General features: G+C 58.0%; 50 protein-coding genes, 3 tRNA genes and 2 pseudogenes. 47 read left to right on the top strand and 8 right to left on the bottom strand.

Annotation, left to right across the window (positions count from 1 at the left end):
- The first annotated feature begins 17 nt into the window (after positions 1–17).
- The 5 genes from RCJ92_RS02685 (at position 18) to gltX (ending at position 5,907) form a co-directional block, all read left to right on the top strand.
- Positions 18–1,076 (top strand): 3-isopropylmalate dehydrogenase, encoded by a 1,059-nt coding sequence (locus RCJ92_RS02685; RefSeq protein WP_446753709.1) that lies wholly within the window; start codon positions 18–20, stop codon positions 1,074–1,076.
- A gap of 124 nt (positions 1,077–1,200) precedes the next feature.
- Complete coding sequence (locus RCJ92_RS02680; RefSeq protein WP_446753708.1) at positions 1,201–2,295, top strand: branched-chain amino acid aminotransferase; 1,095 nt, start codon at positions 1,201–1,203, stop codon at positions 2,293–2,295.
- Positions 2,296–2,374: 79 nt separating this feature from the next.
- Positions 2,375–3,481, top strand: a complete 1,107-nt coding sequence (galE, locus tag RCJ92_RS02675) for a UDP-glucose 4-epimerase GalE (protein ID WP_446753707.1) — start codon at positions 2,375–2,377, stop codon at positions 3,479–3,481.
- A gap of 8 nt (positions 3,482–3,489) precedes the next feature.
- Positions 3,490–4,254: a fumarylacetoacetate hydrolase family protein gene (locus tag RCJ92_RS02670; RefSeq protein ID WP_446753706.1), complete on the top strand. Its 765-nt coding sequence runs from the start codon at positions 3,490–3,492 to the stop codon at positions 4,252–4,254.
- 147 nt (positions 4,255–4,401) lie between these two features.
- Complete coding sequence (gene gltX, locus RCJ92_RS02665; protein WP_446753705.1) at positions 4,402–5,907, top strand: glutamate--tRNA ligase; 1,506 nt, start codon at positions 4,402–4,404, stop codon at positions 5,905–5,907.
- Here the strand turns inward: gltX and RCJ92_RS02660 are convergent.
- Positions 5,904–6,056, bottom strand: a complete 153-nt coding sequence (locus tag RCJ92_RS02660) for a hypothetical protein (RefSeq protein WP_446753704.1) — start codon at positions 6,054–6,056, stop codon at positions 5,904–5,906. The genes gltX and RCJ92_RS02660 overlap by 4 nt on opposite strands.
- Before the next feature lie 211 nt (positions 6,057–6,267).
- Here RCJ92_RS02660 and RCJ92_RS02655 point away from each other — a divergent pair.
- The 7 genes and pseudogenes from RCJ92_RS02655 to thiL form a co-directional block, all read left to right on the top strand.
- Positions 6,268–6,735 (top strand): annotated as a pseudogene (locus RCJ92_RS02655) (HAD family hydrolase); the annotation flags it as partial.
- Positions 6,736–6,804: 69 nt separating this feature from the next.
- Positions 6,805–6,876, top strand: a tRNA-Gln gene (locus RCJ92_RS02650).
- Positions 6,877–6,924: 48 nt separating this feature from the next.
- Positions 6,925–6,997 (top strand) — tRNA-Glu (locus tag RCJ92_RS02645).
- Between the two features lie 45 nt (positions 6,998–7,042).
- A tRNA-Glu gene (locus RCJ92_RS02640) sits at positions 7,043–7,115 on the top strand.
- Between the two features lie 93 nt (positions 7,116–7,208).
- On the top strand, positions 7,209–8,978 hold the full coding sequence (locus RCJ92_RS02635) for a dynamin family protein (protein WP_446753703.1): 1,770 nt from the start codon (positions 7,209–7,211) through the stop codon (positions 8,976–8,978).
- Positions 8,975–10,618, top strand: a complete 1,644-nt coding sequence (locus RCJ92_RS02630) for a GTPase (RefSeq protein ID WP_446753702.1) — start codon at positions 8,975–8,977, stop codon at positions 10,616–10,618. The genes RCJ92_RS02635 and RCJ92_RS02630 overlap by 4 nt, the downstream gene beginning before the upstream one ends.
- A 7-nt stretch (positions 10,619–10,625) precedes the next feature.
- Positions 10,626–11,642, top strand: coding sequence for a thiamine-phosphate kinase (gene thiL / locus RCJ92_RS02625; protein WP_446753701.1), 1,017 nt, complete (start codon positions 10,626–10,628; stop codon positions 11,640–11,642).
- 58 nt (positions 11,643–11,700) lie between these two features.
- Here the strand turns inward: thiL and RCJ92_RS02620 are convergent, their stop codons facing one another.
- Positions 11,701–12,432, bottom strand: coding sequence for an IclR family transcriptional regulator (locus RCJ92_RS02620; protein ID WP_138178322.1), 732 nt, complete (start codon positions 12,430–12,432; stop codon positions 11,701–11,703).
- A gap of 114 nt (positions 12,433–12,546) precedes the next feature.
- Between RCJ92_RS02620 and leuC the strand changes: the two genes are divergently transcribed.
- The 6 genes from leuC (at position 12,547) to RCJ92_RS02590 (ending at position 19,171) form a co-directional block, all read left to right on the top strand.
- Positions 12,547–13,995: a 3-isopropylmalate dehydratase large subunit gene (gene leuC, locus RCJ92_RS02615; protein ID WP_446753700.1), complete on the top strand. Its 1,449-nt coding sequence runs from the start codon at positions 12,547–12,549 to the stop codon at positions 13,993–13,995.
- A gap of 14 nt (positions 13,996–14,009) precedes the next feature.
- Positions 14,010–14,615, top strand: coding sequence for a 3-isopropylmalate dehydratase small subunit (gene leuD, locus RCJ92_RS02610; protein WP_446753699.1), 606 nt, complete (start codon positions 14,010–14,012; stop codon positions 14,613–14,615).
- A 266-nt stretch (positions 14,616–14,881) separates the two neighbouring features.
- Positions 14,882–16,222 carry a UDP-N-acetylglucosamine 1-carboxyvinyltransferase gene (gene murA, locus RCJ92_RS02605; protein WP_138178327.1) on the top strand — a complete coding sequence of 447 codons (1,341 nt, stop codon included), beginning with the start codon at positions 14,882–14,884 and terminating at the stop codon, positions 16,220–16,222.
- Positions 16,223–16,226: 4 nt separating this feature from the next.
- Positions 16,227–17,012, top strand: coding sequence for a lysophospholipid acyltransferase family protein (locus RCJ92_RS02600; protein WP_446753698.1), 786 nt, complete (start codon positions 16,227–16,229; stop codon positions 17,010–17,012).
- Between the two features lie 3 nt (positions 17,013–17,015).
- Complete coding sequence (locus RCJ92_RS02595) at positions 17,016–18,053, top strand: NAD(P)H-dependent glycerol-3-phosphate dehydrogenase (protein WP_446753697.1); 1,038 nt, start codon at positions 17,016–17,018, stop codon at positions 18,051–18,053.
- Positions 18,050–19,171: a D-alanine--D-alanine ligase family protein gene (locus RCJ92_RS02590; protein WP_446753696.1), complete on the top strand. Its 1,122-nt coding sequence runs from the start codon at positions 18,050–18,052 to the stop codon at positions 19,169–19,171. Before RCJ92_RS02595 ends, RCJ92_RS02590 begins: the two co-directional genes overlap by 4 nt.
- A 63-nt stretch (positions 19,172–19,234) precedes the next feature.
- Here RCJ92_RS02590 and RCJ92_RS02585 read toward each other — a convergent pair whose 3' ends face one another.
- Positions 19,235–19,675 (bottom strand): DUF3515 domain-containing protein, encoded by a 441-nt coding sequence (locus tag RCJ92_RS02585; protein ID WP_446753716.1) that lies wholly within the window; start codon positions 19,673–19,675, stop codon positions 19,235–19,237.
- 150 nt (positions 19,676–19,825) lie between these two features.
- Here RCJ92_RS02585 and RCJ92_RS02580 point away from each other — a divergent pair, with 150 nt between their 5' ends.
- Genes RCJ92_RS02580 through rsmD form a run of 4 tightly spaced genes read left to right on the top strand, consistent with a single transcriptional unit; the run spans position 19,826 to position 24,667 of the window.
- A complete protein-coding gene (locus RCJ92_RS02580) occupies positions 19,826–20,884 on the top strand; it encodes an LCP family protein (RefSeq protein ID WP_446753695.1) in 1,059 nt (352 codons plus the stop codon).
- Positions 20,885–20,904: 20 nt separating this feature from the next.
- Positions 20,905–21,867, top strand: a complete 963-nt coding sequence (locus RCJ92_RS02575) for a DAK2 domain-containing protein (RefSeq protein ID WP_446753694.1) — start codon at positions 20,905–20,907, stop codon at positions 21,865–21,867.
- Positions 21,860–24,046, top strand: a complete 2,187-nt coding sequence (locus RCJ92_RS02570; RefSeq protein WP_446753693.1) for an ATP-dependent DNA helicase RecG — start codon at positions 21,860–21,862, stop codon at positions 24,044–24,046. Before RCJ92_RS02575 ends, RCJ92_RS02570 begins: the two co-directional genes overlap by 8 nt.
- Positions 24,047–24,082: 36 nt before the next feature.
- Positions 24,083–24,667, top strand: coding sequence for a 16S rRNA (guanine(966)-N(2))-methyltransferase RsmD (gene rsmD / locus RCJ92_RS02565; protein WP_446753692.1), 585 nt, complete (start codon positions 24,083–24,085; stop codon positions 24,665–24,667).
- On the opposite strand, the gene RCJ92_RS02560 is transcribed toward rsmD, so the two are convergent.
- Both RCJ92_RS02560 and RCJ92_RS02555 read right to left on the bottom strand, forming a co-directional pair.
- Positions 24,644–25,426, bottom strand: a complete 783-nt coding sequence (locus RCJ92_RS02560) for a spermidine synthase (RefSeq protein ID WP_446753691.1) — start codon at positions 25,424–25,426, stop codon at positions 24,644–24,646. The genes rsmD and RCJ92_RS02560 overlap by 24 nt on opposite strands.
- A 3-nt stretch (positions 25,427–25,429) precedes the next feature.
- Entirely contained in the window at positions 25,430–26,635 is a 1,206-nt protein-coding gene (locus tag RCJ92_RS02555; RefSeq protein ID WP_446753690.1) for an aminotransferase class I/II-fold pyridoxal phosphate-dependent enzyme, read from the bottom strand.
- A 115-nt stretch (positions 26,636–26,750) separates the two neighbouring features.
- On the opposite strand from RCJ92_RS02555, the gene coaD reads away from it, so the two are divergent.
- The 18 genes and pseudogenes from coaD (at position 26,751) to mutM (ending at position 45,724) form a co-directional block, all read left to right on the top strand.
- Positions 26,751–27,221, top strand: coding sequence for a pantetheine-phosphate adenylyltransferase (coaD, locus tag RCJ92_RS02550; protein ID WP_446753689.1), 471 nt, complete (start codon positions 26,751–26,753; stop codon positions 27,219–27,221).
- Positions 27,222–27,305: 84 nt separating this feature from the next.
- A complete protein-coding gene (galU, locus tag RCJ92_RS02545) occupies positions 27,306–28,208 on the top strand; it encodes a UTP--glucose-1-phosphate uridylyltransferase GalU (RefSeq protein WP_446753688.1) in 903 nt (300 codons plus the stop codon).
- A gap of 233 nt (positions 28,209–28,441) precedes the next feature.
- Positions 28,442–29,404: an LCP family protein gene (locus RCJ92_RS02540; protein ID WP_446753687.1), complete on the top strand. Its 963-nt coding sequence runs from the start codon at positions 28,442–28,444 to the stop codon at positions 29,402–29,404.
- Positions 29,405–29,546: 142 nt separating this feature from the next.
- Positions 29,547–30,395, top strand: coding sequence for an ABC transporter permease (locus RCJ92_RS02535; RefSeq protein ID WP_054820473.1), 849 nt, complete (start codon positions 29,547–29,549; stop codon positions 30,393–30,395).
- The gene (locus RCJ92_RS02530; protein ID WP_246049812.1) at positions 30,385–31,263 is read left to right on the top strand and encodes an ABC transporter ATP-binding protein; all 879 of its coding nucleotides are present in this window, start codon (positions 30,385–30,387) and stop codon (positions 31,261–31,263) included. Before RCJ92_RS02535 ends, RCJ92_RS02530 begins: the two co-directional genes overlap by 11 nt.
- Before the next feature lie 3 nt (positions 31,264–31,266).
- Positions 31,267–32,313 carry a glycosyltransferase family 2 protein gene (locus RCJ92_RS02525; RefSeq protein ID WP_446753686.1) on the top strand — a complete coding sequence of 349 codons (1,047 nt, stop codon included), beginning with the start codon at positions 31,267–31,269 and terminating at the stop codon, positions 32,311–32,313.
- Positions 32,303–33,121: a CDP-alcohol phosphatidyltransferase family protein gene (locus RCJ92_RS02520; RefSeq protein ID WP_446753685.1), complete on the top strand. Its 819-nt coding sequence runs from the start codon at positions 32,303–32,305 to the stop codon at positions 33,119–33,121. Before RCJ92_RS02525 ends, RCJ92_RS02520 begins: the two co-directional genes overlap by 11 nt.
- A 38-nt stretch (positions 33,122–33,159) precedes the next feature.
- Complete coding sequence (locus RCJ92_RS02515; protein WP_446753715.1) at positions 33,160–34,044, top strand: glycosyltransferase family 2 protein; 885 nt, start codon at positions 33,160–33,162, stop codon at positions 34,042–34,044.
- Between the two features lie 68 nt (positions 34,045–34,112).
- Entirely contained in the window at positions 34,113–34,571 is a 459-nt protein-coding gene (locus RCJ92_RS02510; protein WP_446753684.1) for an adenylyltransferase/cytidyltransferase family protein, read from the top strand.
- Positions 34,572–34,765: 194 nt separating this feature from the next.
- Positions 34,766–36,010: a stealth conserved region 3 domain-containing protein gene (locus RCJ92_RS02505; RefSeq protein ID WP_446753683.1), complete on the top strand. Its 1,245-nt coding sequence runs from the start codon at positions 34,766–34,768 to the stop codon at positions 36,008–36,010.
- A 506-nt stretch (positions 36,011–36,516) separates the two neighbouring features.
- A pseudogene (locus tag RCJ92_RS02500) lies at positions 36,517–37,653 on the top strand (IS3 family transposase); the annotation flags it as partial.
- Between the two features lie 481 nt (positions 37,654–38,134).
- Entirely contained in the window at positions 38,135–38,785 is a 651-nt protein-coding gene (locus RCJ92_RS02495) for a hypothetical protein (protein ID WP_446753682.1), read from the top strand.
- A complete protein-coding gene (locus tag RCJ92_RS02490; protein WP_446753681.1) occupies positions 38,782–41,520 on the top strand; it encodes a stealth conserved region 3 domain-containing protein in 2,739 nt (912 codons plus the stop codon). The genes RCJ92_RS02495 and RCJ92_RS02490 overlap by 4 nt, the downstream gene beginning before the upstream one ends.
- The gene (locus RCJ92_RS02485; RefSeq protein WP_446753680.1) at positions 41,517–43,160 is read left to right on the top strand and encodes a stealth conserved region 3 domain-containing protein; all 1,644 of its coding nucleotides are present in this window, start codon (positions 41,517–41,519) and stop codon (positions 43,158–43,160) included. Before RCJ92_RS02490 ends, RCJ92_RS02485 begins: the two co-directional genes overlap by 4 nt.
- Before the next feature lie 195 nt (positions 43,161–43,355).
- Entirely contained in the window at positions 43,356–43,877 is a 522-nt protein-coding gene (locus RCJ92_RS02480; protein WP_446753679.1) for a YceD family protein, read from the top strand.
- A 2-nt stretch (positions 43,878–43,879) separates the two neighbouring features.
- Complete coding sequence (gene rpmF, locus RCJ92_RS02475) at positions 43,880–44,083, top strand: 50S ribosomal protein L32 (protein WP_013348816.1); 204 nt, start codon at positions 43,880–43,882, stop codon at positions 44,081–44,083.
- A 2-nt stretch (positions 44,084–44,085) separates the two neighbouring features.
- Positions 44,086–44,784 carry a ribonuclease III gene (gene rnc / locus RCJ92_RS02470; protein WP_446753678.1) on the top strand — a complete coding sequence of 233 codons (699 nt, stop codon included), beginning with the start codon at positions 44,086–44,088 and terminating at the stop codon, positions 44,782–44,784.
- 16 nt (positions 44,785–44,800) lie between these two features.
- The gene (gene mutM, locus RCJ92_RS02465; protein ID WP_446753677.1) at positions 44,801–45,724 is read left to right on the top strand and encodes a bifunctional DNA-formamidopyrimidine glycosylase/DNA-(apurinic or apyrimidinic site) lyase; all 924 of its coding nucleotides are present in this window, start codon (positions 44,801–44,803) and stop codon (positions 45,722–45,724) included.
- Positions 45,725–45,737: 13 nt separating this feature from the next.
- Here the strand turns inward: mutM and RCJ92_RS02460 are convergent, their stop codons facing one another.
- Positions 45,738–46,583, bottom strand: a complete 846-nt coding sequence (locus tag RCJ92_RS02460; RefSeq protein ID WP_446753676.1) for a serine hydrolase domain-containing protein — start codon at positions 46,581–46,583, stop codon at positions 45,738–45,740.
- A gap of 130 nt (positions 46,584–46,713) precedes the next feature.
- Here RCJ92_RS02460 and smc point away from each other — a divergent pair, with 130 nt between their 5' ends.
- A complete protein-coding gene (gene smc / locus RCJ92_RS02455) occupies positions 46,714–50,280 on the top strand; it encodes a chromosome segregation protein SMC (protein WP_446753675.1) in 3,567 nt (1,188 codons plus the stop codon).
- On the opposite strand, the gene RCJ92_RS02450 is transcribed toward smc, so the two are convergent.
- Positions 50,277–51,536 carry an MFS transporter gene (locus RCJ92_RS02450; RefSeq protein WP_446753674.1) on the bottom strand — a complete coding sequence of 420 codons (1,260 nt, stop codon included), beginning with the start codon at positions 51,534–51,536 and terminating at the stop codon, positions 50,277–50,279. The genes smc and RCJ92_RS02450 overlap by 4 nt on opposite strands.
- A 118-nt stretch (positions 51,537–51,654) precedes the next feature.
- Here RCJ92_RS02450 and ftsY point away from each other — a divergent pair, with 118 nt between their 5' ends.
- The 5 genes from ftsY (at position 51,655) to RCJ92_RS02425 (ending at position 56,425) form a co-directional block, all read left to right on the top strand.
- A complete protein-coding gene (ftsY, locus tag RCJ92_RS02445; RefSeq protein ID WP_446753673.1) occupies positions 51,655–52,842 on the top strand; it encodes a signal recognition particle-docking protein FtsY in 1,188 nt (395 codons plus the stop codon).
- 503 nt (positions 52,843–53,345) lie between these two features.
- Positions 53,346–53,822 (top strand): acyltransferase family protein, encoded by a 477-nt coding sequence (locus RCJ92_RS02440; protein ID WP_446753672.1) that lies wholly within the window; start codon positions 53,346–53,348, stop codon positions 53,820–53,822.
- A gap of 10 nt (positions 53,823–53,832) precedes the next feature.
- The gene (locus RCJ92_RS02435; RefSeq protein ID WP_360027604.1) at positions 53,833–54,306 is read left to right on the top strand and encodes a helix-hairpin-helix domain-containing protein; all 474 of its coding nucleotides are present in this window, start codon (positions 53,833–53,835) and stop codon (positions 54,304–54,306) included.
- Entirely contained in the window at positions 54,306–54,917 is a 612-nt protein-coding gene (locus RCJ92_RS02430; RefSeq protein WP_446753671.1) for a 4Fe-4S single cluster domain-containing protein, read from the top strand. Before RCJ92_RS02435 ends, RCJ92_RS02430 begins: the two co-directional genes overlap by 1 nt.
- 290 nt (positions 54,918–55,207) lie before the next feature.
- A complete protein-coding gene (locus RCJ92_RS02425; protein ID WP_446753670.1) occupies positions 55,208–56,425 on the top strand; it encodes an ammonium transporter in 1,218 nt (405 codons plus the stop codon).
- Positions 56,426–56,503: 78 nt separating this feature from the next.
- Here RCJ92_RS02425 and RCJ92_RS02420 read toward each other — a convergent pair whose 3' ends face one another.
- The gene (locus tag RCJ92_RS02420; protein WP_446753669.1) at positions 56,504–57,208 is read right to left on the bottom strand and encodes a DNA-3-methyladenine glycosylase; all 705 of its coding nucleotides are present in this window, start codon (positions 57,206–57,208) and stop codon (positions 56,504–56,506) included.
- A 178-nt stretch (positions 57,209–57,386) separates the two neighbouring features.
- Here RCJ92_RS02420 and RCJ92_RS02415 point away from each other — a divergent pair.
- On the top strand, positions 57,387–57,671 hold a 285-nt coding region (locus RCJ92_RS02415), incomplete at its 3' end, for a signal recognition particle receptor subunit alpha (protein WP_446753668.1).

Here is a 57,671-nt window from a genome sequence, read left to right as displayed (position 1 = left end):
CCGGTTAGGATCTAAACATGGGAAACGTATTGAATATTGCAGTCATACCCGGGGACGGCATCGGGCCCGAGGTTGTGGCCGAAGCCGTTAAGGTTCTGAAGGTTGCCACCAACGCCAGCGCCACACAGGTTGAACTCACGGACTACGCCCTAGGAGCCGAGCACTGGCTGGCCACGGGGGAGAGCCTGAGCTCGGAAACCCTGGAGTCAATCAAGAAGCACGACGCCATCCTCTTCGGAGCCGTTGGTGCCGCGCCGGGGGATACCCGCATCCCTTCCGGGCTTATTGAACGTGAACTGCTGCTCAAGCTGCGCTTTTCCCTCGATCACTTTGTGAACTTGCGACCAGCCAGGCTGTACCCGGGGATTGAGAGCCCTCTGGCCAATCCTGGCGACATTGACTTCATCGTGGTGCGGGAAGGCACCGAGGGGCCGTATGTCGGCAACGGGGGATCGGTACGAACGAATACGGCCCACGAAATCGCCACCGAAGTCTCGGTCAACACCGCCTATGGTGTGGAGCGCGTGGTGCGTGATGCCTTCACCCGAGCTGCGGCACGCCCCCGCAGGCACGTAACGCTGGTGCATAAGCACAATGTCCTCGTACATGCTGGACACTTGTGGCGTCGCACGGTCGAGGCCGTGTCGGCGGACTTCCCGGAGGTGACCCACGATTATCTGCACGTGGATGCCGCCACCATCTTCCTGACCACCGACCCTTCCCGGTTCGATGTCATTGTCACCGACAATCTTTTCGGCGACATTCTTACCGATCAGGCCGGCGCCATCACCGGGGGCATCGGCTTGGCCGCCAGCGGCAACATCAACATGGACCGGACCTATCCCTCGATGTTCGAGCCGGTGCATGGCTCTGCGCCGGATATCGCCGGGCAGCAGAAGGCCGATCCCACGGCAGCGATCCTGTCCGTGTCATTGATGCTTGACCACCTGGGATTATCCAAGGAAGCCGCCGCGGTTGAGCAGGCTGTCGAAAAAGAGATCACCTCACGGCAGGAATTGACCGATCAGCGCACCACGGCCGAAATCGGCGATGCAATTGTGTCACTGCTGGCATAAGCTACACATAGAAGCCCAGCTGGCGAAGTGAATCTTCCCTGATGGGCGCAACCACGAACGGGTGTTCCGCTTTAGGCGTGGGCACCCGTTTTTCGTCACCGAAGTAAGGAAGTCCTAGGTCGATATGGAATTCACCGAACATCTCTCAACGAATCGCGCCACCGACGAAGAGCGCGCCCGCATCTTGGCGAACCCGGGTTTCGGTGACTTCTTTACGGATCACACCGCCGTGATTGACTGGACCGCCAACGAAAATAGCGAGGGCGGCAACTGGCATGATGCACGGATTGAACCTTACGGGCCCATTGCCCTGGATCCGGCTGCCTCGGTACTGCACTATGGTCAGGAAATCTTCGAAGGCCTGAAGGCCTACCGCCACGCAGATGGCACCGTCTGGACCTTCCGGCCCGACAAGAACGCCGCGCGTCTCAACCGCTCCGCAGCCCGTCTGGCCCTTCCGCAGCTCGACGAGGAGCTGTTTGTGGAGTCCCTGCGTAGGCTCGTGAAGGCAGATGTTCAGTGGGTTCCTTCCGAAGAAGGCGAGTCGCTGTACATTCGCCCGTTCATGATCGCCACCGAGGCCTTCCTTGGGGTGCGGGCAGCACGCGAAGTGTCCTACCGCGTAATCTGCTCGCCGGCCGGAAACTACTTCGGCGGCGAGCTGAAGCCGGTGTCCATCTGGGTCTCCACCAAGTACGCGCGCGCCGGTCGCGGCGGCACCGGCAATGCCAAGTGCGGCGGCAACTACGCTGCCTCCCTGGTCGCCCAGATGGAAGCCGAGGCCAACGGATGCAAGCAGGTACTCTTCCTGGACCCGTTCAACAACAATGCCGTCGAAGAGCTTGGCGGAATGAACGTGTTCTTTGTCATGAAGGATGGAACACTGGTCACCCCGGCGCTCACTGGAACCATCTTGGAGGGCGTAACCCGTGAATCGGTGCTGCAGCTCGCCGAGGACCGCGGGATGAAGGTCGAGGAACGGACCATCACCCTGGATGAATGGCGTGAAGGAGTTAACAGCGGTGACATCAGCGAAGTCTTCGCCTGCGGAACCGCGGCCGTGATCACCCCGATCGGTGTTCTGAAGAATGGGGATGAGGTTATTGGGGACCCTCAGGCCGCTGCCGGGGAAGTCACCATGGCCATTCGTGAAGAACTGCTGGGCATCCAGCTGGGAACCGTGGAAGACCGTCACGGCTGGCTGGAGCAGCTGGCGTAACGAGCAGGCAGTATCGATAGAATGGCTCGGGCTTTTCCTTGAAGTCCGAGCCGTTCGTCCGCGAAGCTAAAGGAATACGATGCGCGTACTTGTCACCGGTGGAGCTGGGTACATCGGCTCCCACACCGTTCTGTTGTTGCTCGAAGAAGGGCACGAGGTGGTCGTTGTCGACAACTTCAGCAACTCCTCGCCTGAATCACTGCGTCGTGTCTCTGCCCTCACCGGTCGGGCTCCTCGCTTCTTCAACGTTGATTTGCTGGACGCTGATCGCCTAAACGAGGTTGTCGTTGAAACAGCTCCCGATGCAGTAATACATTTTGCCGGATTGAAGGCCGTCGGTGAGTCGGTCTCAAAGCCACTGATGTACTATCGTAACAACGTCACCGGCACCTTGAATCTGTTGGACGCCATGGAACTTTCCGGATGCCGTCAGCTGGTCTTCAGTTCGTCGGCCACGGTGTACGGCGAGTCGACCGAGCTTCCCCTGGTGGAGTCCACCCCGCGCAGCGCGACCAACCCGTATGGGCGCACCAAGCTTCACATCGAGGAGATGCTTGAAGAGCTTGCGGCGGCAGATGAGCGTTGGTCCATTGCCGCCCTGCGCTACTTCAACCCGGTAGGCGCCCACGAGTCGGGTCGTATCGGGGAAGATCCTCAGGGAATCCCGAACAACCTCATGCCCTATGTGGCACAGGTAGCGATCGGACGCCGTGAGCAGGTCAACGTCTTCGGCGGAGACTATCCAACTGTGGACGGCACCGGCGTGCGCGACTACATCCACGTCGTCGACCTGGCGTCCGGACACCTGGCTGCCCTGGACTATCTTTCAGACCGCACCGGATCTTTTGTCTGGAACTTGGGGACGGGTGAAGGTTCCAGTGTGCTGGAGGTGATCGAGGCCTTTGGGCGGGCAGCGGAGAAAGACATTCCCTATCAAATCGTTGAGCGTCGGCCCGGGGATGTCGCTGAAAACTATGCTGATCCAGTTAAGGCGCGGCTCGAGCTGGGCTGGAAATCCGAGCGTGGATTGGAGCAGATGGTCCGCGACATGTGGCGCTGGCAGGAGAACAATCCCACCGGTTTCCCGGACGAGGACTCTTCACCTTCGGATGAGCAGCTAAATAACGAGATGCTTCTGGCGGCGCAACGCGTCTCAGATCCCAAGAACGCCAAAGAAAGTAACTAGGTAAAGCAATGCGCATTGCACGATTCGTAGTAGACGCTGACCCTCTGTACGGCGTTATTGAAGAGCAAAAAGTCCACACCCTGGCGGGCGACCCCTTCTTCCAAGGGATCAAACTCACCGGACAAAGCCACGAGCTCGACGATATCCGCCTGGTGGCCCCCATCATTCCTCGCTCAAAGGTGGTGGCCTTCGGACGCACTTATCGCAAACACGCTGAAGAGCTGGGCAATGAGGTACCGCCGGAGCCGATCATGTTCCTCAAGCCCAACACCTCCGTGGTGGGACACAATGAACCGGTCACGCTTCCTTCGTTTTCCGACGAAGTCTCCTTTGAGGGGGAGCTGGCCGTGGTGATCGGACGCATTTGCAAAGACGTTCCCGTGGAAAAAGTGCCCGAAGTTATTTTCGGCTACACGGCGGCCAACGATCTGACCGCCCGGGATGCCCAGCGCAGCGACCTGCAGTGGGCTCGCGCCAAGGGCTTTGACGGTTCATGCCCCCTGGGCCCATGGATCGAGACCGAGCTGGATAATCCCGACGACATCGGGATTGTCACCAGGGTTAACGGTGAGGTGAAGCAGGACGGGTCCACGAACGAACTGATCTGGTCAGTTCACGAACTTGTTGCCCGAGCTTCTGAAGCCTTCACGTTGTTGCCGGGCGATGTGATATTGACCGGCACCCCTGCAGGTGTGGGCGAGGTGCGTGAAGGGGACCGAGTCGAGGTCGAGGTCGAAGAGATCGGTAGTCTTGGCAACATTTTCCGACGCTGAGAATTGAAGCTTTCAGCGCTTTACCGCGGTTAGTAAAGAGTTTGAGCAGGACCTCTAGGTTGGATAACTAGAGGTCCTGCTTCTCTTTGCGGTCTTTCTAGCGCAGAATGGAGCGGCCGCCAGAAGTGGGCATAGAATGAAGTCATCATGATTGATCTATCGCTGATTCCCGCAGTAACCGATGACACTCCCGTCCGGGTCCGCTTTTGCCCCTCGCCAACCGGCACTCCGCACGTAGGCTTGATCCGCACCGCGCTGTTCAACTGGGCCTACGCTCGGCACACCGGTGGCAAGATGATCTTCCGTGTCGAAGACACCGACGCCAACCGCGACTCCGAAGAAAGCTATAACCAGCTGCTGGACGCGCTGGACTGGATGGGCATCGACTGGGATGAAGGGGTGAACGTCGGTGGCCCGCACGAGCCGTACCGCCAGTCCCAGCGCAACGACATTTACCAGGACGTCATTGCCAAGCTGCGTGCTGCCGGTCATCTGTACGAGTCCTACTCCACCCCGGAGGAGATTGAGGCCCGCCACCGAGCCGCCGGCCGTGACCCCAAGCTCGGCTACGACAACTTTGACCGCGAGCTGACCGATGAGCAGGTTGCCGCGTTCAAGGCAGAGGGCCGCGAGCCGGTGTTGCGTGTTCGCATGCCCGACACCGACCTGAGCTTCACTGACCTGGTCCGCGGGGAAATCACCTTCAAGGCGGGCTCGGTCCCGGACTTCGTGGTGGTGCGCGCCAATGGGAAACCGCTCTACACCCTGGTGAACCCGGTGGACGACGCGCTGATGGGGATCACCCACGTCTTGCGTGGCGAGGATATCCTTTCATCCACCCCGCGCCAGATCGCCCTCTACGCGTTGCTGCATGACATTGGCGTAGCCAAGTACATGCCGCGCTTCGGTCACCTGCCCTACGTCATGGGCCAGGGCAACAAGAAGCTGTCCAAGCGTGATCCGGAATCCAGCCTCTTCCTGCACCGGGAACGCGGCTTTATCCCCGAGGGGCTGCTGAACTACCTGGCACTGCTGGGCTGGTCACTGAGCGCGGATGAAGACATTTTCACCCGGGAGCAGCTGATCGAGGCCTTTGACGTGAAGGACGTGCTCTCCAACCCGGCACGCTTCGACCAGAAGAAGGCCGAAGCCATCAATGGCACCCATGTGCGCATGCTGGAGCCGCAGGACTTCAGGGACCGGCTTGTTCCCTACCTGCAGGCCGCAGGCCTGATCGGTGAGGAACTGAACGAGCGGGAGGCGCAGATCCTGGATGCTGCAGCACCGCTGGTCCAGGAGCGTGTGGGCCTGCTGGGAGAAGCGGCCGACATGATGGCCTTCCTCTTCCTGGCCGACGAGCAGATCACCGTGGATGAGAAGGCATTGAAGGGCATGCCGGCCAATCTTGGCGAGGTTGTCCAGGCCTCCATCCAGGCACTGGAGCCGCTCACCGAGTGGAGTGCAGCGGCAATCCAGGAAGCCCTGCGGGCAAAGCTCGTCGAGGAGATGGAGCTGAAGCCGCGTCACGCCTTCGGTCCGGCTCGCGTGGCGGTCTCCGGCAAGAAGGTCTCACCGCCGCTGTTTGAATCCATGGAGATCCTGGGCAGGGAATCAAGCCTCAATCGGCTTCGGGCCTTTGGTGAAGGCCGCTAGAAACGGTTATCGCCGCTGCGGCTGAAACAGCTGACGCCCTCGACACTCTCGTTCTTTCGGGAGTCGTCGAGGGCGTTCCTTTTGATGTTGACGATACGCTCGTTGATGTGCGTAGTGATGCGGTCGACGGGTTCCTGGCCATGGTTCACGACAATTTCTCCGTCGTGGACCACGCGCTGCGGTTACAGATTGCTGGCGACTTTGCCGATGGCGGGGCCCACGCCTATGAACGTTGCATGGCTGGCGAACTGACGTTTACTGAACAACGTATTCTGCGTGTTCAGCGGGCGTATGGCCTCGCTTCAGTTCCGGCGCCAGATGCCTTGGCGCTGACAGGCTGGGGGGCAAAGGTACGAATCCCGGGTTCGAAGCGCCTGGAAGCCCTTTTCAGACGTTCTCGAGCACCTTGGGGCGCTGTCGGCCCAAGGTATCCCGTTCGGTGCCGTGAGTAACAATGTTGCGGCATATCAGCGTGAGAAGCTGAGGCTTGCTGGACTCGACATGTTCGAAGTGGTTATTGGTTCGGGTACCGCCGGTGCCCCGAAGCCTGATGCAGCTCCCTTCCTGGCCGGCTGTGAGCAATTGGGAACCGATCCGGGCAGGACACTTTACGTGGGCGACAACCCCATAAACAATGTGGTGGGGGCAAGGAATGCCGGACTGCCGGCAGTCTTGCTGGATCGTGGGGCACGTCACAAGAATTCCGAATCGGCGCGAGTGGAAAATCTGACCGAGCTAACCCGTGAAATCCGCGAGAATTCAAGGGATTTGGCGGCTCGGACAGCGGGAGCACTCTCGATTTGTTTCTTTCCGAAAACGCCGGTATAGTTATATCTCGTGCTGAGGCGAACAGGAAAGTTCGAAAAGCTGAGCTTTCCGAAAAGCCGCAGGTCACAATGGGATATGGTGTAATTGGCAACACAACGGTTTCTGGTTCCGTCATTCTAGGTTCGAGTCCTGGTATCCCAGCGCTTCACCAAATTTATTTGGTGAGCTAAGAAGAAGTTCTTAGCGTGCGGCCCCATCGTATAGCGGCCTAGTACGCCGCCCTCTCACGGCGGTAACGCGGGTTCGAATCCCGCTGGGGTCACAAGTTTTTCTTCATCTTAGGTTCCCCGAGTCATCGGGGTTTTGCGGCCCCATCGTATAGCGGCCTAGTACGCCGCCCTCTCACGGCGGTAACGCGGGTTCGAATCCCGCTGGGGTCACGCAGGAACAAAAGCCACGGGAAACCGTGGCTTTTGTTGTACCCGCTGCGTGTGCCCTCTTGCCCTGACCTCACTTTCGGGCAAGATGGGCATATGGATCCGATATCTTCCACTGGCCAGAGTCCAGCGCAGCAGCCGAACAGCACTGAAGGACAAGCCAGTGCGCTGGAGCGGACTTTGGTGGGGCTGGAGGACATCCTGGCTCGGCTGCTGTTCGTGCACGGCTATCGGTGGGAAACCGGGGATCCCGGGGAACTGAAAGCCACGATCAGGAACCAGATCAGTGATTATCTCCTACCTCGGACTCGCAATGCCCACGCGCCACTGCTGGGCGTGGTCGGTGGTTCCACTGGGGCTGGCAAGTCGACTCTGGTCAATTCACTGCTTCAGCATGTCGTTACCCGTACCGGGGCCGTGCGTCCCACGACCCGCACGCCGGTGCTGGTGCATCACCCAGATGACCACCAGTGGTTCACTAGTTCAAGAATCCTGCCTTCCCTGACCCGGCTGACCGGCAGCGGGTACCAGAACGCCTCAAGTCTGCAGCGTTCAGATGCACTGCTCCTATTGGCCGACCAACAAATTCCATCGGGGCTGGCGCTATTGGATGCTCCCGACATTGATTCCGTTGCAGATGAGAATCGTGAATTGGCCGGACAGCTGTTGAACGCGGCGGACCTCTGGATCTTTGTCACCACCGCGAACCGCTACGCGGATGCCGTCCCCTGGCAGCTGCTGCAATCCGCCGGGCGCCGTTCGGTGACGGTTTCGGTGATCCTAAACCGGGTGCCGCATGGAGCGGAGTCTCAAATTGTGCCCGAGCTGGCAGCCCTGCTGGAGGCCCACGGGATTGACCCGGAGCTGTTGCAGGTGATCCATGAAGCGGAGCTAACCGAAGAAGGACTGATCCCCTATGAAGAAGTCCAGCAGCTTGGGGCTTGGCTGCAGTCCTTGGCCGCCGACGCGGCCGAACGCCGGAGGGTAGCGGCCCAAACCCTACGCGGTGCCTTGGAGCAGTTGGCGGAGGATCTCGACACCCTGGTGGCCGCAGCCAATGAGCAGGATAGGGAAGTAGGCGCGCTTCAGGAGTATGTCCGGGAACGCTTTGACTTGGCCCTGGAGCGAACCCAGGGCTCGGTGCACGATGGTTCCCTGCTACGTGGCGAAATCCTGGCCAGATGGCAGGACTTTGTCGGTGCGGGGGAGCTGATGCGCGGTCTTGAGGGAACCGTAGGCCGGGTTCGAGACCGTGTTGCCGGTTTCTTTACGGGAAGACCACCGACCCCCAAGAAGGTCGAGAGCGCCATTGAGACCGGACTCCACCTGGTGCTGGTCAATGAAATCACCAAGGCATGCCAGGACGTGGATCGGCGGTGGGTTGCCTCCGCACCGGGCACCGAACTGCTGCTGGGTATTGCTTCTCCCCGTCCGTCGGCGGATCTTCCCGAGGATGCTGCGCAAACGATCCGGGACTGGCAACGTGATGTGCTGGATATGATCCGCAAGGAAGGCGCCGGCAAGCGCAAGACCGCGCGTATCGCCGCCTTCGGGGTCAACGGGCTGGCGGTAGCGCTCATGGTGGTGGTCTTCGCCTCCACCGCCGGCCTGACCGGGTTGGAAGTGGGAATCGCCGGAGGTTCGGCAGTCGTTGGGCAAAAGCTGCTGGAGGCGATCTTCGGCGAAGACGCTGTGCGCCGCATGTCGCAGCGGGCGAGCGTCCTGCTCCAGGAACATTGCCGCGCCTTGATAGAACGTTACGAGGGGAACTACACGCGCGCCACGGAGCATGTCCTAGAGCAAAGTGTTGCCAGTGAGCTGGCCGAACAAATCGGCGTGCTGGGGCGGGACGGAGGAAATTCTTGAGCGAGCGCAAACGGCAGCGTGCCGCATCAAATCTGACCGAACAGATCAATGCTTTGAACCAGGCGCTGGAACTCGGTGGCGACTTTATGGATCCAGTCCACTACCAGGAGAGCCAGGCTGTGCTGGACAAGGCAGCGGCACGGCGGGAACTGTCGGCTGAGCACACGGTCATCGGGCTCTTCGGGGCCACCGGCAGCGGCAAGTCCAGCTTGTTCAATGCCCTGGTAGGGAAGGACATCGCGTTGACCGGCGTGGTGCGTCCCACCACCCGCGCTGCGGTGGCCGCCGTATGGAAGCCGGAGAACGCGGCGGAACTGCTCGATTGGCTGCAAGTTCCAGAACGCCACAGTATGAGTGAACCGTTGCAGGGAGCGGCCTCCAGCCGCAAGGCGGCGCACACCAGCGGATTACTGCTGTTGGATTTGCCGGACATGGATTCCACTTCCGTTGAACATCACCAGATCGCCGCACGACTTGCCGGGCAGGTGGACTTTCTCATTTGGGTGCTGGATCCGCAAAAGTACGCTGATGCCAGCATCCACCACGGCTATTTGTCCAGCCTGGGTGCCCAAGCGGGCAATCTGATGGTGGTGCTGAACCAAATCGACACCCTCTCACCATCCGACCGGGAGGACGTTCTTGTCTCACTGAAGAGCCTGCTGAGGGACCAGGGGCTGAAGGACGTATCAGTCGTGGTGGCTTCAACATTGACCGGGGAAGGCGTAGAGGAAGTGCGAAGCCAGATTGTCACCGTCATGCGACGGCATGAACTGGCAACGCAGCGGATTCGCAACGATGTTGACGCCATTGCCCGGCAGTTGGAGGAGGAGCTTCCCGCCTCCCGGGTTTCCCTACCGGGAAAATCATCTCAACAACAGCTGGAGCGAAGCGTGGCTGCGGCCCACGGAACCGAGCGAATCGCTGACGCGGTGGGCACGTCCTACCGGTTGCGGGCCGCCAAGAGCACTGGCTGGCCGTTGACGTCCTGGCTCACTCGTTTGCGAAACGACCCGTTGCAGCGAATGAATCTGGGCCGAAACGAGAAACCCAGCGACCTGTCCCTGACCTCGCGGCCAGAACTCTCCGCGGGGGAAGTAGCCGCGGTTGACCGGGCAGTGGATGGCTATGTTCACCAGGCCACCGAACCGATGCCGCCAAGCTGGCGGCAACCGTTGCTGGATGACATGGCGGAGGCCGGAGAGCGGATGGAAGGGCCAATCGACCTGGCGATTGCCTCGACGCCGCTGGGAGTGGAAAAGGGTTCCTGGTGGTGGCCGCTGATCAAAATCCTGCAATGGGTAAGCGTGGTGCTCGCCGCCGCAGGTGCCCTGTGGCTCGGCGCGCTGGCTGCCGCCCAGTTCATGCAGTTCTCCTTGCCCGAACCACCACGAATTGAGGGAATTGCGATTCCCACCCTGCTGCTGCTCGGCGGTATCCTAGTAGGTATTGTGCTTGGCCTTGGCGGCTCGATTTTCAATCGGCTACTCGCTAGGATCAAGCGCAAGAAAGCCTTGGGGAACTTGAACAAGTCAGTAGCGCAGGTCGTGCGGCAGGAAGTCGTGGATCCAACAGGGGAACACGTGGATCGATACAACAGCTTCGCCGGAATGATTCGCCAAGCAGCAAAGAGAGTGCAATAGGTTTAGAGTGACTGATCACGTACAGACTTCCGAACGCACCGTGGCAAACATCGGCGAAAGCGGAATTCTTCAAGTCATCCTCCCCATCTTCAAATCTCAGGGTGTCGTGCTCGGCCCCGGGGATGACGCCGGCGTCTTGCAGATCGGCACCGGTGAAGTCCTGGTGACCGTGGACACCATCGTCGAGGACCAGGATTTCCGGCTGAAATGGCCCAGCGGCGCGGTGCATGAGGCCTTTGACATTGGATGGAAGTCTGCCGCCCAGAACCTCTCAGACATCAATGCCATGGGTGGCCAGCCCACTGGCGTGGTCATTTCCCTATCGCTGCCCGGCAAGACGAGCATCGGTTGGGTTGAGGATTTCGCCCGCGGGTTCGCACAGGCGCTGCGGCAGCTGAGCGAACACCCGATCGCCGTTCTCGGTGGAGACCTGGGGCTGTCCAAGGAAATCTCCGTCACCACCACCGCGCTCGGAGAGACCAGCAAGGGACGGGTGCTGCGCAGCGGCGCGAAGCCGGGGGATGTCGTGGCGGTGGCTGGCCGGGTTGGTATGGCCTCGGCGGGCTTGGCGCTGCTCGACAAACCCGATTCCGAGCACTCGTGGAGCCGTGCTCTGCGCCGCGTGGTGCAGGGCCAATGCCGCCCGGTGCCACCGTTGGAATCCGGTCCGCGGGCTGCCGAAGCCGGCGCCACCGCGATGCTTGACCTTTCCGACGGCCTGATGATTGATGCCCAGCGTCTGGCAACCGCCAGCGAGGTGACACTGGCATTGGATTCCCAGCCACTGGGCGACTTTGCCCGCCGGCTGCAGCCGGCGGCTGACTTCCTGGGTGAGGAAGCCATGCAGTGGGTTTTGTATGGGGGAGAGGACTTCGGATTGCTGGCGACCTTCCCCAAGGATGCCACCATTCCAGAGGAATTCAGCATCATCGGAAAGGTCGCAACGGCGGGCAGCAAGGGGACCGCCATCACCATTGATGGTGAGCAAATGTCGACCAGCGAAGGGTTTGACCACTTTTCCTGACCGGTCACAGCGCCAGGTATAACCGCTGGCTTGCCCCGAATGCTGCTGCCGGGTGCTGCTAGTAGGCAGGTGCGTCCTCTTGGACGCGCAACAGCTCCGAGAGTTCGTCGGCCGTCTGCACGACCGCCTCGTGGTGGATCTTGCCTGGCTGACGGGTCAGACGCTCAATGGGGCCGGACATGGACAGGGCGGCGATCACCCTTCCGGACTGTCCGCGAACCGGCGCCGAAACCGAGGCGACACCCGGTTCGCGTTCGCCCAGCGACTGCGCCCAACCGCGGCGGCGCACCCCGGCAAGAATGGTGGGAGTGAAACGGGCGCTGCGCAACCCGTCGACCAGACGCTCGTTGTCTTCCCAGGCCAACAACACCTGGGCCGCTGAACCTGCCTTCATGGACAATTGCGTACCGACGGGGATGGTGTCCCGAAGTCCCACCGGACGCTCCGCACTGGCAATGCATACGCGGTATTCCCCCTGCCTGCGGAAGACCTGGGTGCTTTCGCCGGTCTGGTCACGTAACCGAACCAACAGCGGGCCGGCGGCCGTGACCAATCGATCTTCACCCGCTGCCCCAGCCAATTCAACCAGTCGGTTACCGAGTTCAAAACGACCGTGCATGTCCCGCCCAACCAAGCCATGATGAGCCAGCGACTGGGCGATTCGGTGAACCGTGGGACGGGAGATGCCGGTAGCGTCCACGAGTTGGGCCAGGGAGAATGGGCCCTGTTCCAGGGCGTTGAGTATCGCGACGGCTTTGTCCAGCACGCCGACACCGCTGCTAGTTGTCATGAAAGACATCCTTCCATCTCAGTATTTGAGATTCAAGTCCGCATATTGGAAAACTCTGCCCAAGCGCTGGCACACTGGAAACTGTAGGAAGAACAAGTTGAAGGAGTGTGTCGTATGTCTGCGCAGCAGTCACCCATGACACTGGCCGAGAAGGTCTGGAACGCCCACGTCGTGCGTCGCGGAGAGGGCGAAGGAGCCGCGCGTCAGCCCGATCTGATCTTCATTGACCTTCATCTACTGCATGAGGTCACCAGCCCGCAGGCCTTTGAGGGGCTGCGCCTGGCTGGTCGGAAGCTGCGTCGCCCGGATCTGACCATCGCGACCGAAGACCACAACACTCCCACGCTTGACATTGACAAGCCGATTGCGGACCTGACCAGCCGTACCCAGATCCACACCCTGCGGGATAACTGCAAGGAATTCGGGGTGCGCCTGCACTCGCTGGGCGACAAGGAACAGGGAATCGTGCACGTGGTCGGGCCCCAGCTGGGTCTGACCCAGCCGGGCATGACCGTGGTGTGCGGTGACTCCCATACCTCCACCCACGGAGCCTTCGGTGCTTTGGCATTCGGCATTGGCACCTCCGAGGTGGAACATGTCATGGCCACCCAGTCCCTGAGCCTGAAGCCGTTCAAGACCATGGCCATCAACGTGGAGGGAACACTTAAGCCCGGTGTCACATCCAAGGACATCATCCTGGCTGTGATTGCCAAGATTGGCACCGGCGGGGGACAGGGCTACGTCCTGGAATACCGGGGCTCGGCCATCCGCTCCCTGTCCATGGATGCACGCATGACCATCTGCAACATGTCCATCGAGGCCGGAGCCCGTGCCGGCATGATCGCACCGGATGAGACTACCTTCGAGTACGTCAAGGGACGCCCACACGCACCGGAGGGCGAAGACTGGGATGCCGCAGTCGAGTACTGGAAGACCCTGCATACGGACGAAGGCGCCGAATTCGACGCCGAAGTCTTCCTGAACGCGGACGAACTCGAGCCCTTCGTTACCTGGGGAACGAACCCGGGCCAGGGTGTGTCGCTGTCGGACTCGGTGCCAAGTCCCGAGGACTTCGAAGATGAAAATGACCGTCAGGCCTGCGAACGTGCCCTGAAGTATATGGGTTTGGAAGCTGGAACCCCCATGAAGGACATCCGGGTGGACACCGTCTTCCTGGGCTCCTGCACGAACTCGCGCATGGAGGATCTGCGCGCCGCCGCAGAGATCATTAAGGGGCGGGAAAAGGATCCGGACGTGCGCATGATCGTGGTCCCCGGCTCGGCTCGTGTTCGCCTGGAGGCAGAGGCCGAGGGCCTGGACAAGATCTTCAAGGACTTTGGGGCCGAGTGGCGTTTCGCAGGGTGCTCCATGTGCCTGGGCATGAACCCGGACCAGCTCTCGGAAGGGGAGCGCTGCGCCTCAACCTCGAACCGCAACTTTGAGGGACGCCAGGGCAAGGGTGGGCGAACCCACCTGGTGTCACCACTGGTCGCCGCGTCCACGGCCATTCGTGGAACCCTGTCCTCACCCTCGGATGTCGCCCAGACTCCGGTTGCCGTCTAGAAAGGAACACTTCCATGGAAAAGTTCACCTCCCATACCGGAATCGGTGTTCCCCTGCGCTCGAGCAACGTGGACACCGACCAGATCATCCCGGCCGTCTACCTCAAGCGCATTACTCGTACCGGTTTCGAGGACGCGCTGTTCGCCGGCTGGCGCAAGGATGAGAACTTCATCCTGAACCAGGAGCCCTACTCCTCAGGCAGCGTGTTGGTGGCGGGTCCCGACTTCGGCACCGGCTCTTCTCGTGAACACGCCGTGTGGGCCTTGAAGGACTACGGGTTCAAGGCAGTGCTCTCATCAAGGTTTGCCGATATCTTCCGGGGCAACTCCGGAAAACAGGGCTTGGTGGCGGCCCAGCTGGCTCAGGATGACATTGAGTTGATCTGGAAGGAACTGGACAACAATCCAGGTACGCAGATCACCGTGGACCTGGACTCCCGGACTGTCACCTGTGGTTCCCTGGTTGCCCCGTTCGATATTGACGACTACACCCGCTGGCGCCTGATGGAGGGGCTGGATGACATTGGTCTGACGCTGCAGCACGAGGACGCCATCACTGAATACGAGCAGTCACGACCTTCCTTCAAACCGAAGACCCTGCCAGCACGCACCGTCAGCTGACTCCTGCTATTCGGTCACATCATGCTGTGGGCGGCACCACCCGCATCCTCTTCGGAAAGGCGGCGGTGCCGCCCTCATTACCCTTCAGCGCAGTGCTTTCCCAAGATGTGGTGTGAATTGCCTGATAAGACGGAAATAATGTGGACGGCTCGCAACGTTGGAACCAAGAGGACACAGGACCAGGCGGTATGCTGGCTTAGTCCTATCCACTTTCGGAATCCGAAGGCAGTGGACAGTTTCAACTACGTGATGAGGGTAATTCATTCATGGGCAAGATCCTGACAATCCATGGTGGTGTGCCACTGAAAGGCACCGTAAGAGTTGGCGGAGCCAAGAACTTGGTTCCTAAGGCCATGGTTGCCTCTTTGCTCGGCAATACGCCCTCGGTCCTGCGCAACGTCCCGGAAATCAAGGACGTTTCAGTGGTGCGCAGCTTGCTGGAACTACATGGGGTCAATGTCACGCAGGACCCGCAGACCGGGGACCTGACGATGGATCCCACCGACGCGAAGTCCGCCTCCAACCGCGCGATTGACGCCCATGCTGGTGACTCGCGCATCCCGATTCTTTTCTGTGGCCCGCTGATTCATTCGCTCGGCCAGGCCTTCATCCCCGACCTGGGCGGCTGCCGGATTGGTGACCGACCCATCGATTTCCACCTGGATGTTCTGCGCGAATTCGGCGCCGTAGTTCACAAGGGTGAAGACGGCATCCGGATCTCCGCGCCCCAGGGCCTGTCTGGCGCCAAACTCGATCTGCCCTACCCGTCGGTGGGCACCACCGAACAGGTACTGCTCTCGGCTGTTCGCGCCCGCGGCGTGACCGAGGTGCGCAACGCCGCTATTGAACCGGAAATCCTGGACCTGATCGCGCTGCTGCAGAAGATGGGTGCCATCATCTCCGTGCACCGCGACCGGATCATCCGGATCCAGGGTGTGGATGAGCTCCAGGGCTATGACCACACCGCCCTTCCGGACCGCAATGAGGCTGCCTCATGGGCTTCGGCCGCACTGGTAACCAAGGGGGATATCTTCGTCGAGGATGCCCAGCAGCGGGACCTGACCGCCTTCCTGCACGTATACCGCCAGATCGGCGGCGAGTTCGAGGTCAAGCACAATGGCATCCGCTTCTACCACCCCGGTGGCGAGCTGAACCCGCTGATCCTGGAAACCGACGTCCACCCAGGGTTTATGACCGACTGGCAGCAGCCGTTGGTGGTGGCCTTGACCCAGGCCAGCGGGGTATCGGTGATCCATGAAACCGTGTACGAAAACCGTTTCGGCTTCACCGAGGCGCTGCAGCGAATGGGCGCAACCGTACAGGTTCACGTGGACTGCCTTGGCTCCACCCCCTGCCGCTTCGGCCACCGCAACTTCAAGCACTCTGCGGTTGTCATGGGCCCAGTCGACCTTCGCGGTACCGACGTGGATATCCCGGACCTGCGTGGCGGGTTCTCCCACCTGATCGCGGCCCTGGCCGCCGAAGGCACCAGCACCGTAACTGGAATTGAAATCATCAACCGCGGTTATGAGCACTTCACTGAAAAGCTCATCTCCCTGGGCGCCAACGTAGAGCTCCACGAAGCGGGAGTGAAGGTTGGCAGCTGACAGCATGGTGAGCAAGGAACCACTGAAGTCCAGGCTGATCTTTGCAGGCCTGGCCGGCGCCGTTCGGCCGGTCATGAATGCCTTGATCGGCAAGACCTGGAAGGGCTTTGACTCCCTTCCGCAGGGCGGCTTCATCCTCTGCGTCAATCACGTCACCAAGATCGACCCGCTCGTGATTGGCCACGTCATGTACAGCAATGGCCGATTGCCGCGTTGGCTTGCCAAGGAATCATTGTTCACAGCCCCCGTGCTGGGTTGGATCATGAAAGCCTCCGGGCAGGTGCCCGTGGCGCGCAAGAGCAGCGCAGCCGGTGACTCACTGGTGGTGGCCAAGCAGGTGCTGGACGCGGGTGGGGTAATCATCATTTACCCAGAGGGAACGCTGACCCGCGACCCGAACCTGTGGCCCATGCGGGGACACACGGGCGCGGCGCGGCTGGCCCTGCAGACCGGTGCCCCGGTTGTGCCCATGGCGCACTGGGGCGACCAGGAACTGCTGCCACGCTACAGCAAGAAACTGAACCTGTTTCCGCGCAAGCACGTGGTGGTCTCAGCCGGACCCGCGGTGGACCTGGATGATTTGCGCAATGGTCCGAGGACCCGCAGCGTCCTGCAGGAGGCCACGGACCGCATTATGCGTGAGGTGACCCGTTTGCAGGCCGAGCTGCGCGGTGAAGAGCCGCCAGCCAAGCTATGGGATCCCAGCGAGCACGGCCAGGCGGCCACCGGTTCCAGCTATGAAGCATCAACTTCTGTCACCGAAAAGAACAAGCCAGCCGTAGAGGACTGAAAAGTGCCGAAAACCTTGCCACGTAAGATCGCCGTCATGGGAGCCGGAAGCTGGGGGACCACCTTCGCCAAGGTGCTGGCAGACACGGTGGAGCATCATGACATTCCCGTGATGATCTGGGCGCGGCGTAGCGAAGCAGCGGCTGAGATCAACGAGCGGCACACGAACTCGCGGTACCTGCGCGAAACCAAACTGCCAGCGAATATCAGCGCCTCAAGTGACAAGGCCGAAGTACTTGCCCAAGCCGATCTGGTGGTTCTGGCCATTCCTTCGCAGTCCTTGCGCAGCGAGCTCGCTGAGTTCAAACAGTACCTGGAGACCGGGGCGGTGCTACTGTCCTTGATGAAGGGCCTGGAGCGCGGTACCGATCTTCGCATGAGTGAAGTGATCGCCGAAGTAACTGCTCTGCCACAGGACAAGGTCGCGGTGCTGTCCGGCCCGAACCTCGCCATGGAAATCGCCCGGGAGCAGCCAACGGCATCCGTCGTGGCGTGCACCGACCCGGAAGTCGCCAGCTGGATTGCCGAACTCTGCTCGGCTCCATACTTCCGTCCCTACACAAATGATGACGTGCTGGGTGTTGAGCTCGGCGGAATTGTCAAGAACATAATCGCGCTGGCCGTGGGAATGTGCGATGGCATGGGCTACGGAGACAACACTAAGTCCAGCGTCATTACCCGAGGTCTTGCCGAAACCACCCGCCTAGTTCTCTCCCTGGGCGGACGCATGGACACCCTGTCCGGACTTTCCGGGCTAGGGGACCTGGTGGCCACCTGCTCCTCGGCGTTATCACGCAACAATACAGCCGGTCGCCTGTTGGGCCAGGGCCTGTTCCTGGAAGAAGTCAACGACCGCATGTCGCAGACGGCTGAAGGCATCAAATCAGCACGGGCCGTTTTTGACCTTGCCACGGCACATGGAGTGGATATGCCCATCACCGAGGCCGTCACCATGGTTTTGGAGGGGAACTTGAGCGTGGAAAACATGGCCCAGCGCTTGCTGGCACGTGACCTTAAATCCGAAGGAGAGCCGCAGTCATGAGTGAGGCCAAGGAAACCAAACCGCGAGTCCTGCTTCTGATGGGCGGCCAGTCCTCCGAACACCCGGTCTCCTGTGTCACGGCTGCCGGCGTCATGCATGCCATTGATGCGGAACAGTTCGAGGTCATTCCGGTGGGAATCACCCGCAAGGGTGCCTGGACACTCGTCGAAGAGGATCCGCGCGACTGGTCGCTGACCGGCAGCGACCTGCCCGAGATCACCAGTGTGAGCACCGCCGTGGCGCTTTCGAGCAACGGCGTGGAAACCAGGCTGATCGCCCGGAACGGGGACACGGTCGAGGATCTGGGCAAGGTCGACGTGGTCTTCCCACTCCTGCATGGACCTTTTGGCGAGGACGGCTCCATTCAGGGCCTGCTGGAAATCAGCGGAGTGTCCTATGTCGGTTCCGGCATCGCAGCCAGCGCTGTCGGCATGGATAAGCACTTCATGAAGGTCATTTTCGAGGCAGCAGGGTTTAACGTGGGGCCCTACGTTGTCATCGGCAACAAGGAATGGCAGCGCGAGCCACAGGCTTGCCTCGATAAGTGTGATGTCCTGGACTACCCGTTATTCGTCAAACCCGCTCGTGCTGGTTCCTCTGTTGGCATCACGAAGGTTGATTCCAAGGATGGACTGGCGGCCGCGATTGACTTTGCTCGCGCCGAGGACCCCAAGGTCATCGTTGAGCAGGGCATTGAAGGTCGTGAAATCGAGTGTGGCGTGCTGGAGGGCAACGGCGCTAACGTTGCACGTGCTTCACTGCCCGGCGAGATTGCGGTGGAAAGCCCGGATAACGCCTTCTATGATTTCCAAGCCAAATACGTCAACGGCGCTGCGGCAAAACTGACCTGCCCGGCGGTGCTCAGCGATGAAGCCACTGCCGCCATTCGTGACCTGGCGGTCAAGGCATTCGACGCCGTCAACGCGGAAGGACTCTCTCGGGTTGACTTCTTCTACACCCCGGAAGGTGAGTGGATCATCAATGAAATCAACACCATGCCCGGATTTACTCCGTCGAGTATGTACCCACACATGTGGCAAAAGACCGGCATTGAGTACCCGGAGTTGATTCATCGACTGATTGATCTGGCGTTGGAACGTACGACTGGACTGCGCTAAGGCGTGATTTACTGCCAATAGGCAGCACCCGGTATGCCGGGTGCTGCCTATTGGTTCGTGTTCCTACATGTTGTCTAGGGCCTTGTCGTACGAGACGCATTTACGCTCGGCAGGGATCTTGCTTGCAGCATCAGCCAGAGAAGCCGTGACAGTGCTCGAGGGAATTTCTTGAGGATCTAAGAGAATCTCCGTGGCCGGGCTCCGTCCATAGGTGGTCAGTGTCCACACCCCGTCGTCTCCCTCCCGAGCAATCCAGTCAACCCCGTTGACCGAGACGCAGGGGTCCGGAGTGGGGCCGGGCACCTGGACGCCGCACCGTAGCACCACTTGAGCAGGATCTCCCCACGCCGCAGTAGCCTGAGAACTGGTCGGGCGCTTTTCAACGTCACCCATGACTTCTGGGAGGACTACCATCATGTCGGCGCAGCGAGGATTCGCGGCATCTGGTGCGGCTTCAACGTTCAGCACAGCTTGGCACCCCGTCAAAAGTGTGACGGCGGCCATGGAGCCAGCAACCAAGCCTGCGCGTTTACTGAATCTTGAGACTCGACTTGATAACGGTTTGCGAAGAAAACTCATTTTGGCCACCTTATTAGCGTACCTGTCATTTCTGATAGCTAAGATGTAGTGAGTTAAAAGTGTGAAAGGTTGCATATGTCTGAACGAACTACCGTGCTGGATGAGCGACGTCCTCGCAAGAAGAAGCGGCGCGGTCTGGCCGTCCTCATAACAGTCGTTTCTCTAGTTGTCGTCGCCGCGCTCGTTGCGGGTCTTTACATCTGGAATCTTGGGCGCACGTTCGATGAGAAGTCGCAGCGCCTCCCGGATGCCTTCCCAGCTGAGGAAACACGTCCGGAAGTTAAGGACGAGTCAAAGGACGCAGTCAATATCCTGCTTTTGGGAAGCGATACGCGCGAACAGCGTTCAGAGGGCGAGGATGAAGGTTTTGCAACACTTCCCAACGGTGGCCGCTCAGATACGATGATGCTGGTTCATATTCCTGCTGACCGAGACGACATTTTCGTGACGTCGATCATGCGGGACACTTGGCTGGACATCCCGGGTGTCGGTACGGCCAAAATTAACCGTGCCTTCGCCAGCGGTGGAGTTCCCAAGGCCGTCGAGACCTTGGAGAATCTTTTTGGTGTCCGAATCAATCACGTTGCTTCCATCGACTTCGAGGGTTTTAAGGGCATGACCGATGCAGTCGGCGGAGTAACCATCGATAACCCCATTGCCTTCCGTCCCGTGCACAACAAGAACTACTACTTTCCAGCGGGCGTCCAAACACTTAATGGTGAAGAAGCCCTGGTTTTCGTTCGCGAGCGTAAGACCTTCACCGGACCAGGCGGTAGCGACTACCAGCGCGTGAAGAATCAACAGCTATTTGTCAAAGCACTGCTAAGTCAAATCATTTCTAAGGACACGCTAACGAGCCCGTCGAAGGTCTCTAGTGTAGTCAATGAAATGGCTCCATTCATTGCAGTCGATGATTCCCTGGACGCCGGTACCATTGCGAAACTTGCCAGTGGGATGCTGGACATCCGTTCCTCGGATATGACGTTCTTTACACTCCCAAACAAGGGACCAGGAAGGTCCGCTGACGGACAATCGATTGTGATCCCCGACATGGAGGTCATTAATGATTTTGGTCAGGCCCTCCAAGACGATAAGGTCGACGAATTCGTGGCGTCCACAGACTTGTCACGATGATGCAGAAAGATTGATTCCCCATGAGCCAAAAACTCGATACCTCCGGACGAGCCATCACCCAATGGCTGGAACGGAGTGTCAAGAGTCTAGGCAATCACTCGGATCGGCTCAACGCGATTAACGTCTTTCCGGTCGCGGACGGTGATACAGGCAGCAACCTGTATCTCACCGCCCGCGCCGGACATGACGCCGTGAGTGAGTTGGACAGCCCGGACGTGGGTGGATATCTGGAAATAGCCGCCCGCGCCGCCATGGAGTCCGCGCGTGGCAACTCCGGAACATTGCTTGCCGTCTTCCTCAGCGGTTTGGCTGAACCGCTGATCGGCGCTGACCGTCTCACCGCGCCCGGGTTAGCGGCAGGCCTGGAACGAGCAAAGGTGCGGGCATGGTCCGCTCTCAGCGACCCAGTAGACGGAACCATGCTTTCGGTAATCAACGCTGCCGCCTTGGCGGCGAGCAGCACCGTAATACATCTGAAGCATGACCCGGAAAGCCGAGCAGCGCTGGACGAACTGCTGACACAAGTCGCCCAGGCCTCCCGGCTGGCTGTCCAGGGAACAGAAAATGAACTGCCGAGCCTGGCGGAAGCCGGCGTAGTGGATGCCGGCGCTGTCGGCATGTTGATCATCATTGATGAATTGTGCGCCGCAGTGCGCGGCACGGACGCGCAGTTTGAATTCTATGAAACCTTCCACGGATACAACATCCAAGACCCGCACGTCCACCTTTCGGTGGACAACGCCGAAGGGGTAGAGGTGATGTGCACCGTCACCTTGGATGCACTCGGTGCCGCTACTTTGCGCGGGCAATTGGATTCCATTGGTGATTCGGTGATCATGTCACCGGTGAACCAGCGGGGCGAGGCGTTCCGCTGGCGCGTACACGTGCACGTCCCCGAACCCGAAGAGGCATTGGCCCTGATTCGCCAGCATGCCGAGCCGGTCAACCTTAGTATCACCGACCTATGCCACCACGATGCCTGAAATGACGCGCAGCTCCCTGCTTGAAGCTCCTTTGGCTACGGTTGTTGGGGGCAACAATGCCAAACAGCTGCAGAAGGCCTTCGGCTATGAAACAGTCGGTGAGTTTTTAGCACACTTTCCGCGACGCTATGTCGAAGTAGGGGAACTGACCCCGATTTCGGAGCTTCCCTACGACGAACACGTCACCATTGTTGCCCGCGTGGTAAACACCAGCCAGCGCAAAATGCACTCCCGACGGGGATTCATCTTTGAGGTAACCGTCAGCGATGAGCTCGACGCCAACGGTCAGCAACTGCGGATGACATTCTTCAACGGATATCAGGCCCGCAACGAACTCCAGCACGACACCGTGGCAATGTTCTCCGGCAAGGTCAGCTGGTATCAGGACCACCTGCAGCTCAGCCAGCCGGAGTACGCGATCCTAGATGAGGCGGCCGAAGCCGACCCACGACCCATCCCGATCTACCCGGCATCAGCCAAAATGCCGAATAAGAAGATCCGCGATCTGATGCAGCTCGTACTTGACCGTCTATCGCCCGCCGATGTCCCGGAATTCATCCCACAGAACCTATTGGAGTCCCGCGGCTACGTCAACCGCTTCCAAGCCCTGCTGGAACGACATCAGCCCCAGGAGATCCGTGACGGGTACCGGGCACGCGACCGCTTCGCTTATGAGGAAGCGCTGCTCTTGCTGTTGTCCTTAGCCGAGCGCAGCAGCGAGGTCAGCCAGCAGCGGGCCACACCCCGTCCACCCAAAGCCGCAGGAATCGCGGCCCGCTTTGATTCGAACCTGCCCTTCCAACTGACCGACGAGCAGATCACCGTGGGGAGGGAAATCAGCGACGACCTGCAAAAAGCGCACCCCATGCATCGACTGCTGCAGGGCGAAGTTGGCTCCGGAAAGACCTTGGTGGCCCTGCGAGCCATCCTTCAGGTCATTGACGCCGGGGGACAGGCAGCGCTGCTGGCCCCGACCGAAGTCTTGGCGACTCAGCATTACGAATCTATCCGGAGCATGCTCGGACCCCTGGCTGATCCTGGCCTCTTTGGTCAGGGTGAAGGCACCGGTGTTGCCCTATTGACCGGCTCGGCTAAAACTGCGCAACGCCGACAGGCTCTGCTGGGGATTGCCAGTGGCGAAACCGGGCTCATCATCGGGACCCACGCCTTGCTGGGAGAGCAGGTTCAGTTCGCTGACCTCGGGCTGGTCGTAGTTGATGAGCAACACCGCTTCGGGGTTGAGCAGCGGGACACGCTGCGTGCCAAGGGCAACGACTCGGTCCCGCATACGCTGGTAATGACCGCGACCCCGATACCCCGAACTGTCGCTATGACCGTGTTCGGTGATTTGGAAATCTCCACCATCCGGCGAATGCCCTTTGGCCGGGCTCCCATCACCACGCACCTGGTACCGCTGCAGCTGCCCGGGTATCAGCAGCGCATGTTTCACCGGATCGCCGAGGAAGTGTCCAAGGGGCACCAGGTGTATGTAGTATGCCCTCGTATTTCCGACACTCGCGGTGAGAGCGGCGTGCCCGCTGTATCTGCGACTGCGGGCGGCAGGGAACCAATGAGCGTCGAGGCCATGCATGAGCTGATGCACTTCATCCCGCTCTTCAACCAGGTGCGCGTGGAGTCGCTCCATTCCCAATTGCACGCCGAGGACAAGCACGCAATCATGGAAGAATTTGCTGCCGGGGAGATTGATGTGCTGATTTCCACGACGGTCATTGAAGTTGGTGTTGACGTTCATAACGCGACGTTGATGGTCATCGTTGATGCAGAAAATTTTGGTATTTCCCAGCTCCACCAGCTGCGCGGTCGAGTAGGCCGCGGTGGCTTGCCCGGCACCTGTTTGCTCACCACCTGGTTGGATGCGGATCACCCCTCGGTGAACCGGCTGCGCACCGTGGTGGGAAGCATTGACGGGTTCGAACTTGCCGAAGCGGATCTGGCCGAACGCAAGGAAGGCAACATCCTCGGAGTCCAGCAGTCGGGCAGCCGTTCATCGCTAAAGGTGCTCAGTGTGATGAAGGACCGGAACATCATCGAGAGGGCACGCGATGACGTGGCGCTATTGACGAGATCAGGGACATGGAAGACTGATTTTCCACGTCTTGCCACGACCCTTGCTTCCTGGGTGGATGACTCCACCCGCGAATTCCTAGAGAAGAACTAAAGTGACGTTTTTGAGCGATTCAGGGAAGGGCACATCATGAGCCGCATCATTGCAGGGGCCGCCGGTGGAATCAGTCTCAAGTCTGTTCCCGGGAACGCCACCCGGCCCACAACCGACCGGGTTAAGGAGGCCTTGTTCTCTCGGCTGGAAAGCTGGGGTGTCTTGCAGTCCGCGCGCGTATTGGATCTGTTTGCCGGCTCCGGGGCACTGGGCTGCGAGGCCGCCAGCCGCGGGGCTCGCAACGTCCTCCTGGTTGAAAAAGCGCTCAAGGCAGCGGCGGTGTGTCAGCAAAACGCCGGAGCCATTAACCGCGTCCTAAAAGCCGAAACCATCCACGTGCGCCGAGGCAGTGTCGATACGGTGCTGGAAGGTTTCTTTGATAACCAAACCGGGAATCCTAGCCGCACCTTTGACCTCGTGTTCTTGGACCCGCCGTATCCCTTGACGGATGACGAACTGGCGAAGACCTTGCAGAAAATCACCCGAGTTTTGGCTGATGATGCAACCGTGGTGGTAGAGCGTTCGAGCCGTTCTTCTGCGCCTCGGTGGCCCGAGGCGCTAGCGCCCTTGGCCGATAAAAAATACGGGGAAACCCATCTATGGTTTGCCGAACCGATCTAGGTCGGTTCCACTGAGCACTTCCGAAGGATGAGGCCCCGCAGTCTTCCATTCCTCGACGGTGGAGGAATTCACCGATCGATTGGTGGCGCTAAGTACGAGGTTTCCTGGATATCTCCGGCTGAACATTTCGGTCGGGGCGCTGACGGCAACGAAGTGGAAATTGGCCCGCGCGGCTGCAACCTGACTGTCCGTGAAGCGCAGCGGTGGGTCATCTCCGATGTTGACGAACAGTACGCCCTCGGGGGAGAGCCGGGAAGCCAACAGTCCATAGTAGTCCGGGGTGGTGAGATGTTCGGGGGCGTCCGGTCCGCTGAAGATGTCCAGGACGATGACATCGTAGATCTCGTTAGCCAACTCTGAAGTCAACACGCTGCGCGCATCTGCAGTGATCGTGTTTAGATGTGTTCCTGCCGGCAGGGGCAATTCTCGAAGGACGAAGTCGACAAGTTCTCGTTCGAGGTCCACGGCGACTTGTGTGCTGCCCGGGTATTGTTGCCCCGCCCACCGTGCCAGAGTCAGGGCGCCCGCTCCCAAATGCAACAAACGGAGAGGCTCGGCTGTTGGATAGAGGACTTTCATGTGGTTGGCAATACGAGCCAGGTACTCGTAGGCGATCTCGCTCGGGTGATCCATATTGACATGAGACTGCGGGGCATCGCCGATGGAGAGCACCTTGGCGCCGGCAATCAATGGATCCGTCTCGATAACGGCATGGGCTTGACGGATGCTCAGCCATTGGGAGGGATGATGTTCTGCCACAGCTCAACCCAGTTTCGTTTGCAGCGAATTCAAGCGCTCAATAGCCAACTGAAGCACTTCAGGACGTTTGCAGAACGCGAAGCGCAACAACGTCGAGCTACGTTTATCTTGCGTGTCCTTGCAGAACACCGAGAGTGGAATGGCAGCCACGCCCGCTCTCTCCGGCAGGAGACGGGCGGTATTTACCGCGTCCGTTAGCCCAAGCGGTGCAATGTCCGCTACGAGGAAGTAGGTGCCGCGAGGACGCAGGACCGTCATACCCGCTGCTTCCAGACCAACTGCCAGCTGCTCCATCCGAGCAGCTAGACCTAAAGCGAAATCAGCGAAGTAGCTGGCGGGCAGTTGCAGGGCTTGGGCAACTGCGTGCTGAAATGCTGGCCCTGAAGAGTAAGTCAAGAATTGTTTAACTGTCCTTACAGCATCGATGAGGTGCTCAGGGCCGGTGGCCCAGCCCACCTTCCACCCCGTGAAGGAGAAGGTCTTGCCTGCCGAGGAAATGGTGATGCTTCGTTCAAATCCTCCGGGCAGGGAAGCAATGGGGGTATGGGTGACCCCAAAGGTCAAGTGTTCATAGACTTCATCCGAAATGATCAGACAGTCATGCCGGTGGGCCAACTCGATAATGCGTTGTAGAACGTTGGGACTGAAGACGGCGCCGGTTGGATTGTGGGGGTTATTTAGGATGATCAATCGTGTGCGGTCGTTGATCACTGAAGCTAGCTCATCCAGATCGGGTTGGAAATCAGGTTGGCGCAGCGGCACGACCCGGTGAACCCCATTAGCCAACCCAATCGTCGCGCCGTACGAGTCATAGAAGGGCTCAAAAGTGACAACTTCGTCGCCGGGTTCCGTAAAGGCAAGGACGGAAGCCGCGATGGCTTCCGTCGCACCAGTAGTTATTACCACCTGGCTTCCGGGATCCACCGTGAGACCGTAGAACCGGTGCTGGTGCTCGGCAACTGCTTCACGCAATGCTGGAATCCCACCGCCCGGAGCGTACTGATTCGCACCGTCCGCGATTGCTTGGATGGCGATGTCGCGGATTTCTTGCGGGCCCTCGGTATCGGGGAAACCCTGACCGAGGTTAACCGCCCCATGTCTGGATGCAAGCGCGGTGATCTCTTCAAAAATGGTGCGGCCCATCTGGCCACGGGCATCAACCAGATTCGCGCCAAGTGCGGTTCGCAACCATGGGCTAGGTGTCGTCATGGGAACCATTATGCGCGGCTCTGGAACGGAATTCACACTTGCCGCGTCTTGTCTTGTTACACGCCACTAACTGAGGCTTCGGCGTTGCCTGCCGGATTCTTGATAGATTCAGACTATGCGTCGAGCCGTCTGCCCCGGATCTTTTGATCCCATCCATAATGGTCATGTAGAGATCATCGCGCGCGCCGCGAGTCTTTTTGACGAGGTAATCGTTGCCGTCTCGACGAATTATTCTAAGAAATACCTGTTCAGTGAGGAAGAACGCGTGGTCATGGTCGACGAGACTCTCGGTGGCCTGAGAGGGGTATCTGCGATGCCTATGGGCAATGGCTTGCTTGCCGATTTCTGTAAAGAACAGGGAGCGGAGGCCATTGTCAAAGGGCTGCGCAGCACTGTTGACTACGCGTACGAAATCCCGATGGCAACGATGAACCGGCACCTGACCGGAGTTGAAACGGTCTTCCTGCAGGCGGACACCCGGTATACCCATTTATCTTCCTCATTGCTCAAGGAAGTCTCGGCGTTGGGTGGAAACGTTTCAGAGTATTTTCCCCGAGCAGTTATGAAGCGGATTGCAAAGCTCTGAGTCTCCCGCAGCGTCTGGGAGGGGCAAACGCACAGGCTGCTATATTGCAGTTTCATCAACTAACAGATTGGTAGGTCTCACAGTATGAATTCTCAGCGCCGGATAACTAAAGCGGTAATACCAGCGGCCGGATTAGGAACGCGTTTCCTGCCGGCAACTAAGGCCATGCCAAAGGAAATGCTCCCTGTGGTAGATCGCCCTGCTATCCAATATGTGGTGGCTGAAGCAGTGAACGCTGGATTGAATGATGTCTTGATGATTACCGGACGTAGCAAACGTGCTCTCGAGGATCACTTTGACCGTGTTCCGGCTCTGGAGCAGACGCTGGAAGACAAGGGAGACATAGCTAAGCTTCGCAGCGTTCAAGAAGCTACGGCACTGGGAGACATCCACTACGTGCGCCAAACCGATCCGAAGGGTCTTGGGCACGCAGTGCTATGCGCGAAGAAGCATGTTGGCAACGAACCATTCGCCGTTCTTCTGGGCGACGATCTCATCGATGAGCGCGATGAGGTTCTTAACACGATGATCGAGGTTCAAGAGCGTACTGGTGGCTCGGTTATCGCACTAATGGAAGTCGATCCAAAAAACATCAGCGCATACGGGTGCGCAGATGTCACCGAGATTGACGGGGAGAGCTACGTTAAGGTCAACGGACTGGTTGAAAAACCAGCAGTGGAGGAAGCGCCTAGCAATCTGGCTGTCATCGGGCGTTACCTCCTCCACCCGCGCGTTTTCGAGGTTCTGGAGCACACGCAACCAGGGCGTGGCAACGAGATTCAGCTGACTGATGCGCTTCAGGAACTTGCCGCCGCCGATGGTGATGGTGCAGGCGTGTACGCGGTGGTGTTCCGCGGTCGCCGTTACGACACGGGTGATAAGTTGAGCTACCTGCAGGCGATCATCTCTTTGGCTGTAGAGCACGACGAACTGGGCGACGGACTGAAGCCGTGGCTTCGGGAGTTCGCTGCGAGTATGGAGAACTAGGATCTTGGAGGGGCTACTCAGCATAATCACATTTATGTTGAGTAGCCTTTTCATTTGCGGCAACGAGAGTGAAAAGTATAGTAGCTTCGCTGTGAGCAAGAAACAGCCGACAAGCGGAGTATTGGATGTCCCATAAGAGCAAGGGTGGATCTACGGAAGTCGCTTCACGTAGCGTCCGATTCGGCACCGCACGTCGTCGTCGGCGTAGAGTGCGGGCGATTGTTCTTTCTGTTGTGAGCCTGGTGCTGGTGGCGGCGCTCGGTGCAGGCTACTATCTGTTCAACCTCAGCCATAAGTTCAATTCGCAGAAAAGCACAGTTTCGATTGATTTCACGCCTGAGGAGGAAGAAGCTCGTCCAGTTAAGGATCCTGAGGACGGCTCAATGAATATTTTGCTGCTGGGCGTGGATCACAGTGACGAAGCCGACGCTGGCGCGAATTCTCTTACCGAAGCGGCCGGTCAACGCAGCGATTCAATGATGCTGGTGCATATCCCGGAAACCCGGGATGAAGTCTTCGTCATGTCGTTGGTCCGCGATACTTGGATTGAGATTCCGGGCCACGGAATGAATAAGCTCAACTCTGCGATATCCCTGGGCGGTGTCCCACTACTCATGCAGACGCTGGAAGGAACTTTTGATACGAAGATCGATCACGTTGCGATGATCGATTTTGAGGGATTCCGGGAGCTGAGCACTGCGCTAGGCGGAGTCACCGTTGATAACGACATCGCATTTACCGCTAACGATACTGATTACTACTACCCTGAAGGTTCAATTACCCTAGAAGGGGATCGGGCTCTTAGGTTTGTGCGCGAACGCAAATCCTTCACCGATGGCGATTACCAACGTGTACGGAACCAAAGGAAGTTTATTTCGGCAGCGGTCGATCAGATGTTGGCACCCGGAGTATTGACCAATCCGGCCAAGGTGTATGACCTGGTGGACAAGGTTTCTCCGTATTTGACCTTTGATGAATCTTTTGACGCTGCGACAATGGTCGGCCTAGGCATGCAACTTAAGAATGTGGGTGCAGAAGAACTTAAAATGTTCACAGTGCCCACCGCTGGAAGCTCAATCAGCCCTGATGGACAGTCAATAGAGTTAGCGAACGAGAAAGCAATCTTTCGGATCCGCGAGGCGCTACGCACCGATAAAATGAGCGAGTACCTGGCTGAGAACCCGCCCCCCGATTAATATCGAACTTTAGTGCGAGATGAGTCACTAACGCAACTCAGAGGTGATTGCGCGTCTAGATGGCGCTATCAACTAGACTTTGAGCTGTCCTAATTGACTTTACGATTAGATCTTTACGCGTTGCAAGAGGAATCGAACGAACATGACAGTTGCCGAGGTTGCCGAACAACATGGTTTGCACCGGGTAGGCGCTCGCCCATCGCTGGGCAACTATCTCAAGCAGACTTGGGAGCGGCGTACCTTTATTTATGAACTTGCGAAGGCACGCGTCCAATCCCAAAATGAGCGCAATCGTTTGGGTATGGTATGGGTTGTCCTCAAGCCAACCTTGAACGCTCTCATGTATGGATTCATTTTCGGAGTTCTGCAGGGAGGTAGTCGCCCTGCTGATTTCCCCATTTACGTAGTAATTGGCGTCTTCCTTTTCGAGTTCTTCAGCTCGTCTATGACCGGAGGAGCAAAGTCAATCACCGGCAACACTGCGCTCGTGCAGTCGCTTTCATTTCCTCGAATGTCGTTGCCCGTCGCGCAGGTTACTCAGAACTTCCTAACTCTGATGCCGATGCTCGTAGTAATGTTCCTGTATGCGGTGATTTTGGGATCGATGCCTAAGTGGAGCTGGTTTGCAATCGTCCCGATAGTTCTGCTCTTTACTGTCTTTAACATGGGTATTGCTTTCATCTGCGCGCGAATCACTGTTCACATTAGGGACTTCACCAATATCCTTCCACTGATCGGTCGCGTTCTCTTCTACACTTCTGGCGTTCTCTTCAGTGTTGATCGACTCCTGGGATCGTGGCCGTGGATGATCTCTGTCTTTGAGTATCACCCGATCTATCAGACGCTAACACTCGCCCGCTCGCTAATCATGGACAGCGTTCCGTATGAGCCCCGAGCATGGTTTGTTATCGCAGCGTGGGCGATCGGAACTCTAATATTTGGTCTCATCTTCTTCTGGAAAGCCGAGGAGCGTTACGGCCGTGTCAATTAGTTTCGATGACCTAATCAATCCGCAACTGCACCCCGAATATCAACCCGAACCTGTTTTCTCAGATGCCACGACGTTTGAGGCCAGTGAAGGGCAAGAAAAGGAGGAGCAGTCCTCCCTGGAGATCGATCCCAACCGAAACCCTGTCGTAATTGTAGACAACCTACACGTCAAGTATCAGGTCTACTCCAGCGGAAAGTCTGTGGGAAATGCCGGAGCACGTCGTCTTCTACAGACAAAGATGAGGGGACTGCGCACCGTTCACGCTCTAAAGGGGATATCGTTCGTCGCGTACGAGAACGAATCGATCGGCATTATCGGGACCAACGGGTCTGGAAAGTCCACACTTCTGCGAGCTATTACAGGATTGACTCCGCCATCTTCAGGAGCGGTGTATGCGACGTCGCGGCCGAATCTGCTAGGTGTAGGTGCTGCGTTGATTCCCGACCTTTCAGGCGATAAGAACATCACCCTCGGTGGGCTGGCACTTGGTTATGACAGACCAAAAGTGGAAGAAATGCGTGAGGACATCACTAAGTTTGCAGAGCTAGAAGAATTCATCGATCTGCCAATGCGAACTTATTCGTCTGGCATGAGTGCGCGTCTGAAATTCGCCATTGCAGCTTCCAAACAGCACGATATTTTGATCGTTGATGAAGCATTAGCTGTAGGAGATGCCAAATTCCGCAAACGCAGTGAGGCCAAAATCCGGGAAATGCGCGAGAACGCAGGAACGATCTTTCTGGTTTCCCACTCGATGGGATCGATCCGGCAAACTTGCAATCGTGTGATCTGGATTGAAAAGGGCGTGCAGAAAATGGACGGTGACCCGAATACCGTCATCAAGGCGTACGAGAAATTCAAGAAGTAGCGTATGACTAATTTTCCAGGTGTTTCATACGTCATGCCTGTGCTCAATGAGGCCAATTATTTAGTAGATGCCGTTGGTTCAATTCTTGACCAGAGCTACCCAGGGGCAAAGGAACTGATTATTGCTCTAGGGCCAAGTGTGGACGGAACCAACGAGGTCGCTCAGCGCCTTGCGGAGACAGACGAGCGTATCGTTCTCGTGCAAAATCCGGAGGGGCGAACGCCAATTGCCTTGAATCTGGCGATACGAGCCTCGAGCTATCCGGTCATCATTCGCGTCGATGCCCACAGTGAGTTGCCGGAGCATTACACGCGTCGAGGGGTCGAGACACTATTCCGGGTCCAGGCACACGATGTAGGAGGGTTGATGGACGCTCGCGGCAGAACCCCGCTACAACGCGCCATTGCGGCTGCCTATAATTCACGCTTTGGTTTTGGTGGGGCCGCGTACCATTCCGGTGCGCCCGAAGGTCCAGCCGAGTCTGCGTATCTCGGAATCTTTCGGCGCGAAGTTTTCGACGAAGTGGGTTTTTACGATGAGTCCATGCTACGAGCTCAAGATTGGGAGCTCTGCCACCGAATCAGGGAAGCGGGCTACAGAGTTTGGTTCGATCCGGAGCTGAAAGTAGGTTACTATCCGCGTGACACTTTCCGTGCTCTGGTTTCCCAGTCATTTGCCTCCGGTACCTGGAGAGCGGAAATTGCTCGCCGATACCGCGATGGAAAATCATTGCGTCATGTAATACCGCCGCTGATGGTAGTCGGTGTAACCGCTGGCGTCGTCGCAAACTTAATGCGGCCCATGGTCAAAAGATCGGGGCCGTCCAGCGCGAGGCGTTTTTTGAACTTGGTTTCTGCTGCTCCCTATGTTTACGGAGGACTAGCTGTATGTGAGGGAATGCGAGGCCAGGCCCCAAGAACGAGTGAAAGGCTTCTCACAGGGGCGGTATTCCCGGCCATTCACTTTCCCTGGGCTCTTGGGTATGTGCGCGGACTGCTTCTCGGTGCGGGAAACACTGTTGATAGAGGCAGAGTGAACCATGGACGTTGAGCGACCAAAGAATCCAACGCTCGAGCAACTGCGCGAGATTTGTCAGCCGCCTGAGGTCCGCTCGCGGCGGAATGCTGAACATTGGACCGCCGAACTGTACCTTCGGCATGTCTCCATCTATCTAACCGCTGTTTTAGTGCGCACTCGAATTACGGCCAACGGAGTCACCGGCCTGATGATTCTCGCTGGGTGGAGCATGTCATTGGCGCTCCTGATCCCCGGCGTATGGGGGCCGGTTTTGGCACTCTTGCTGTCGCAGTTGCAGCTTTACTTTGATTGCTCGGATGGTGAGGTAGCCCGTTGGAGATCGAGTCAGTCTCCCAAAGGCATCTTTATTGACATGGTCGGCCATCACACTACCGAAGCCTTCATTCCCCTTGCGTTAGGGTATCGAGCATTCCGGGAACTTTCTGCTAATGGAACGACAATCTCCCAGGCGTGGCCCACTCTATTCATGGCAGCGTGTTTGGCCGTACTACTCGTATTGAACCGCTCTCAATCGTTGATGGTTCATGCCGCACGTGGAATGGCTGGGTTAGGCAAGCTGCCTGATACCGCTGAAGCGCGAGCGGTACCGACAACCAGTCTCATCGGTCGGCTGCGTGCCATGGCCAAATTTCTCCCTTTTCATAAGCTATTGCACGCTGTGGAGCTTAGCTTGATCATACTCTTTAGCGCCGTGGTGTCAGCCTTTCTCGGCCAACCGGGGTTGGGGGAGAAATGGGTGATTTGGATCCTTCTGCCAGCCACATTCCTAGTGAACATTGGGCACTTCATCTCTTCAATGGCGTCTTCACGCCTTAAGTAGAAAAGCCTAAAACAACTATGAGTCGTGAGGGGAACGTGATGCATGCAGTGCCACCGTCGGTGGGGGTAGTTATTCTGACTATGGGGAGGAGACCAGCCGAATTACAGCGTGCACTCAACTCTCTTCTTAGCCAAAAAGGCGTAAATATCGATGCGGTGGTGGTGGGAAATGGATGGGACCCTGAAAGAATCCCCGCCTCGATCAGGACTCTTTTCCTTCCAGAGAATCTGGGAATTCCGGCCGGACGTAACGCCGGTGTACCGATGGTCTCAGGCGAATTCCTATGCTTCCTTGATGATGATTCCTGGTTCCTTGAAGATAATTTTCTAACCTCAGCCATTGAACGATTCCGCCTCCATCCGGGCATGGGGCTACTACAGCCTAGAATCACCGACCCAGAACGTGACGATGATCCTACACGTTGGATTCCGCGCTTGAACAAGCGATCTGCTGAAGTACCGAGCAAGGTATTCCACGTCGGAGAAACGTGCCTAGTTATGCCCCGCGAGGTCTTCGAAGAAACCGGAGGATGGGCGGGTGGCTTCTGGTACGCCCACGAGGGCATCGAATTAGCATGGCGTGTTTGGGACACGGGTAGATACGCGTGGTATGCGGGCGATATGAGAATCGGGCATCCCGTGGTCGATCCTCGGAGACACGACGAATTTTACCGCCTGAACGCGCGCAACCGCGTCTGGCTGGCGCGCCGCAACCTGCCCCTGCCGTTCCGCTGGCTGTACACCGTGGACTGGGCAATGGTGGAATGTCTACGGCTCGGTCGGAACAAGTCGGCTGTGCGCCAGTACCTCTCCGGTTGGAAGGCTGGTTGGAAAGGCAGCCCCTGGTACCAGCAGCCGCGCAGGAAAATTCGCTGGGCCACGATCCTGCGCATGAGCGTGGCCGGTCGCCCACCGCTCATCTGATTTAGCGTTTGCGAGCGCACCGACTAGATTGGGAGAATCAGCCGCGATGTCTGAAAGGCGAACCTAAAATGAAAACCGTATTAACTTACGGGACCTTCGACCTGTTCCACATCGGCCACTTAAACATGCTCAAACGGCTGAAGGAAAAAGGCGAACGGCTCATTGTGGGAGTCTCCACCGACGAGTTCAACGCCCTAAAAGGCAAACGACCGATCGTGCCCTTCGAGCAGCGTATCGAGATCGTGCGCTCCATCCGTTACGTCGACGAGGCCATCCCTGAAATGACATGGGGTCAGAAGCGCACCGATATCGCCAAATACGACGTGAACGTCTTCGGTATCGGCGAGGACTGGAAGGGCCGCTTCGACGACCTTGAGGATCTAGTGGAGGTCTTCTACCTGCCACGCACTTCGGGGATATCCACCACTGAGATGAAGCGCGTGCTCAGCGAGTTTGATGAACGCCATGTGGAGTCGCTAAAGAACACCCTTGATACGCTGAGCCAGATCGTCAAGGAGCTGAGCTAGCCGTGCTGAGGTTGACGGGATCCATTCATCCCACGGCGGTCGCATCCGATCCGGACTAGAACAGGTAGGTACTCGAAATGCTAGCAGGATGGCGGGGGAAGATCGGGCGCAACCTGCCCGAGCCGCTGGTACGCCGCATACTTGGAGCGACCCTAAAAGTCGCCCCAGGGGCGAGAGGGCAAACCATCACTCAGTTGCGTGAGAACGCCGAACGGGACTCAACAGCGCTCGCAGCGGAGCTCGGTATTGAATTCGACCGCGCCGCGCCGGGCCTGCCGTTCACAATTCATACAGCGAACTGGGAACGGCTACATCACGCGTTGGCAGCCGCCGGGCTACGAGTTCAACGGTTGCACGACGCCCACTCCAATGCTGCCGCGGCGGCCTGGAGCGTCTGCACCTCTGCCGCTCCAACCGGAGGAATCGCTGACCTACGCGGATGCGGTGCCGTCTGGCAGGTTTTCCCTGGGGGCTTGGAAGCGCTGGTTGACGCGCAGGATTTCAACGGGACGGTAGACGCAGTCTATACCTGGGTGGATGCTAACGACCCCGTCTGGTACGGCTCTTACCAGCAGCAGCTGCGAGCCGCGGCCCGTCCAGCAGGGGACAGTGCAGTAAACCTGGCCCGATTCGCATCCCGTGACGAGTTGCGCTATTCGCTGCGCTCCCTTGAGATGAACCTGCCTTGGATCGACAAGATCTACCTGGTCACCGCTGGCCAACGCCCCGCTTGGCTGGCCGAGGAGCACCCCCGGCTAAACGTTGTGGATCACCGCGAAATCTTCAGCAACCCTGACCAATGTCTGCCCACCTTCAATTCGCACGCCATCGAATCGCAACTGGCGAACATCCCGGGGCTCAGTGAGCACTTCCTCTACGTCAATGACGACGTGTTCTTTGGACGGTATCTGCACCCTAACACCTTCTTCGGTCCCGTGGGGCAGGCCAAGTACTGCCTCACAAAGGGACACTTTGCCGAAGCCGAGGATCTCGGTCTGCCGATCAACCAAGCTGCGGCCAACAACCGGCAAGTCATCCTGGAGCACTTCGGCCGCACAACCTCGCGCAAGTTCCAGCACGTTGCGCATCCACAGCGCTTAGATGTTCACCGCCGCATCCACAAAGACCTCGGGTCGAGAATCGCGGAGATCGCCACTCATGATTTCCGCGCGGCGACCGACTTGTCTATCCCTTCCTCGCTGGCACACCAGTATGCCGCGCGACTGGGCATGGGTTACCCCACATCGGTCAAATACCAGTATGTGGACATCGGGACGGACAGCTTCCACCTGGACATGCTGCGTCTTGCCCGTAATAGCGGTCTGGACATGTTCTGTATAAACGAGGTTCTATCAGCTGCCGACCCCAATCGGCGTTCACACGTCGTGAGTGAATTTTTGAGTGCCAGCTTCCCGATCGCTTCATCTTTCGAGAAGTAGTTTTAGCGGTTTCGACACCAAATACTTCTGTGTCATCGGCTCGTCGCCAGCTAAACAGTAGTAATTTTCTGCCTCGATAGCCATGATGGTGCTCATCCATTCCATTTGATGGTGATGGTTGTGGTATCCGTCTGAAAGGGACTCCTGTCAGGCAGTTCTTTGATGAGGTAGACCTCTTGGAAGAAGCGGCCGGCCTTTTGTGGCCCTTCTCGGCCGAGGGCGTAGGGCAGCGATGGCGATGATCTAATTTCTGGGCGTGCCGTGAGACAGTAAAAAGTCGAGGTCTTCACGAGAATGGAGGTTCCTACACACTCCATTTCGAAAGACCTCGACGTTGTCCCATACTGCTCTTTACCCCTTCGGATCTGACCACGTTCGGGTCTGGTGCAGGAGTAGGTGACATCGAACGTAGCTAGCCGAGGAGGCTGGCATGAACGGGTGCCGCTATGCCTAAGCTCTTCCCCCAAGGAGTTCGGCGATGACGTCGTGCGCGTCGCGATGAACCGCGAGGCCGGCGTCTGGTTGCGCAGGTCGCGAAAGAGTTCGGCGTCCATGTTAGAACCCTGGACAAATGGCTGTAAGAGGCCCGCATCGAGTCTGGCGAGCAGCCTGGCCAGACGAAGTCAGAGTCCGCGGAACCGCGCGAGCTGCGCAAACGCAACCGGCTCCTCGAGCAAGAGGTAGAAGTCCTGCGCCGCGCGAGGGTGTATCTGTGACCGGCTCATCTGCGGGGAAAATGATGTACCCGCTCGTGACCGAGCGCGCCGAAGACGCAATCCCCCGTCGCGGTGTCGTGCCGGGTACTCAAGCTCGCCCGCCCGCCGTATTACCGCTGGAAGAAGAATCCCATCACGCGGCGCGAACCCGACGAGGCGTACCGCGCAAACGCGTTGTCCGACGCTCATCGCGAGGACCCCGAGTTCGGGTACCGGCTCCTGGCTGACGAGGCCCGCGTTGAGTATGGCGAAGTCATGTCAGACTGAACCGCGTGGCGGATTGCCTCGTCGAATGGCTGGTGGAGCGTGTTCGGGAAGAAGCGCGGCAAGAACGGCAAGAAGCCCGGCCCCGCCGTTCACGACGGCCTCTGCGTCGTCATCGACGAGGACGGTCGTGAACGCCATCAGTTCGTCGCAGACAGTGCGAACCAGCCCTGGCTGGCCGATATCACTGAGCATAAAACCGCGGAAGGTAAGCTGTATCTCTGTGCGGTGAAGGACGCCTTCAGTGGCAGGATTGTCGGCTACTGGATTGACTCAAAGATGAAAGCCTCGCTTGCCGTGCGCGCCTTCCGAAACGCTATGGCCAGACGCGGCAACGTGAAGGGTTGCATCGTCCATTCCGGTCGAGGATTGCAATTTCGAAGCAGGAAACTGCGTCGCGAGCTCGCCTGCAATAATCACGTCGGGTCTATGGGAAGAGTCGCGTCGTGCGGTGACAATGCGGCGATCGAATCGTTCTTCAGTCTGTTGCAGAAGAACGTGCTGGACCGGCGTTCGTGGGCCTCGTGCGAAGAGCTGCGCATCGCGATCCTGACGTGGATCGAGCGGACGTATCACCGGCGTTGTCGTTAGGCTCGGTTGGGGCGTTTGACTCCGATCGAGTTCGAGACCGTGATGAGCAAGGACCTGGCCCTCGCGGCCTAACAGGAACTGACACTTCCTCCCGCACCAGACCCGTGTGAGTCAAGCCGTGACATGTAGGCACCAGATTGCCAGTGAATATTCGGAACTGCCAAGACACCGAAGTGAAAGTGGATCCTTGTATCGGTGGTATTGAAGCTTAGACGCTCTACTTTTCAGATCAGGTCTCCTTTTGGCTGTTGAGGAGGTAATTATCGTAAGACTACCGGGGCTAACGCCTTAGGTCCTTCTGGAAGCGCTAACCGATAACCCTCCAGTTTCTTGCTCACATAGAGTAGTACTAAAATGAACTATAGGGCAGCAAAGCCGCTTGAAGGGTCATGTTCTCTGTCTTGGAGGGGTCAAGAAGAAATTGGATAAAAAACAAACAGGAGATGAGTGCTTTCAGATCAAAGACTACTCGTGGTCGTCGACAGGAAGACTCAGTTTCTTGCTTGTAAACTGCGGGAATATCATTGATCCGAGTCAAACTACAGTTTCTCTCTTGAGCAACAACAAGACAAGACATTCGATCCGCGTGGTAGACGTCCTGCAACACGGTTTGCATTGCGAGGTAGAGGTCCCGGATCGGGTGAAATGTAGAATCGTCGTTCGAGTCTCCTCGGGGCAAACGTTACCTGTCGCACTGCCTGACGCCCTTGCTAGTTCTCAAAGCGGTTTGTCTGGTCGAATTTTACAGGTTCTCCGTGGCAGGTTCGGTAACCCTCAATGGATATACAGAACGGCAAAAAGTAGCCAGCCAGCCAAAATATCTGTGACAACACACAGTGGTTCAGTCGAAATTGAGGAAAACGCTAACGAATTTCGTCAGCTTGTCTTCAGACGTCGCGGCGGGAAAGAAGTAGCTAAAGGAAATGTTATTGCCAGCGGGGCGAGTTCGTTCGCGATAAATGAATTTGAGCCGCTACTGACTCTATTTCCCGACGGAGAATCGCTTTGGGACTGCGGGTATGGCTTAGCGAAAGATTCGCGTCTTAGCTACTCAGGTAAAGTATCTTCAGAACCTAGAAAGAATCTCATATATCCCTGGTTCTGGATGGCAAATGACCTAGCCGTGGTCAAAGCCAAAGTGTACTGGACAAAGGATGCTCACCTGGCAATGAAAGTCGTTAAGAAGGGAATACGAAAAGCGTGAAGATCTCATTTTTGTTGACTACTGGGGATACCAGTGCAGGAACCGAACACGCAATTCAGTCACAAATCCTGGGTTTGCTTCAGTACGGCCATGAAGTATCAGTGCATAGCGTTTACCACACAAACGGCCGTCTTAGAAGAAGTTTACCTGACGATGTGAAGGTCACGTACTGGGTCGATCGCAACGGTTTGGATCTTACAGGAAGCATTTCTGAAGAACAGGCCTATCGCCTTAGTCAAGAACCCTCATCACTAGTACCCGAGGCGTGGGACGACCAATTTACCAAGCTTAGCGATATCATATGTCAATATAAAATTCGCGAGATTCATGAAGAAATTGTTGTAACCACGACTCCTGCTCTCGCAATGTTAGCGTCGTATTTTCTTCCAACCAGTACGGTGATCGTTGCTCAAGAACACCGCGCGAGCATGCAACGCGGGATTGGGATAACTCCTCTTGCGAATGTCGCACATGACCTTGACGCGGTAATTTCCCTCAACAACGAAAATGCCGAGTGGATTAAGGATCGCTTTCCGGAGTCCGGTTTCGTAAATGCAGTTATTCCCAATTCGATTCCTGACACATTCAGGCCTCGTTCTTCACCTGAGTCCCACGTGATTATGGCTGCTGGCCGTTTTGCCCCAGGAAAACAATTCGATCAACTGATAGAAGCATTTTCAATATTTAAGGACGACCATCCCGGATGGACTCTACGGTTGTTTGGTGAAGGAAAGGGAGAAAATAAGCTTCGCGAACTAGTAGGCAATCTTAATCTACATGATTCTGTAGAAATTATCACAGGGGTCAGTGATCTCACAGCGGAGTGGGCTGAAGCAGGAATTCACGCGATGACGTCTCGGAGCGAGGGACAACCTCTAGTTATCTTGGAGGCTTCAGCAGCGGGAGTCCCTACAGTAGCCTACGACTGTCCGATAGGTCCCAGGAACATGATTACTCACGGTAAGGATGGGTTCCTGGTGCCCCTGAATAATGTGGCCGCGTTCGCTGAGACTTTGGGAGACCTGGCCTCGGACGTTGAACTTCGCGCTCGAATGTCCCTCAGATCAATCGAGACAGCAAAGCATTACTCTCCTAGTAGGATCAATGAAAAGTGGGTCCGGTTGTATGAGCGTCTGCTTCGCCGACGCAGTCCAAACGACACGCGCGCAGAGGTTAACCTTGCCAAGATTCATCATCCAGTTGAGACTCCGGCGGAAACGGACACGGGAGTACTTCTTCCTCGTAGCCACGAAATGGATTCGGAACGAGCTTTCTCAGTCCCCTTTGTAGAACCCAATGAATTATCAGCTGATAAATCTCGATCAACCAACCGTTGCTTCGTTCAAGCGATTTTGAGAGAATCTGGGATACCAGCCGTCGAAATACCTACTTACGGGTATTATCGATCTGCTTTCGCCATTCGAGAAGAGGACCGGAACGCTTTTGTTCACTCTTTAGCTCACTCGGAAGAAGCCGGACTCTGTGTGCGACCGATGGCAGGAAACTCTCGACTGTCTAAGGAGGATTGGCATCCATCATACGATTCTCTGTCTGATTATTTACTTTCTACAGCAAATGTATTCCGTATATTTTTTCCCGTCTCTGATGAAGTTCGGCGGTTTACATTCGGTTCTGTTTTTGCAGTAGATGTCGAAATATGGGCGAATAGCTCTGACGTCTACTTTCCACCCCGAAACAACCGTGGAGTTGACCGGTTGTTCGAGCAGGACTTTCTGCGTGGCAGAGTGTTACTAGATGCCTCGATATGGGATGATATCAACTTTCCTATTGATGTCGTATACACTTGGGTCGACGATAGTGACGAGGGCTGGCGTCAATCCAAGAGTGAATACGAGACAAGAGAATTAGACAGCCACCCTTTGGCCTCCGGCAGCATGCGCTTTAAGAATAGAGATGAACTTCGGTATTCGGTTCGAAGTGTTCGTGCGTTTATGCCCTGGGTGCGTAATATCTATATCGTAACTGCAGACCAGTTTCCGCAATGGCTTTCCGAAGAGTCAGATATTCGCGTAGTCACACACAAACAAATATTTCCCGATAACTCTGTATTGCCTGTGTTTAACTCGCATGCAATCGAGGCTTCTTTGCACCGAATCGAAGGTTTGTCCGAGCATTTCTTGTACATGAATGACGATACGTTACTATTGCGAATGCAGGATCCTGGAACTTACTTCCATGCTAATGGAACCGCCAAGTTCTTCATGTCTTCTGTTACGATCGATACTCGTTCAGAGGACGTTGAACCTCATATGTGGGCAGCGCAAAATAACCGCAGAATATTATTGCAAGACTTCGGCAAGGTCATCACGCGAGGAATGCTTCATACGCCGCATCCACACCGAAAATCAGTCCTCGAAAGGATTGAGTCACAGTATCCGCAAATCTTTGCTGCCGTGAGGGCATCAAGATTTCGAAGTCCAAACGATATTTCATTGTTGTCATCTTTTGCGCAGTACTACGGTTATTTTGTTCGTGAGTATATTCCCGGAAGTATTCGTTATGCCTTTTGCTCAAGGTCGGACGCAAAGATCGAAGCTAAGCTATCCATGCTGCAACGCAGCGAACGATTTGACGTTGTTACCTTCGGCGAAGGGGAGAGCTCCATATATACAGATGAGCAATTAGATCACATGGTTGATCAATTTCTACGCAGTCGTTTCCCTTATCCATCTCCCGATGAAATAGTTCTACTATCCGGAGGTGACTCCGAATGAGTAGGATCAAGTTGCTACAGGAACGCGCTCACACCGTAGGCTCTCGTCTAAAGCGAGGCTTCAATTCTCGGCTCAGTGAAAAAAAAGCATCGCTACGTTCAATAAGCATTAAATGCTCTTCCGCTGAGGCGCGGAATTTCAAAAGTCTGCTCAGACTCCCTGTAGGCTATCGAGTAGGTACTATCGATGCTGATCTATCGCTGCCTCGAGCCGCTGCGGACAATTTGAGATTCTTAGAAGCACGTTTGCAGAAGACATCGCTTCCGTACTGGTCTTTGAATATTAAACCGTGGTCTCTCCCCCAACTTAACCTGTTAGAAGACGACTTTGATTCTTTTCTTGAGACTTTAAAGAATGATGCTGAATTCAGTTCTTGGTATTACAAGCCGATTCTTGAGAATGGAACGACTAGTCCGTCCACGGGGTTAGTGCAAGATCTCAAACAAGATTCTAAAGTTTTCTGTGGTATTCGGCTGTTCAGATATATAGCTCCTGCTGCTAATTCCTCCTTCTGCGCTACAGAAGCACAGGGGATCGATTTAGTAAGATGGGAGGTTCGAAGCGATGAACTTGTGCTTTTGAGCAGAGCTTGGAATTCCAAGTGTGTGGAACTACCGAATCCTGCGATCGACGAGGACGTCTTTTCGGCCACGGTTGCACTGGCCAACAGTGCGACAGGTCATCATGTAGATTTCCCCGTGGATGCCGTTATTACTTGGGTGGACGGGAATGATTCAAAATGGATGGACCGGAAGAACGAAGCTCTCGCCTCGGAGGGGAAGGCTCTAGTTCAGGATGCCACAAGTGTAGCAAGATTCGAACCACTTGATGAGTTGAGGTATTGTCTTCGATCGATTGAGCAGTACGCTCCGTGGATCCGAAAAATTTTTCTTGTAACCGATCAGCAGGTCCCGCATTGGCTATTCGTTGACGAAAATGACAAGCTAACCGTAATCGACCACAAGGATATCTGGAAGGATGATGGAGTGCTTCCTGTGTTTAATTCTCATGCAATTGAAGCAAACCTTCATCGAATTCCTGGTCTAAGTGATCATTTCTTATATTTTAATGATGACATGATACTTACAGCTCCGCTTTCGCCTGATAACTTTTTTCACCCCAGTGGGGTATCGAAGGTTTTCTATTCGAAGGCGTTGGTAGATTTTTCGCCCGTATCGACTGGCGATAATGTTTCTACAGTTGCTTCTAAAAATGCGAGGTCTGTCCTTACATCCATCGGACTGCCCGCCATGAATAGAAAGTTCTTTCATACGCCCTATCCGCTCAGGCGCAGCATTCTCGAGGAGCTGGAGCTGTTATTTCCGGAGCTTATTTCACAGGTGAGCGCGAATAAATTCCGCTCCATGGAGGATATTGCTCTTGCTGGTTCTTTCTATTTCAATTACTGCTTGGCTAAGGGGCAAGCGGTTCCTGGAAAGATCCGGTATGACTATATTGATCCGGCTGATCCGGCTGCTCTTCGGCGGCTTGATCGCATTATAAGAACAAGGCGAACGCAATGCGTTGTGATCAACGACGGATCTCAAGCTCTGAACTTACAAGAGCGTGAGCTAGTGAAGAAAGCCATTCCTCAGCGTCTCTCGCAACTATTACCAGTCAAGTCCTCTTTCGAGCGTTAGCATGTAGGAGTTGGATCCTCTCTGGTAGTTAAATTTTGTTCCTACAGAACTCGTGGGCTAAGATGAAATGTCGGTCTATGTTCAATAGGAGTTATCATCAGCGAAAAGCGTTCTGATCGGTCGCCACACGGTGAGCCTGATCGCAGCTCGCCTCTGGTTATTTCAACCAAGGAGCTTGGACGGGCGCCCGGAGCAATGACAACGATCGTTGAGCAAGTACCCGCGCCCGCTGAAGTGGGCGTGGCGCTCATTGGTGTTCGTGAAGGATCCGAGGTTTCCTTGGACCTGCGGCTCGAATCCGTACATGAGGGTGTTCTGGTTTCTGGTGTAGCCACCGTGGAAATCGCCGGTGAATGCGGCCGGTGCCTGACGCCCATCGAGTATGATTATGATGCCGATATTCAGGAGCTCTTCTACTATGAAGAGAATGCCGAAATCGAGCAAGACGATGAAGTAGACCAGTACTGGGTTGTCGATGATCTCATCGACCTTGACCCGGTACTGCGGAATGCAGTGGTGACCGCCCTGCCGTTCCAGCCGGTATGCCGGGAAGATTGTTTAGGGCTTTGCAGCGAATGTGGCAAGAACCTTAACGAGGATCCTGGGCATCACCATGAGGTCCTTGATCCTCGTTGGGCAGCGCTTGCGCAGCTGGCCGACATAGTCGCAGAAGATGCGACACAAAGTAAAACGTCAGACGAGAGAGAAGAGAAGTAGTCGTGGCTGTTCCAAAGCGGAAGATGTCCCGTGCGAATACTCGTGCCCGCCGTTCTCAGTGGAAGGCTACCGCACCGAACCTGGTGAAGACCGTTGAAAACGGTCGAGTCACCTACAGCCTGCCGCACCAGGCCAAGGTCGTTACCGACTCGGCCGGTACCGAGCTGTTCCTTGAGTACAAGGGTCGCAAGGTCGCAGACGTCTAAATATGTCTTCTGAAGAAGAACTTCTGAAGCGTCTCGGGGTCACTATTGACCCCGAGACGCTTCGTCTTGCTTTAACCCATCGTTCCTACGCCTATGAAAACGGCGGGATTCCCACCAATGAGCGTCTAGAGTTCTTGGGCGACTCCATCCTGGGCTTCAGCATCGCCGAGTATCTCTACGATGAGCTGCCTCACCTGCCGGAAGGGGACCTCGCGAAGCGCCGCGCGGCTGTCGTCAGCACTCGCGCGTTGGCTACGGTTGGCCGGCAACTCGCGCTGGGCCAGCACATCTACCTGGGTCGTGGTGAGAAGCAGTCCAACGGGGCAAACAAGTCCTCGATTTTGGCCGATACCATGGAAGCCATTTTTGGCGCCGTGTACCTCAACCACGGGATGGATATTGCCAAGGAGCTCATCCTGCGTTTGGTGACGCCGATGCTTGAGGATGGTGAACTCCTCGGAGCTGCCACTGACTGGAAGACGGTCATCCAGGAAGAAGCAGCTGGCGGCAAACTCGGGGACGTGCTCTATGAAGTCACGGGAACCGGCCCGGACCACGCCCGCAGCTATACCGCCACTTTGTGGATTGGGGAACGCGAGCTGGGCCAGGGGCAGGGGCCCTCCAAGAAGGAAGCGGAACAGGAAGCCGCCAGGGCTAGTTGGAAGCTAATGCATCCCAATCAGACCTTGCCACAGCTCTAAGGATCGCCACTTCGCTATGCCTGAACAACCGGAAGTCGAAGTAGTTCGCCGGGGACTTGAAACCTGGGTACGCGGTCGCAGTTTCGAGACGGTCGAAGTCCTAGATCCACGCTCCGTGCGACGGCACCTGGACGGTGCCGAAGACTTCGTAGTAAGTCTTCAGGGATGCCGTGTTGATGCAGTAGTTCGGCGCGGCAAGTTCCTCTGGATGAACCTGACTGGGCTGGAGGCACCCGCTGCGCTCGTGGCGCATCTGGGAATGAGCGGGCAGCTGTTGATAGAGGAACCTGAAGCACCGGATGAAAAACATTTGAAGGTGCGTCTATCGCTGAGTTCCCGCGGCGAAGAACCAGGGGAGCTACGGTTTGTCGACCAACGGATCTTTGGCGGAATGTTCCTCTCGCCTCTTGTCAGCACTTCCGATGGGGGAGTCGGCGGCCAAGGGAGCGACCTCGAACTCATCCCAGTAGCGGCCTCCCATATTGCCCGAGACGTATTGGATCCGTTCCGGACCACCGAGTCCCTCTACGCTGCCCTGCGCAAACGTACCACTCAAGTCAAGCGGGCTATCCTCGACCAAACAGTGATCGCGGGTGTGGGGAACATCTATGCGGATGAGGCACTTTGGCAAGCTGGTTTCTCAGGGCTCCGGAATACCGCGACAATTCGACGGGCAGAAGTTGAACGGCTGGATGCCGCTCTGCGGGACGTAATGCTTCGCGCACTGGACGCCGGGGGCACAAGCTTCGATTCGCTGTACGTCAATGTGAATGGAGCCAGCGGATATTTTGACCGCTCGCTCAACGCCTACGGCCGGGAGGGCAGAGAATGTGCTCGCTGTGCCAACAATGACCGAACTTCATTGATTCGTCGCGACGCCTTTATGGGGCGTTCCTCATTCACCTGCCCTGTCTGCCAGCCCCGCCCCCGCCGTCGTTAGACATCCTGCCGATTCAGCGCGAGAACTCCTGCAATACTCCGTTGTTGTAATCGCTCCACCTCTCGGCAGCCCAGGGGCCGAAAGCCTTATCAGTCAGCGTGACACAGGCCAGCCTGTGCTCAGGGTCAACCCAGAGAAAGGTTCCGGATTGGCCGAAGTGGCCGAAGGTCGTCGCCGGATGATCCTTGCCGGTCCAATGCGGATTCTTGGTTCCGCGTATCTCAAAGCCAAGTCCCCAGTCATTGGGTTCTTGGCGTCCATAGCCGGGCAAGATGCCACTCCTGTCCGGGAAATGAACCGAGGTGGCGTTCTTCAACGTTTCTGATGCCAGCAGGGTGGGGGTGAGCAGTTCCGCCGCAAATCGGGACAGATCTGCCGCGGTCGAGATCCCATCCTTGGCGCTGCTGCCATCCAACGTGGTGTCGTTCATTCCCAATGGGAGGAACAGCGCTTCTGAAATGTATTCCGAAAAGGCAATGCCGCTGGAACGCTGCAGGTGCTCAGCCAGTACCTCGAACCCAGTATTGGAGTATCCACGGCGGCCGCCTGGCTTGAAGCGGATGGTTTCACTGTCGAAGTCATAGCCGGAGGTGTGGGCCAGCAGGTGATGCACTGTGGAGCCTTCGGGGCCCGCAGGGTCGTCCAGACTGATGGCTTCTTCTTCCAGGGCAAGCAGGAAGGCATAGGCGCTCAGCAACTTGGTCACCGAGGCCAGCGGGTACTTGCGGTTTAGGTCACCGACAGAATCAAACACCTGCCCGGAACCATCGATCACGGTGCTGACAGCATTGTCGGCAGGCCATTGCTCAATCTGCGAAAGAACACTCACTTGGATTCCAATCTCTTCGCTTACTTTCATGCAGTCCTTCGCGCCGCGTTCCCCGGTTGTGGGGTGGGCTTCGATAGAATTGCCTCACTAAGCCTCTCGTGGTTCTTGACGAGCCAGCACCAGCCTATAACCCCAACACAGAACTCAGGAATCCTCCACCGTGCATCTAAAGACACTTACCGTACGCGGGTTCAAGTCTTTTGCCTCGGCGACGACCTTTGAGTTTGAACCGGGTGTCACTGCGGTGGTTGGCCCCAATGGGTCCGGCAAATCCAACGTGGTGGACGCGCTAGCGTGGGTGATGGGGGAACAGGGAGCCAAAACGCTGCGTGGTGGCAAGATGGAGGATGTCATTTTTGCCGGCACCTCCGGACGTCCACCGTTGGGTCGTGCCCACGTTTCCCTGACCATAGACAACACCGATGGCCAGTTGCCCATCGACTATGCCGAAGTCACGATCTCACGCACGTTGTTCCGGTCCGGGGGTTCAGAATACGCGATCAATGGAAACTCCTGCCGCCTTTTGGATATTCAGGAACTCTTGTCCGATTCCGGGCTCGGTCGCGAAATGCACGTCATTGTAGGCCAGGGGCAGCTCGACAGAATCCTGCACGCCACTGCCGAAGACCGGCGCGGTTTCATTGAAGAAGCCGCCGGAGTGCTCAAGCACCGTCGGCGCAAGGAAAAGACCTTGCGCAAGCTCCAGGCCATGCAGGGAAACCTGGACCGCCTGGAAGACCTGAGTGCGGAAGTACGCCGACAATTGGCGCCGTTGGGACGCCAGGCCAAAATCGCCCGTCGTGCCCAAAGCGTTCAACTGGAGGTGCGGGATGCCAAGGCACGCCTGCTTGCTGATGACCTGGTGACGCTGAACAACAAGTTGGCCCAGGACATCAACGACGAAGCTAAAATCCAGGCTGCGCAGCGGGAGACCAGTTCCCAGCTGGAGCACGCACGCCAGTATGTGGGGAATCTCGAAGCGAAGCTATCGCAGGCCACCCCGCGTCTTGCCAGAATCCAGGGAACCTGGGTTAGCCTCACAACCCTGCAGGAGCGCTACCGGTCCATGGCCGCGTTGGCGCGAGAACGCTCCTCACTGCTGGCATCAAACCCAACGCACTTCGACAGCAACCGGGACCCCGACCGTTTGGACGCCCAGGCCGAGCGGCTGGGTGACGAACTCGCCGAACTAGAAGAAGCAGTTGAGGACCGTCATGAGATCCTCGCTGAAGCCGTCGAGGCAAAGGAAACCGCCGAAGAAGCCGCACGCGCTGAACAACAGCGAATGGCCTCCCTGCTGCGCGCGGCAGCCGACCGCCGCGAAGGCATGGCACGTTTAGCTTCCCAGGTCGCCTCCGCACGAAGCCGAGTGGATGTCACCAGCGCAGAAATCGTCCGGCTCAAGGACAGTGACCAGTCGTTTGACGCAAACCTTGCCGCCGACCGCCAATCCTTTGAATCCTTGTCCCAGGAACTCGCGGAACGGCAGGAGGCCGAAGAGGACCTGAACAGTGCGTATGAGGACGCCGCGGGAGAGTTCCATGCCCTACAGCATGCGCAACGCGTGGCCTCGGAGCGAGAGCGTGAACTATCCGTTCGGGTTTCCGGGCTTACCTCGCGCCTCGAAGCGCTGAAGTTGAACGCCCAGGACGATTCATCCGCAGAACTCCTCGCAGCACACGGCGAGCTCTTGCTGGGACGGCTAGGAGAACTGATCTCCACAGCCGATGGCTATGAAAAGGCCATCTCAACTATCCTTCGGGATAGCTCCGAAGCGCTCGTCGCCTCTGACTTTACCGGTGCCTTGGACTTGATCGAAGAACTCTCCGATCAACAAGAAGCGAACGTCTCGTTGATCCATGTATCGGCCAACGGTGAGTCAGTAGTGCCCCGCATCGACGGTCTCATCACTGCCCGCGAGGTCGTGACCAGCCGCCCGGAAATCGCCTCACTACTGGACCGGCTGCTCGCCAACCACTACATTGTCGAGGACTTGAACACCGCCCGCGAAATGGCACTCCAATTTGCGGATGCCTGCTTCACCACCTTTGACGGAATCAACGTATCCGCGGCACGTAGCTCCGTGGGCAACAGCGCAGGCGCTTCCCTAATTGCCCAGCAGGCATTGATCGAATCGACCCAAACAGAACTGAGCCAAACAAGTTCAGAACTGCAGCGTCTGGAACGTGAACTCGCCGAGCGGGAACCGGCGCTTCACGCCTCTGAAAGCGCTCACGATGAAGCGCTCGCTGCCCTGCGGGATTCCGACGCGGGCATTATCGAGCTCACCAGTTATCTGGCCGAGTTGGGGGAGAAGCTGCGCAATGCCGAGGCACAGCGTCAGACCCTACGCGCAAGAATTGTCGCGGCGGAGGAAAAGCTGAGCATCGAGCAGGAATCGCTCGAAGAGATCACCGAGCGCATGGAGATGGCGTCCGAAGATCACGAAGACGAATCCGTTGATGATGCGTCGCGGGCTGCCTTGGCGGATGCGGCCGCTGCCGCACGTCAGCAGGAACTGGAAGCGCGCCTGGCACTGCGCAGCAGTGAAGAGCGCGTCACGGCCCTGCGCTCCCGTATCGAAGGACTCAAACGCACGGCAGCAGCCGAACGGACCCATCGCGAAGTAGCTGCGCGGAGAGCCGAAGAGCGCCGTGCCCAGGCGACGAACGCCGCCCAGGTGGAAGCCGCAGCGACTCGAATCCTGCAGTTCATTGACGTTTCTGTCCAGATGACCGACAGCGAGCGCCGCGAGCTGCAGGAACACAAGAACGAGATCGAGGAGCTGCTCAGCACCCAGCGCGCCGAGGTTGAGAAACTTTCAGCGGAATTAACGCGCCTATCGGATGCCGCGCACCGTGATGAAATGGCGCGCGCCGAACTACGGATGCGCATTGAGAACGTTGAAAACCGCGCGCTAGAGGAACTGGGGTATACCCCGGAATACTTGATCGAGAACTACGGTCCTGATCAGCTGATTCCCGAAGCGTTTGATCCGGAGGATAAATGGGCCGAACTGCGTCAGAGCGTTGACGAGGACGGCAATCCTGTAGGAACCAAACCCTTTGACCGCGTGGAGCAGGAAAAGCGGCTGAAGAAGGCCGAACGCGATCTGGGTGCACTGGGCAAGGTCAACCCCCTGGCCTTGGAGGAGTTCGCTGCATTGGAGGAGCGACACAAGTTTCTCTCCGGGCAACTTGATGACTTGAAGAAATCCCGAGCAGACCTAGAACAAATCATTCAAGACGTTGACGATCATGTTGAACGAGTGTTCACCGAGGCCTACAACGACACGGCAACCCAATTCAAGAGAATTTTTGACCGACTGTTCCCGGGCGGCGAGGGACAACTTGTCCTGACCGACCCCGACAATATGTTAACCACTGGTATTGAAGTCGAAGCCCGCCCTGCCGGCAAGAAAATCAAGCGACTCTCCCTCCTCTCCGGTGGAGAACGCTCCCTCACCGCAGTGGCGTTGCTGGTCGCCATCTTCAAGGCCAGACCGTCTCCGTTCTATGTAATGGACGAAGTTGAAGCAGCGCTGGATGACGTGAACCTGGGACGGTTGATCACCATCTTCGAAGAGTTGCGCGAATCCTCGCAGCTCATCGTGATTACCCACCAGAAGAAGACCATGGAAGTGGCGGATGCGCTCTATGGAGTAACCATGCGTGGAGACGGCGTCACCACGGTGATTAGCCAGAAGATGGATCACCAACGTATCTAGTGTTCGTGCTCTTCATTCCCGGACGGCTGCCGCACGGCGGGGACGGTAGCCGGGGTGAACAACCACGCCACGACACCCACTAGACATACGGCGCCTGAAGCGCTCAACGCCACTTGGTAGTTAATGTGATCTGCCATAAGCCCGGCGATAAGCGGTCCGATGATCGCACCCAAGTCGGTGGCCATTTGGAATCCTGCCAACGCCTTGCCACCGTTACGCCCAGCCCCAATGACATCCGCTACGGCTGCCTGCTGGGCGGGACCCAGGATGCCGCCACCGAAACCGGCGAGGATGGAAAAGATGATGAAGGCCGGCAAGGAAGTGAAGTAGCCCATCAGCACGATGGAGGAGAGCAGAATGCCCATGCCAAGAAGGACCGGCTTCTTGCGTCCAATCGCGTCGGTCAGCTTTCCGGAGAACGTCAGGGCGACACCATTGCCCACGGCGAAAATCGCCAGGGAAATACCTGCCACGCGTTGGCCGGTTCCCTCACCGAAGACCGCCAGGGCAAAGAGGGGGATCATTGAGGTGCGGATGCCGAAGGCCAGCCAACCGTAGCTGAAACCGGAGGCCATCGCCGCGCGGAAGGTGGGGGAGCGCAGAGCTTCACGGGTGGTCAGCACCGGTACAGGCGCGCTCGGCTCAGCCACTTCGTTGTCTTCAAGTTTTTCCTGCACCGGTTTGCGTGCCAGGGCAACGTACACCACGGCTGCGGCGATCAACAGCGCCACACCATAGATGAGGAAGGGCAGGCGCATTCCAAAGGGGGCCAGCAGGCTGCCGAAGACTGGTCCCATGACATTGCCCAGCAGGAACGCGCCGGCGTACATCCCTGAAATTCGGCCGCGTGATCCTTCCGGCGCCAAACGGGCGATGAGCGCCATGGCCGAGATCGTGAACATGGTGGAACCAAAACCGCCAAGCCCACGGACAACCAATAGCTGTGTGTAGTCCTGGACCGCGGCACACAGCAAGGTGGACACGGCAACCAGCGACACTCCGGTCACATAGATTTTCGGTTCGCCCAGCTTGGCGGTCAGTACTCCGGCCACGGGCGCGAAAATCAGCCGCGCAAACGCAAAGATGCTGACAATGATGCTGGCGGCTGCTGCGCCCACATCAAAGCTCACCGCGTACTGCGGAAGGATGGGGGCAATCAAGCCGAAACCGAGGGCAATGATGAACGCGGCAATCAGTAGAATGGTGATCTCGCGGGGAACCCGCAGGCGTTCGGTGCGTGGAGCAATCTTGGGCATATGTGCTTTGCCCGCTGAATCCGTACCGGGCAGCGCGGGCTAACCAGCTTCCTTGTCAGGGGAGTGTTAACGGATTGAACTGCCAGCCAACATCATAGTCTGTGAGATGATTCTAAACGTGACAGATCAGCTTTTGACCATAATCATCGTGATCGCAGTCATAGCGATCGTCGGCATTGGAACCATCGCGTTGGTTTCCAAGGGCCGCAAACCCAAGACCCCCTACACCAGCGAACGCGACGCTAATGATCCGCCGGCCGGTACCGGAACCCTCACCGAGGAACGCCCGGACACCGACACGCTGGCTCCCGAGGCTCCAGCTACTGGCGCAACGGCACCGACGGTTGAAGAAGAGCCGGCGCTCCAGCTGGAGGTTCCGGCACCGGTGCAGGGCCGTCTGGCCCGTCTGCGTGCCCGACTGACAAAGTCGAATAACGTTTTCTCCAAGGGTCTGTTGGCCCTGCTCAGCCAGGACAACATCGATGATGACGTTTGGGACGAGATCGAAGAAAACCTGCTCATGGCAGACCTGGGAACCGAACCGACCCTCGAACTCGTTGACGCATTGCGTGAGCGGGTCAAGATCGAGGGCAGCAAGGACCCGGCCCGCGTCAAGGCAATGTTGCGCGAGGAACTGCTGAAGCTGGTGGATCCCACCATGGACCGCAACTACCTACCGGAGCCGCACCCGGACCGCCCGAGCATCCTGATGGTGGTCGGTGTCAACGGCGTTGGCAAGACCACCACCATCGGCAAGATGGCCCGTGTGCTGGTCGCCGAGGACAAGGACGTGCTGCTGGGAGCGGCAGATACCTTCCGCGCCGCCGCGGCAGAGCAGCTGGCGACCTGGGGTGACCGGGTTGGCGTTCCCACCGTCCGCTCCGAAATCGATGGCGCTGACCCGGCCTCGGTGGCCTATGAAGCCGTTGCCGCGGGCATCGACCAGCAGGTGGACATCGTCATGATCGACACCGCGGGACGACTGCAGAACAAGGTCGGCCTGATGGATGAACTGGGCAAGATCAAACGCGTGGTGGAAAAGAAGGCCACTGTTGATGAGGTCCTGCTCGTGCTGGACGCCACCACCGGCCAGAACGGACTGTCACAGGCCAAGGTGTTCTCGGAGGTCGTCAACGTCTCCGGCATCGTGTTGACCAAGCTGGACGGTACCGCCAAGGGTGGCATCGTCGTGGCCATCCAGCGGCAGTTGGGAGTACCGGTCAAGTTGGTGGGGCTCGGCGAAGGTCCGGATGACCTTGCCCCGTTTGACCCCGAAGAGTTCGTGGACGCCCTGCTCGAAGGGTAGCCACGTAACTTCAGCACCTCGGCAGTAGCCGGGGTGCTGAATCATTTAAATGACCGTGAGCAACACGAAACAGCTGAGAGGGACTCCTACTCGGCGGGAACGGGACAGAAGCGAGGCGCCAGCGGCTCAATGCTATTTCGGCGTGTCGCATCCGGATGCATGGAGGGAGCCCTGAGAATCCGGGGAAGTAGAGCTGCCCGTGCGACGTCGTGTGACACTTACCCAAGCCTTTTCCCAGAGAAGTCGGGTAAAAACTATGCGCAGGATCGTTGGAATTCCGGCTGTCCAAAGGCATTGAGCGACTTTTCTGCGGGTCAATGCGCGTCTGTGTCACCAACACGAAGGACCACTGTCTGTGAGCCAGCAGCTGAGCACGAGCCTGCCTGCACCGCCTATCGAACCCCGGCCCAGTTTTCGGGGAGACATTCAGCGGTTGCGTGCCCTGGCGGTCAGCGTCGTGGTGCTCTACCACTTTTGGCCGCACCGGCTCACCGGGGGGGTTCGTGGGCGTGGACGTTTTCTTTGTGATCTCCGGTTTTCTGATCACCGCGCATTTGGTCAGCAAGCCGCCCCGCACGGCGAAAGACGTTGGCAAATTCTGGATGCGGCGGGTTCGCCGGCTGCTGCCTGCCTCGTTCTTGGTGATCCTCTCAAGCATTCTCGCGGTCTGGGCTGTGGCACCTGCCACCGTCTGGCGGGACTGGGGCCTGCAGGGGTTGGCCTCCACCTTCTATTTCCAGAACTGGTACCTCGCCGGAACGAGCGTGGACTACATGGCCGAAGGTGAGGCCGAGAGCCCCTTCCAGCATTTCTGGTCCCTGTCCGTCGAAGAACAGTTCTACTTCATCTGGCCGATCATGATTGGTCTGCTGGTGCTCGGGGCGCTGCGTGCAGGCATCAAACCCCGCGCTGCGGTACTCGGCGGTGTCGGCGATTGTCGCCCTGGCACTGAACCCGCGCTGGTTGCGCTTTCTGATTGAGACTTCTCCGATGGTGCCGGCGGAGGTGCGCTCCCGCTACGGGCAGCCGCAGCGCCAGCGGACCCAAGAACCGCTGCTGGGACAGCAACAGGACCAGCAATGGTGGACCACAACCAACACCTCGTCCACCGGGAAGGCAGCGGCTCCGGCACAGGGCACAAGGTCTGGCTTCTCCCAGGCCAGGGCGTCTACTTCCCCTGACATCACTGCCGGATATCAACTCCCCGTGCGGGAGGAGTTCACGGGCAACGTGGAGGTCAACCAGGCACGCCCGGCGCAACTGCGGGCGCTGGGCCTACGGCCGTCCGATATTGATTCCATTCTTTCAGCACGCAAACGCATCGGCTCTTTCAACAGTTTTGAGGAACTGCTGGAATCCAGCGGGGTGGCGCCGCACGTCCTGCTCCCGTTGCGTTCCAGGCTGGAATTCTCCGGCAACCCCACGCGCAGTAACCGGCGCGGCACTCGGACCCTGGACCTGTAGTGCCCAGTGCACTGAGGGTGGCCCGGGTCCTGCATGCCACTCGGGCCGAAGGCCCGCATCTGCGCAGCGCCATCTGGGTGCAGGGGTGCTCCATTCGCTGTAAGGGCTGCATCAACCCGCACCTATTCACCGAACGCGGGGGAACACTGCGGGAAGTCGGTGACATTATTGCCGAGGCCCAACAGCATGAGGTTGAGGGCATCACTCTGATTGGAGGGGAACCCTTTGACCAGGCGGCCGCCGGAGCGGACCTGGCGGAGGCAGCCCAGGCAGCGGGGCTGGGAGTGCTCACCTTCACCGGTTACACCATGGAGTCCCTTCAGAACCGGGACCCGGACGCGGCGCGACTGATCGACGCCACGGATCTGCTGGTGGACGGTCCCTACCGGGAGGATGAACCGGAGACAGAACGCGCGCTGATCGGTTCAGCCAACCAGCGTTTCATCCACCTCAGCGCCCGCTACGAAGACTACGACCCGGTCTGGGCACCAAACCGAGTGGATGTGAGAATCCATCCGGACGGGACAGTGGAGCTCGGTGGTTTTCTGGACAGTGAAAACCTTCGTGAGTTCTCAGCCCAAAGTGGCCTATTGCGTCGGCGGGGTTCCTGACACCGACGTTGTGAGGTTCGAACAACTCTATCGGCTACCAACGTGCGGCGGTCGGGGAACACGTATGTGTTCCCCGACCGCCATCGGTATTTTTGGGAGTAACATCCCCGTAACCGCCGTGACCCGCAGCCGTTACAGGCCGACCATTTTTGTCATCAAACCGAAACGCAGACCAGCACCCCGTCGAAACAACTTACCAGCAAGATTAAGTTCGTGGGGATGCCCAAGGATGTGTACCGCCCCTTGCAATCAAGCAAAGAGACACTTTTGCGAAGGTGATGGTGAAGGCGATGGAGATTTCGACAGCCGAGTTGTGGACGCTGATGGCCGCAAGCCTGGTGGTATTGATGACCCCGGCACTGGGTCTGTTTTACGGTGGGATGACCCGGGCCACCGGGGTCGTGAACATGATGTTGATGAGCTTCACGGCCGCTGCCATGACGGCGGTGGTCTGGGTACTGTGGGGCTACTCGCTGGCGTCCGGCGAGCCGATGTTAGGTGGCCTCCTCGGTGCGCCGCTGAATGATTTTGCCTTGCTGGGCACCGACATGGCCGATCTGTTGCCCGTCGGCTTTGCCGGCGCGTTTGCGATGATCGCCGTGGCCATTATTTCCGGGGCGATTGCCGACCGCAGTCGGTTCGGGGCCTGGCTGCTGTTTGTCCCGGTGTGGGTCTCCCTGGTCTACGCACCGGTCGCCTTCTGGGTGTGGGGCGGGGGTTTGCTGGATGCCGACGGATGGCTGGGTCAGCGCTTTGGTGAGGCCATTGATTTCGCCGGCGGGGCGGTGATCCACACGAACGCCGGTGTGGCGGCCCTGGTGCTGGCCCTGAAGCTTGGACCGCGACACAATTTTCATGACCGCCCGCAGCCGCACAACACGCCGCTGGTGATGCTGGGAGCAGCTCTGCTCTGGTTCGGGTGGTTCGGCTTCAACGCAGGCGCTGCGACCACCGTGGAGCAGGCGGGACTGATCTGGGTCAATACCCTCATTGCTCCCGGCGCCGCGGTGCTCGGGTGGATCCTGGTGGAGAAACTGCGCGGCCAGCGTCCTACCTCGGTGGGAGTGGCCTCCGGCCTTGTGGCCGGACTGGTCGCCATTACCCCGGCCTGCGCCAATGTGGCGCCGTGGGCGGCGCTGCTGCTGGGTCTGGTGGCCGGGATGGCCGCGGCCTGGGCGGTGAACTTGAAGTGGAAGCTGGGCTATGACGACTCGTTGGACGTCGTCGGGGTGCACCTGGTGGCCGGCGTGGTCGGCACCCTGGCCCTGGGGTTGGTGGCGCTGCCGGGGCTGGAGGAGCCGGCTGGCCTGATCTACGGTGGCGGGCCGGCGCTGCTGGTCTCCCAGCTGGTGACCTGTCTGGTGGTGGTGGTTTTCTCGGCCACCGTCACCTGGGTGATTGCCGTGTTCGTGGACAAGCTCATCGGCTGGAGGGTCGATGGCTCCACGGAGGTCGCTGGCATTGATGCGGCCGAGCACCAGGAGTCCGGCTACCAGCTGGTGCGCTGACCGGGCCGTGCTGAATCAACCTGGCGTTCCTGGGTGGGGAACTGGCAGTAGTCGTCGGTTTCCCACCCGGGGCGGCGTTCAGGAAGTGGTGTCCCAGCTAAAGGCATCGCGTACCGGATCGTGGCGCCAGGCAGCGGCGTTGCGTCCGGGGCGGAAGGCGGACACGGTCGGATCCCCGGGAATCCAGAACCGCCACGGGAAATTGGTGCCGCCGGCGCTCCCGGCGACCCCTACCCGGGGGCCGTGGGCAATGTTTTCTACCCGCTGGGAGGGCAGTTCCAGGTGGAACGGGGCAGTGAACAGGTCCAGCCCGTCATGTTCGGCCCGGGTGATGCCCAGTGCCGTACCCAGGTTTCCCGGTCCGCGGGCCAGCTGCGCGTGGCTGATGGGCGCGGGCGAGCGGCCATTGGCCGCCTGGTGGCGTTTGGCGGTGCGGCGTTCAACGGCCAGCTCTTCACCCTCCATGATTTCCCCGGCCCGCAGCAGCACCGCCGAGGCGGTGCCGGTGGGGGAGCAGACCAGGTTGATGGCGTAGTGCACCCCGTAGCTCAGGTACACGTAGGCGTGGCCGGGAGGGCCGAACATGGAGGCGTTGCGTTCGGTCTTGCGGTCCTTCGAATGCGAGCCGGGATCATAGGGCGACGGGGTACCCACCCCGTGATAGGCCTCGGTCTCAGTGATCCGCAGGGTAACAACACCCTCGGGGCTTTGGACGCTCAGGCGGGCACCGAGCAGCTGGGGTGCGACCTCAAGGCCGTGGGCGGTGAACAGTTCGCGATCCATGAGGCCAGTATGGCATTGACCGGCCGGGCACCGGTGGCGGCGGTGATTTTGCGTTGAGTTCTTCACGCTGGCGGCGAATCGGTGCCGAACCGGGCCGGGTTATTGATATTCTTGATGGTTGAGTCCTGTGCGCTTTGCTTCGCGCACCACACGACCTACCGAAAGAAGTGCCCGGCACGTGTTTAATTCACTCTCCGATCGCCTGACAGCCACCTTCAAGAACCTGCGCGGCAAGGGCAAGCTCACCGAGGCCGATATTGACGGTACCGTCCGGGAGATCCGACGGGCCCTGTTGGATGCGGACGTCGCCGTGCCGGTGGTGCGCGCCTTCGTGGCCCAGATCAAGGAACGTGCCCTGGGCGCCGAGGTCTCCGAGGCACTGAACCCGGGCCAGCAGGTTGTGAAGATCGTCAACGACGAGCTCGTTGAGATCCTGGGTGGGCAGACCCGCCGCATCAACCTG

This window comes from Glutamicibacter sp. BSL13, assembly GCF_052928425.1.
The sequence above is the reverse complement of the archived record's forward strand: the minus strand, read 5'-3'. Positions and strand labels throughout refer to the sequence as shown.

Bases quoted from the DNA above. Each gene is read 5' to 3' on its own strand.
- RCJ92_RS02685 (WP_446753709.1), top strand. From the start codon at position 18: ATGGGAAACGTATTGAATATTGCAGTCATACCCGGGGACGGCATCGGG.
- RCJ92_RS02680 (WP_446753708.1), top strand. From the start codon at position 1,201: ATGGAATTCACCGAACATCTCTCAACGAATCGCGCCACCGACGAAGAG.
- galE (WP_446753707.1), top strand. From the start codon at position 2,375: ATGCGCGTACTTGTCACCGGTGGAGCTGGGTACATCGGCTCCCACACC.
- RCJ92_RS02670 (WP_446753706.1), top strand. From the start codon at position 3,490: ATGCGCATTGCACGATTCGTAGTAGACGCTGACCCTCTGTACGGCGTT.
- gltX (WP_446753705.1), top strand. From the start codon at position 4,402: ATGATTGATCTATCGCTGATTCCCGCAGTAACCGATGACACTCCCGTC.
- RCJ92_RS02635 (WP_446753703.1), top strand. From the start codon at position 7,209: ATGGATCCGATATCTTCCACTGGCCAGAGTCCAGCGCAGCAGCCGAAC.
- RCJ92_RS02620 (WP_138178322.1), bottom strand. From the start codon at position 12,432: ATGACAACTAGCAGCGGTGTCGGCGTGCTGGACAAAGCCGTCGCGATA.
- leuC (WP_446753700.1), top strand. From the start codon at position 12,547: ATGTCTGCGCAGCAGTCACCCATGACACTGGCCGAGAAGGTCTGGAAC.
- leuD (WP_446753699.1), top strand. From the start codon at position 14,010: ATGGAAAAGTTCACCTCCCATACCGGAATCGGTGTTCCCCTGCGCTCG.
- murA (WP_138178327.1), top strand. From the start codon at position 14,882: ATGGGCAAGATCCTGACAATCCATGGTGGTGTGCCACTGAAAGGCACC.
- RCJ92_RS02600 (WP_446753698.1), top strand. From the start codon at position 16,227: ATGGTGAGCAAGGAACCACTGAAGTCCAGGCTGATCTTTGCAGGCCTG.
- RCJ92_RS02590 (WP_446753696.1), top strand. From the start codon at position 18,050: ATGAGTGAGGCCAAGGAAACCAAACCGCGAGTCCTGCTTCTGATGGGC.
- RCJ92_RS02585 (WP_446753716.1), bottom strand. From the start codon at position 19,675: ATGGCCGCCGTCACACTTTTGACGGGGTGCCAAGCTGTGCTGAACGTT.
- RCJ92_RS02580 (WP_446753695.1), top strand. From the start codon at position 19,826: ATGTCTGAACGAACTACCGTGCTGGATGAGCGACGTCCTCGCAAGAAG.
- RCJ92_RS02575 (WP_446753694.1), top strand. From the start codon at position 20,905: ATGAGCCAAAAACTCGATACCTCCGGACGAGCCATCACCCAATGGCTG.
- RCJ92_RS02570 (WP_446753693.1), top strand. From the start codon at position 21,860: ATGCCTGAAATGACGCGCAGCTCCCTGCTTGAAGCTCCTTTGGCTACG.
- rsmD (WP_446753692.1), top strand. From the start codon at position 24,083: ATGAGCCGCATCATTGCAGGGGCCGCCGGTGGAATCAGTCTCAAGTCT.
- RCJ92_RS02555 (WP_446753690.1), bottom strand. From the start codon at position 26,635: ATGACGACACCTAGCCCATGGTTGCGAACCGCACTTGGCGCGAATCTG.
- coaD (WP_446753689.1), top strand. From the start codon at position 26,751: ATGCGTCGAGCCGTCTGCCCCGGATCTTTTGATCCCATCCATAATGGT.
- galU (WP_446753688.1), top strand. From the start codon at position 27,306: ATGAATTCTCAGCGCCGGATAACTAAAGCGGTAATACCAGCGGCCGGA.
- RCJ92_RS02535 (WP_054820473.1), top strand. From the start codon at position 29,547: ATGACAGTTGCCGAGGTTGCCGAACAACATGGTTTGCACCGGGTAGGC.
- RCJ92_RS02525 (WP_446753686.1), top strand. From the start codon at position 31,267: ATGACTAATTTTCCAGGTGTTTCATACGTCATGCCTGTGCTCAATGAG.
- RCJ92_RS02520 (WP_446753685.1), top strand. From the start codon at position 32,303: ATGGACGTTGAGCGACCAAAGAATCCAACGCTCGAGCAACTGCGCGAG.
- RCJ92_RS02515 (WP_446753715.1), top strand. From the start codon at position 33,160: ATGCATGCAGTGCCACCGTCGGTGGGGGTAGTTATTCTGACTATGGGG.
- RCJ92_RS02510 (WP_446753684.1), top strand. From the start codon at position 34,113: ATGAAAACCGTATTAACTTACGGGACCTTCGACCTGTTCCACATCGGC.
- RCJ92_RS02485 (WP_446753680.1), top strand. From the start codon at position 41,517: ATGAGTAGGATCAAGTTGCTACAGGAACGCGCTCACACCGTAGGCTCT.
- RCJ92_RS02480 (WP_446753679.1), top strand. From the start codon at position 43,356: ATGACAACGATCGTTGAGCAAGTACCCGCGCCCGCTGAAGTGGGCGTG.
- rnc (WP_446753678.1), top strand. From the start codon at position 44,086: ATGTCTTCTGAAGAAGAACTTCTGAAGCGTCTCGGGGTCACTATTGAC.
- mutM (WP_446753677.1), top strand. From the start codon at position 44,801: ATGCCTGAACAACCGGAAGTCGAAGTAGTTCGCCGGGGACTTGAAACC.
- RCJ92_RS02460 (WP_446753676.1), bottom strand. From the start codon at position 46,583: ATGAAAGTAAGCGAAGAGATTGGAATCCAAGTGAGTGTTCTTTCGCAG.
- RCJ92_RS02450 (WP_446753674.1), bottom strand. From the start codon at position 51,536: ATGCCCAAGATTGCTCCACGCACCGAACGCCTGCGGGTTCCCCGCGAG.
- RCJ92_RS02435 (WP_360027604.1), top strand. From the start codon at position 53,833: ATGGTGCCGGCGGAGGTGCGCTCCCGCTACGGGCAGCCGCAGCGCCAG.
- RCJ92_RS02425 (WP_446753670.1), top strand. From the start codon at position 55,208: ATGGAGATTTCGACAGCCGAGTTGTGGACGCTGATGGCCGCAAGCCTG.
- RCJ92_RS02420 (WP_446753669.1), bottom strand. From the start codon at position 57,208: ATGGATCGCGAACTGTTCACCGCCCACGGCCTTGAGGTCGCACCCCAG.